This window comes from Nocardiopsis algeriensis (genome assembly GCF_014203695.1).
Taxonomy (GTDB): Bacteria; Actinomycetota; Actinomycetes; order Streptosporangiales; family Streptosporangiaceae; genus Nocardiopsis; species Nocardiopsis algeriensis.
In genome coordinates this window covers 56216-113684 of the sequence record NZ_JACHJO010000002.1, presented here as the reverse complement: position 1 = coordinate 113684, position 57469 = coordinate 56216, and the positions used below count along the sequence as shown (strand labels likewise).

Below are 57469 nucleotides of genomic sequence, written 5' to 3'. Positions count from 1 at the left end.
CCCGCCGCCGGCCGGGGACGGCGGCCGCTTCCGCCCTGGGCGCGCCGGGCCGGTCGGCGGCGGCACTCCTCGGCCGCCTTCTCCGCCTCCCGCACCGCTTCGGCCAGGCCCAGGGCCCGGCCCTCCTTCCACCAGCGCGCCATGTTCCGCCTGCGCCGGGTCCCCGAACCCGAGAACGGCCACGGAGCGGCCGGGACGGGAAGGCCCAGCTGCTCGCGCACCCTGGCCGCCGCGCCCGCCAGACGGCAGGCCGACGCGGCGGCACCGGAGTCGAACACCAGCCGGGCGATCGAGACCAGGGCCCGCGCGGCCTCCGCACGCTGCCCCGACTCGTGGCTCATCAGCATTCCCTCGCTCAGGTGGTCGAGGGCCTGCGCGGTCCGTCCCTGCGCGTGGGCCACGCGGCCGATCCCCGCCAGGCAGCACGCCTCGTCGGAGGCGACCGCGATCAGCCGCTGGGTGTCCAGCGCCTCCCGGTAGCAGCGGTCCGCCGTCACCAGGTCGCCACCGGTCTCCGCGGCCCGGGCCTGGCCGAGGAGCGTGACGCCCACGCCCCATCGGTGGTCGATCCCGCGGAGCAGGGAGAGCGCCGCGTCGTAGTGGTGGTCGGCCGTCGTGTGGTCGCCCTGCTGGGCGGCCAGGGCGCCCCGGGTGCCCAGGGCGATGGCCTCGCCCCACACGTCCCCGGACTCCCGGGACAGCCGCAGGGCCTCCTCCACCCGGACCGCCGCCTGGTCGGGGACGCGCTCGCGCACCTCGACCAGGGCCAGGAGGTTCAGGGCGGCGCGGACCGACTTCTCGTCGTCGCTCTCACGGCACAGCCGCAGCCCTTCCTCCCCTGCTTCCAGCGCGGTGCCGTGGTCGCGCAGCATCCGGGCCAGCTGTGCCCGCCCCACCAGCGCGCGCGCCCAGGAGGGGGAGCGCTCCGCGTCCTCCAGACCCATCAGGAGGTCCATGAGGTAGGCGCCCTCGGAACAGCTGTGGCAGCTCACCCAGTAGCCGACCAGACTGGTGCACAGGCGCAGTCCGGGCTCGGCGCGGCCGTGCTCGTGGGTCCACCGCAGCAGCGAGCGCAGGGTGTCGTACTCGGTCGTGACACGCTGACGCCCCGCGTCGCGCTCGGACCAGGGCATCGCCCGCCCCGATTCCAGTTTCCGGCCCAGGTCCTCCACCAGGTCCAGCATCCGGTCCAGCAGGCGCTGCCGGAACGTCTCCACCTCGCCCGCGTCGGCCAGACGCTCGGCGGCGAAGCGGCGCACGGCTCCCGGGAAGCGGTAGCGCACCCGGCCCTCGAACTCACCCGCGACCGTGATCAGCGAGCGGTCGAGCAGCGACGTCAGCAGGTCGAGCACCTTCGACTCGGGAAGTGCCCCGTCGGTGCACACCTGCTCGGCCAGCTCCAGGTCCCAGTCCCAGAAGACCGACAGGCGCCGCAGCAGCACCTGCTCGGCCTCGCCGAGCAGCCCGTGGACGAAGTCCAGCACCACGGGCAGGACCTCGCTGCGGGGCAGGGCCTGCCCCGGACCGGGCCGGAACCGCGGGGAGGCCAGGTGCCCGCGCAGCCCCTCGGCGAGCTCCTCCATACCCGTCTCCGGGGCGCTCGCTCCCAGCAGTTCGATGCCGAGGGGAACCCCGCCCGCCAGGTCGCACAGCACGGCGGCGGTCTCCAGTTCCCCCTGCGGGACGGAGAAGCGCGGATCCCGGGCACGGGCCCGTTCGAGCAGGAGCCGGACCGCCTCCGAGTCCCCCGGGTCGGGCGGCGGCGCGTTGCGTGCGGCCACCGGCAGCGCCAGCGGGGTCATCCGCCACACGGTCCCGCCCGACAGGCGCAGGGGCTCCACGGAGGTGATCAGGACGGACGCGGCCGGGCAGGCGGACAGGATCGCGTTGCCCACTCCGGCCACCTCCGGGGCCGAGTACGCGCAGGAGTCCAGTACCAGCAGCAGGCGGCGGTCGCGCAGGGCCTCGATCACAGTGGCCTCGAGCGGCTGTCCCGGTTCCTCGACCACGCCCACCGCACGGGCGATGCGGACGAACACCTCCAGGGAGGTGCGGGCCTCGCTCAGGTCGGCGTACCACACCCCGTCGGGGAAGGAGACGGTGGAGTGCTCCGCCACCCGCAGGGCCAGACGGCTCTTGCCGATGCCCTCGGTGCCGCACAGGGTCACGGAGCGGCTGGACTCGAGCAGGCGGAGCAGGCTGCTCAGGTCCTGTTCGCGGCCCACGAAGCCGGTGCCCGGTCGGGGGAGGTTGTGCCGCGCGGGCGCGGTCAGAGATGCCATGGCCTTCACATGTCGGGGCAGTCGGGAGGTTCCCGGCTGGAGGGTGGAGAGGTGGCGGGGAGGTGCTGTCGTCGGAGTGGGACGCGGTGCTTGGACTTTCTGTCTTAGCGTCTGCACGCGCACTGTGCAAGTGCTTCCGGCTCGCTCCGCGGTCTCATGGTGAGTCTCGGAGCGAAGCCCAGCCGGTCAGCTGGCTTCGCGAGGAAATCGAGAGTTTTCTGAATATGTTCGCGATATGGCGGGCTGCGGTGGCCGGGCTGATGGTGAGCCGCTCGGCGATCTCCCGATTGGACAGGCCCTGTTCCGCGAGTTCGGCGATCTCCCGCTCCCGCGGGGTCAGCGACGCCGGCTCCGCGGTCCGGGGCGCCCGGGGAAAGGCCAGGGCCCGGTCGCGCACCTGTTCCAGGGGCAGTGAGCGCCACGCGTTCCACGCCTCGGCCGCCACGGCCGTCCCCACCCGCTGCTCGGCCATCGAACGCAGCCGGACGTTCTCCGCCGACGGGCGGTCCAGCACCGTGCGCAGTCCTGCGGCCACGCCGACCAGGGCGGCGGCCCGCTCGGGCTCGTCCTCGGCCAGGGCCAGCTCGCCCAGCGCCTCCAGCGCATGGGCGACCTCCAGGCGCCGTCCCGAGGCGAATCCCATCCGCAGGCACGTGGCCAAGGCCTCCCGGGCCTCCAGGAGGCTGCCCTCCGCCATGTGGAGGCGGCCCAGTTCCCGGGAGCAGCGCGCGGTGGCCGGGGCCGACTCCAGTTCCTCGAACACCGCGAGGGCCTCGGTGAACAGGGCTCGGGCCCGGTCGAGCTCCTGCTGTTCTGCGGCGATGGACCCGAGCAGGTGCAAGGACCTGGCCATGCCCCACCGGTCGTCCAGGCTCCTGCTCCTCGCGATGACCTGCTCCAGGTACTCCACGGCGCGGTCCGGGTCCCCCCGGCGGCGTGCCAGCTGGGCGAGGACGCCCAGTACCGCGGCCCCGGTGACCGGGTCGCCCGAGGGCCCCGTCCGCTCCAGGGCGCGCTCGGCGTGCCCGACCCCCTCCTCGAGGGCGCCCGTGCGCAGCGACAGGGCGGCCAGGACGGTCAGGGCGGCGGCCGCGGCCTCGGCGTCGCGGCAGGCCCGCGCGGCCTCCAGCGCGTATCCGGCCAGCGTGGACACGTGCGGCACGGCGTCCAGGTCCAGCCGCAGCTCGGCGCGCAGGGCCAGCGCGCGTGCCCGCAGGTGGGGGGTCTGGCCGTCGGGGTCGGTGGCCAGGACCTGCTCCAGTATGCGGCTGCCCTCGGCCGCCAGGCCGCGCACCGTCCAGTAGGAGCGCAGTGCCAGGCACACCCTCAGGGCCTCGTCCACCCGGCCCCGGGACAGCGCCCACGACACCACCCGGGCGTGGTTCTCCCGGTGGTGGTCCAGCAGGCGCAGGCGGCGCATCCGCTCGCGCCACCGCATGGGGCCGCGGCAGCCCTCGGCGGTCGCCTCCAGGGAGGAGACGCAGAAGTCCAGGTAGCGCTCCCAGCGCTCCTCCCGCGGGTCCTCCGCGGCCAGCTGCTCGGCGGCGTAGGCGCGTACGGTCTCGGTGAGCCGGTAGTGCGCCGTGCCCTCGATCTCGGTGTCCATCACGACGAGGGACTTGTCCAGGAGCGAGAAGTGCAGCGGCAGGATGTCGGACGGGTCGACCCCGTCCCCGGAGCAGACCTCCTCGGCCATCTCCCGGTGCCAGGTGCCGAACACCGACAGCCGGTGCAGCAGGAGCCGCTCGGGTTCGGAGAGCAGGTCGTGGCTCCACTCCAGCACCGCGCGCAGCGTTCTCTGGCGCGGCGGCAGGTCCTCGGAGCCGTCGCTGGTCAGGAGCTGGAACCGGTCGTCGAGGCGGTGCAGGATCTGCTGGACCGACAGCACCCGGACCCGGGCGGCGGCCAGTTCGATGGCGAGCGGCATCCCGTCGAGCATGCGGCAGATCTCCGCGATGTAGCCCGAGTTCTCGCGCGTCATCTCGAACCCGGCCCGGGCGGCGTGCGCGCGGGTGACGAAGAGGCGCACCGATTCGTAGCGCTGGGCGTCGCGCCGGGGGAGGGGAGCGGGCTCGGCCGCGTAGGGATCGGTGGGCGTGGGCCGTGCGGGCAGGGAGAGCGGCGGGACCCGCCAGACGTTCTCCTCCGGCAGGTGCAGCGGTTGCCGGCTGGTGGCGAGGACGCGTACCCGGGGGCAGTCGCGCAGCACGGCCCGGCACAGCTCCGCCACGGGCCCGGCGGCGTGCTCGCAGGTGTCCAGGAACAGCAGAAGGTTCTGGGTGCGCAGCGCCGTGATGACGGCCTCGACCGTGGTACGCGTGCCGTCGACCGCGTGCAGCACACCGGAGACGGTGCGCAGCACCTGGTCGAGTGTGGAGGCCTCGCTGAGGTCCACGAAGCGCACTCCGTCGGAGAAGCGGCGCAGCACGCGCTCGGCCAGGTGGAGGGCGAGCCGCGTCTTGCCGATACCGCCGGTCCCGGTCAGCGTGACCATTCTGGAGGTGTCGAGCAGGCGGCCGAGGTCGACGATGTCGCGCTCACGCCCGACGAAGCGGATGAACTCGCCGGCGGACAGGGGCAGGTTGTGGCGGGGATGAGACATGGCCTCATTCGTTAGGTACACCTGATCGGTCCGCGGAGCGGATGCCCGGCGCCGCGGAGGACAGCCGCTCCCAGTCTTGCATCCGATGACCGGGCCTGTCCCGGGAATGGCCGGTTCCGGCACGGGAGGTCGAAAACCGCCCATGCCGGTCGGTGCACTGTCGCGGAGCGGTTACCCTGCGGTGCCGTCGTCGCCGGGGGTCCAGGAGGCGGGATCGGCCGGGCCCTGACCCCCCGTGGACATGTCCTTCACCTCGTGGCCGCCGTCCTCGCCGAAAGGCGGGAACCACACGAAGGGGATGCCCTTCTTGGAGGCGTACTGGATCTGCTTGCCCACCTTGGCCGCGGAGTGGAACACCTCGGTGTTGAACCCGCGCCCGCGCAGGAGCTCACCGGTGAGCACGGCGTCGCGGCGCCGCTCGGCGCTCGGCACCACCACCATGACGTCGGTGGGGCAGGCGCGGCCCGTCTCGATGCGTCCCTCCGCGACGAGCTTGGCGAAGATCCGGGTGAGGCCGATGGAGATGCCCACCCCCGGCAGCCTCCGGCGGATGAACTGCCCGGCCAGGTCCTCGTAGCGGCCGCCCGCGCAGATGCTCCCGTACCCCGGGTCGTCGTCGAAGGAGGCCTCGTAGACCGTGCCGGTGTAGTAGTCCAGCCCGCGTGCGATCGACAGGTCGGCGACGACGCTGCCCTCGGGCAGGTCGGCCAGGTCCTCCAGGACGAAGGACAGCTCCCCCAGGCCCTCGTCGAGCAGGGCGGAGGACACCCCCAGCTCCCGCACCCGCCCGGGCACGTCCGCCCCGGTGCCCCGGATCCGGGCCAGGGCCAGGCACGCGTCGGCCTGGTCGCCGGACAGGCCCTCCCCGAGGAGGATCGCCCGCACGCCGTCGTCGCCGATCTTGTGGAGCTTGTCCACCGCGCGGATCACCGCGATCGGCTCCTTGACGCCGATGCCCTCGTAGAAGCCCTGGAGCACCTTGCGGTTGTTGACGTTGAGCGTCCACGCGGGGATGTCCAGGCCGCTCAGCACGCGGTGGACGATGCGCGGCAGCTCGGCGTCGAAGTGCAGCGGGACCGAGTCGACGTTGATGACGTCGATGTCGCACTGGGTGAACTCGCGGAATCGCCCTTCCTGCGGCCGCTCGCCCCGCCACACGCGCTGCATCTGGTAGCGCTTGAAGGGGAACGTCAGGTCGTTGAAGTGCTGGGCGACGTAGCGGGCGAAGGGTACCGTCAGGTCGAAGTGGAGCCCGAGCCTGGCGTCGGAGTCGTCCTTGGGGTCCGCCTGGAGGCGGTGCAGGGTGTAGACCTCCTGGGAGGTCTCGCCCTTGGCCGTCAGCACGTCCAGGTTCTCCACGGACGGGGTCTCGACCGACGTGAAACCGAAGGACTCGAACCCGGCGCGGATATGGTCCATCCAGCGCTGCTCCACGGCCCGGACCTCTGGGGTCCACTCGGGGAAACCGCTGATGGGGGTGGGGCGGACGACGCGCTGATCGGACATGTGGAGTACTCGGCTCCCTGCAAGACGGTCGGAACTCGGGGCGGGGGGAAGGCGTGCCCATCCTAAGGCCATCCCGGGCCGCGGACATGGCCGCCACCGGCCCACGTGGACGGATGTGGGCCGGTGGGGGCTCCGGCGGGCCGTCGGAACCGGCCGCCCCGGCGCCGAGGAGCGAGGCGCCGGCGGGCGGCCGCGTGTCGGGGCGCCGCCGATGGCTCCCGCAGGCGGTCGCGCGCTCGTGCCAGGAGTCGGTTTCGCGGCCGTGTGTACGGCGGGGGCCCTGTTCCCCACCGTAGACTCCGCAGGCGCCGCCGGACAGCGATCGGCGCGGCCGGAAGCGGCCGATCACAGTCGCTCACAATGTCGTAAAGTCGCTCCCGCGGGGTACGAATCTGTGCTTGTGTGATTACCGTGTGTCTCTGAGGGGGTCGCGGCGCCACGGTGGAACACCGCGCCCGCGGGCCCCTGCCGCCGGGGCTCGGGGCCTGTCCGCCGCGGGTGCGCCGACACGCGCACGAGTGCTCCGAAACCCCGTACAGAACGGCTGTCCGGTGTTAGGTTCCAGGGGCGGTGTCTCTCTCGGGGGAGTTCGGACCCGGGGGCGCCCCACCCCTCACGTCCGGGCCGTACGAGCCGTGCCCTCGCGCTCGGACCCGGCATTTCCGCTAGGACTAACTGTGATCGACCCAGCAAACAGCACGAGCAACCTTCACGCGCCCAGCGAGCTGTCCACCAAGATCATCATCGCCGGGGGGTTCGGGGTCGGGAAGACCACGTTCGTCGGCGCCGTCTCGGAGATCCCCCCTGTCCGTACCGAGGCCGCCGTCACCGCCGCGAGCGCCGGCGTCGACGATCTCTCGCACACTCCCGACAAGACCAGCACCACGGTCGCCATGGACTTCGGCCGCATCTCGCTGGAGACCGACCTGACCCTGTTCCTGTTCGGGACCCCCGGGCAGCAGCGCTTCTGGTTCATGTGGGACGACCTGGTCCGCGGCGCCCTGGGCGCCGTGATCCTGGCCGACACCCGCAGACTCGAGGACACCTTCCAGGCGCTCGACTACTTCGAGCGCCAGTACCGGCTGCCCTTCGCCGTGGCCGTCAACGAGTTCGACCCCGAGGCGCGCTACAGCGCCGAAGAGCTGCGCGACGCCCTCGATCTGGCCCCCGAGGTCCCGGTCGTGTACTGCGACGCCCGGGACCGCGCGTCGGTCATCCAGGTCCTGGTCACCCTGGTCAAGCACGCCATGGCGGTGGAGGCCCGCCAGCACTCCCGGGACCGGCTCCTCCACAGGTGACGGGGTCTCCGTGCCGTTCGGTGCGGAGCCCGGACGCCCCTCCCAGGACGCTTGCGGGGGTCTTGGGGGGGTTGTGCCCGGCGTTACTCTGTGGGGGTGTTCGGACGAATGGCGGAAAGCGTCCGCCGGCTGCTGGGCAAGCCCGGCGCGGTGGATCTGCGGCCTTATACCAAGCTCCTGTCGGCGATCGAGGCCGAGGAGGATGGTCTGCGCGAACTCGGCGACGCCGAGCTGACGGACAGGGCCATCGAACTCGGCAATGCCGAACTCCCCTATTCACGCGACGACCTCGTGAGGCTGTGCGCGGTCGGACGGGAGGCGGCCCGGCGCTCCCTCGGTGAGCGACCGTTCGACGTCCAGCTCCTCGGCGTCATGGCACTGCTGGACGGGCACGTGGCCGAGATGGCCACCGGCGAGGGCAAGACGATGGCCGGTGCCCTGGCCGCCGCGGGCTTCGCCCTGCGCGGCCGGCGCGTGCACGTGATGAGCGTCAACGACTACCTGGCCCGTCGCGACGCCGAGTGGATGAGGCCCCTCTACGACATGCTCGGCGTCACCGTCGGGGCGATCAGCGAGGAGTCCACGACACAGGAGCGGCGCGACGCCTACTCCTGCGACGTCACCTACGGGCCCGTCAGCGAACTCGGCTTCGACGTCCTGCGCGACCGCATGGTCACCGACATCGCCGACCGGGTCGTGCCCGAGCCCCACGTCGCCATCATCGACGAGGCCGACTCCGTGCTCGTCGACGAGGCCCGGGTGCCCCTGGTGCTGGCCGGCGCGGCCGAGAGCGTCAGCTCCAGCGAGGAGATGGCCGACCTCGTCCGCACCCTCAAGCCGCGCCTGCACTACGAGATCGACGACGAGGGGCGCAACGTCCAGCTCACCGACGCCGGGATCGACGCGGTCGAGAAGGCTTTGGGCGGTGTCGACCTCTACTCGGAGGAGGAGTCCTCCCTCCTGCCCCAGGTCAACCTGGCCCTGCACGCCCACGTCCTGCTCCAGCGCGACGTCCACTACGTGGTGCGCGACGGCGAGGTCCGGCTCATCAACGAGTCGCGCGGGCGCATCGCCCTCCTCCAGCGCTGGCCGGACGGCCTGCAGGCCGCGGTCGAGGCCAAGGAGAAGGTGGCCGTCAGCGAGACCGGGGAGGTGCTGGACTCCATCACCGTCCAGTCCCTGGTCCTGCGCTACCCGACCCGTGCGGGTATGACCGGCACCGCGATGTCGGTGGCCGAGCAGCTGCGCGAGTTCTACGAGCTCGAGGTCGCGGTCATTCCGCCCAACAAGCCCAACATCCGCAAGGACCACGGCACCCACCTCTACGCCACGCGCGAGGAGAAGGAGGACGCCCTCGTCGCGAAGGCGGAGGAGGTGCACGCGACCGGCCGCCCCATCCTCATCGGCACGCAGGACGTGGCCGAGTCCGAGCGCCTCGCCGAGCGCCTGCGCAAGGCGGGGCTGGAGTGCGTGGTCCTCAACGCCAAGAACGACGCCGACGAGGCGGCGATCATCGCCGAGGCGGGGACCTACGGCGCTGTCACCGTCTCCACCCAGATGGCCGGGCGCGGTACCGACATCCGCCTGGGCGGCAGCGACATGAGCGACCGGGAACGCGTGGTGGAGGCCGGCGGCCTGTACGTGATGGGCTTCGGCCGCTACCCCAGCAGCCGCCTCGACGGCCAGCTGCGCGGCCGGGCCGGCCGCCAGGGCGACCCGGGCGACTCGGTCTTCTTCGTGAGCATGGACGACGACCTGGTGGTCAACAACGTCTCCGAGACCTCGGGCTACACGACCGGCGACGACGGCGAGATCACCGACGAGGCCTGGCTGGCCACGGTGGACCACGCCCAGCGGGTCTCCGAGGGGCAGCTGCTGGAGGTGCACCGCAACACCTGGCGCTACAACCAGCTGATCGACGTGCAGCGCGACGTGGTGCTGGAGCACCGGGAGCTGGTCCTGACGGGGAACGAGGGCGATCAGCACATCAGGCAGGACCGCAAGGAGCATCACGCGAACCTGGTCGAGGAGGTCGGCGAGGACAAGGTCGCGCAGGCCGCCCGCCTCGTCACCCTCTACCACCTCGACCGCGGCTGGACCGACCACAACGCCTTCCTCTCGGAGTTGCGCGAAGGCATCCACCTTCGCTTCCTCGGCCGAAGGGACCCCCTCGACGAGTTCAACCGCGAGGCGGTGCCGGTCTTCAAGGGCTTCCTCGACGACGCGCGGGCCCGGGCCGCGCAGAGCTTCGAGGAGCTGGAGGCCGTGGACGGGGAGCTGGACGTGAGCGACGTGGGAGTCAAGCGTCCGTCGATGACGTGGACGTACATGGTGCACGACCATCCGTTCAGCTCGGCGTTCGAGACGCTGGCCGGCCGGCTCAAGGGCGGTCAGAAACGCTAGATCCGCCGGTCCGGCGGAGACAATTCAAGGGTTCTCTTTTATTACGTGCGGGTCGGGACTTTGGTCCTGCCCCGCACACACTTTTGTCAGCTAACCTGGAGAAAACCCGGTCCTGGCTCCGAAGTGCCATGCGTAATTACTCCGATCGGGTTAGCATTGGCTTCGTTTTCCAAGGAATCCGAGACGGTTGGGAAAGAATCCGCTGTGGTTCATGAAATCGGCGCGCAGGAAAAGATCAGTTACGGACGCAACGACCGCTTCCTCGGCGGCCCGGTGGGCGGGGGGCAGTTCTGGGTCGACGAAAGCGGTCGGCCCGTGGCCAAGATCGGCGGCCCCAAGGAGTGGCGGCCCACGCCCATGATCGATGTCCGGGTGGACGACGTGTTCAGTGTCGGAGGCCAGGTCTGGAAGGTCACCGAAATCGTGGACGCGGATTCGCCGTCGGCGTATCTGCTGGCCACGCGCATCAGCTGATCCTCTTCCGGGGTGCGCCGAGCCCGGCGGCCCCTTCTTTACTTGTGCCGGGAATCGCGATTGAGCGCGGCCTTTCTCCGGAAGGTGCGCGGAACAGCGGTTCCCGGTTTTTCGTGCCCGCGGGCACCGGGAGGACGCCGGCCCGGGCGGGGCGCGGTGCCGTCACCGCAGATCAGGCGGCCTCGGAGGCCGCCCCGGAGGAGGTCTCGGGGGGAATCGAGACGTTCCGGTTATCGGAAGGGGGGTGTTCGCGTTACCGCCGGATCGTTAACGTCGGTCAGGCAAGGCGCGCCCCGCGTCAGGGAGAGGCCGCACTCCCGAAAGACGACCGCGGGCCGCTGCGCCCTGCCGCCCCCGAGGCCGGTCCCAGGGGCTGTCCCCCGCCCCTGGGCCTGGCCGCCCTCCGCATCGAGGCGGGGAGCGGCCGGGCCGGCGCCGTGCCTCTCCCCCCGCCGCGCACCCGCGAGCATCTCCCTGAAACAGGTTCCTGCTCCGCCATGCCTGAAAATAAGAGCTTGTCGACCTTGATCTAGAACGCGTTCCAGTACTATTCTCCCGGTGTGCCTGGCCCGGTGAGGGCATCCGGTGGTTCGGTCGCCGGACGCCAGCGGACGGCAGGCGAGAGAGAACCGTCGCCCGTTGAGGTCGGATCGCGCCCCGACCCCAGCGGGCGACGGCGTTCCCGGGGCCGGCTCTCCGCCGGTCGGGCTCCGGAGCCGGGGCCGTGTTGTTCGGATGCTCTCGCCGTATCGGCGGAGCCGATCCTCCGGCCGTGCGTCCCGGGATGATCCGAAGAACAGGGCCTAGGCGAGGAGGCGGGAGATCTCCTCGAAGGAGGGGCAGGGCCAGGTCTGGCGGCAGCCCGTGCACAGCTCCTCTCCGTGTTCCTCCTCCGGGCGGTGCAGGCGCAGCAACTGGGCGCACACGTCCGCCAGGGCGGTCACCTCGTCCCGGGCGTTCGCGTAGAAGGCGACGTCGTTGATGCGGGCCAGGGCGCTGTTGGACCGGGGCCGGGGCAGGCCCACCGTGTCCGGCTCCCAGGGGACGGCCCTGGCCGAGCGGTCCTGGATGCCCTGGACGCATCGGAGCAGCCTCGCGTGATCGGCGAGGAGCCCCCTTTCCGGCCTGGTGAACGGCGGCATCGCTGATCTCCCCCAACGGGCGCAGCTTCGTCTGATGACTTAGCGTATATGTTCGCGTGCTGATTGTCGCGACACGCGCGGGAGGAGTTCACCCTGAGTGAAAAACGGGCCGTCCCGGGCAAGGACGACCCGCTGTGGAGGGAGAGGTCAGCAGCTGCCCCCGCAGCTGCACGAGCTGCCGCTCTGGCATCCGCATCCGCAGCTCGAGCCGCAGCTGCATCCGCTCATCGCCGGGGGAGTGGTCGGGAAGTACATGGCGTTTCCTCCTCAGGAGACGTGGTTCCCTCGGCCGCCGCGCCGCCTCCCCTCCCCGGGGGGAGAGGGGTGCCCGCACGGCCGCCGAGAAGTGGTGTGCCCGCTCGGAGGGGCGTTCCAACCCCCCGGCGGACTCCTCGGCCCTCCGCCGGGGACGGGACACCCCCGCGTGTCCGGCCCGCCGGCCCCTGCGACCTGGGAGGGACACCCGGAGGGCCCGACCGGGGAAGGCCGGGCGGTCGCGAGGCGGCGTGCCATTCGGTGGAACCGAACCCGGTCGATGGGCACGACCGGAACCACCGCGTCGAGAACGGCCACCGCCGGTACCGCCGTCGTCCCCGGGGCCGGCAGCGGCGAGGGAGGTGCGACCGGGGGCCGCGACGGCCGCTCCGGGGCGTCGCGCCGTGCCGGAGGGCGTCTCCTGTCAGAAGACGTCGTCGGGCGGGGCGGGGGAGTCCACGGCGTCGGCGTCGCGGACGGGGGCGCGCCCCGAGACGAACCGGTCGAGTTCCCCACCCTCCAGGAGCCGGGCCATCTCCGGGTCGCGGTGCGCGCGGCGCGCCAGCTCGTCCACCGGCAGCGGCCGGGAGGAGGCGGTGATGACCAGATTGCCGAAGCGGCGACCGCGCAGCACCGCCGGAACGGCCGACAGCGCCGCGTGCGGCAGGACCTCGCGGACCGTCGCCACCTGGCCGCGCGTGTGCGCCAGAGCCCCGCCGTCGCCGACGTTGACCACGAGGAACCCGCCCGGACGCAGCACCCGCGCCGCCTCGGCGTAGTACTCCACCGAGGTCAACCGCGCCGGCGTGCGCGCACCCGCGAAGACGTCGCTGACGACGAGGTCCGCGCTCGCCCCGTGCCGGGCCGCGAGCCACTCGCGGGCGTCGCCGATGCCCACGCGCAGCTGCGCCCGCCGGTCCCACGGCAGGCGCCGCCGCACCATGTCCACGAGGGGCGCGTCCACGTCCACCGCCCGCTGGCGCGACCCCGGGCGGGTGTGCGCGACGTAGCGGGCCAGGGTGAGGGCCCCCGCGCCCAGGTGCAGCGCGTCGATCGGCTCGCCCTCCGGGGCGACCAGGTCGGCGGCGTGCGCGATCCGCCGCACGTACGAGAAGTCCAGGTAGGAGGGGTCGGACAGGTCCACGTGCGACTGCGGGGTGCCCTCCACCACGAGGAACCACGAGTCGGACCGGTCGGCGTCGGCCAGCAGCTCCGTACCGGGAGGCCCCTCGGCTCCGGCGTCCTCCCCGGCTCGGCGTCTTCCCATGTCCCCGTCCTGTCCGGCCGTCGTGTGCGCCCACCAGCGTAGCCGCCGGAGGCGGAGGGGGCCGCGCGCGTCCGGGGTGCGGGACCCCTCCCCGTGCCGGGGCGGAGCGGGAACCGGAGCGGTTCCCGCCGACCGGGGGAGCGCGGCGGGGGAGGCCCCGGGACGCCGTTCGGCAGGGCGGGTCCCACCGAACATGCCCTAGCCTGGACCCCTCTCGAATTTTTTCCGTCTCCGCGCCCCGACCGGGGTGCGTTCCCCGAGGAGTGGCCGTGCTGCTGCGGATGTCGACCCTGTTCCTGCGCACCCTGCGTGAGGACCCGGCGGACGCCGAGGTGCCGAGCCACAAACTGCTCGTCCGCGGCGGTTTCGTGCGCCGGGCGGCCCCCGGCGTCTACTCGTGGCTGCCCCTGGGCAAGATCGTCCTGGAGAACGTCTCCCGGGTCGTGCGCGAGGAGATGAACGCCATCGGCGCCCAGGAGCTCCTCCTCCCGGCCCTGCTCCCCAAGGAGTACTACGAGGCGACCGGCCGCTGGGAGGAGTACGGCGACACCCTGTTCCGCCTCCGGGACCGCAAGGGCGCCGACTACCTGCTCGGTCCCACCCACGAGGAGGTCTTCACCCTCCTGGTCAAGGGCGAGTACTCCTCCTACAAGGACTTCCCGGTCATCCTGTACCAGATCCAGGAGAAGTTCCGCGACGAGGCGCGCCCCCGCGCCGGAGTGCTGCGCGGCCGCGAGTTCCACATGAAGGACTCCTACTCCTTCGACATCGACGACGAGGGGCTCCAGGCCTCCTACGACGCCCACCGCGCCGCCTACATCCGGATCTTCGACCGGCTGGGCCTGGAGTACGTCGTCGTCAAGGCCACCTCCGGCGCCATGGGCGGCTCGGCGTCCGAGGAGTTCCTCGCGGTCGCGCCCACCGGCGAGGACACCTTCGTGCGCAGCACGGGATCCGACTACGCGGCCAACGTCGAGGCGGTCACCACCCCCGCGCCCGCGCCTCTTCCGATCGAGGGGCTGCCCGAGGCGAAGGTGCACCACACCCCCGACACCGCCACCATCCAGAGCCTCGTGGACTTCCTCAACGGTGCCGGACTCGGCCGCGACTTCAGTGAGGCGGACACCCTCAAGAACGTCCTGGTCAAGACCCGCACCCCCGGCTCCGAGGAGTGGGAGCTGCTCGCCATCGGCGTGCCCGGCGACCGCGAGGTCGACCTCAAGCGCCTGGAGGCGGCGCTGGAGCCCGCCGAGGTCGACCTCCTGGACGAGGCCGACTTCGCGGCCAACCCCTTCCTGGTCAAGGGGTACATCGGCCCCCGCGCGCTGCTGGACAACAAGGTCCGCTACCTCGTCGACCCGCGCGTGGTCACCGGCACCGCGTGGGTGACCGGCGCCGACCGGGCCGACCACCACGTCGTCGACCTGGTCGCCGGACGCGACTTCACGCCCGACGGCACCATCGACGTCGCCGAGGTCCGGGACGGGGACCCCTCGCCCGACGGGCAGGGCACGCTGTACACCGCGCGCGGTATCGAGATCGGCCACATCTTCCAGCTCGGCCGCAAGTACACCGACGCCTTCCAGGTCGACGCGCTCGGCCCCGACGGCAAGCCCAGGCGCGTCACGATGGGCTCCTACGGCATCGGCGTCTCCCGCGTGGTCGCCTCGGTCGTCGAGCAGTCCCACGACGACAAGGGCATCGTCTGGCCGCGCGAGATCGCCCCGGCCGACGTCCACGTGATCGGCACCGGCAAGGGCGAACAGGTCGAGGAGGCCCTGCGCATCGCCGGGGAGCTCGAGGCCCGCGGCCTGCGCGTCCTGGTCGACGACCGCAAGGGCGTCTCGCCCGGTGTGAAGTTCACCGACGCCGAGCTGCTGGGTGTCCCGACCGCCGTCATCGTCGGCCGGGGGCTCAAGGACGGACTGGTGGAGCTGCGCGACCGGGCCACCGGCGAGCGCGAGGAGGTCGCCCTGGCCGAGATCGCCGACCGCGTCGAGGCGGCCTGCCGAACCTGATCTCTCACCCCTGGTCGAAACCCGGCAGGGGGTCGAGCTCGCCGCCCCATTCCAGGGTGCGCAGCGTGGCCCCCTGCAGGTTGCGGGCGCCGGTCACCCGCAGCTCGGTGTCCTGCGCCGCGGCCAGCCACAGGTAGGCACGGGCCGCCGCCTCCTCCAGACCCACCGCGAAGGCGCGCAGGGAACCGGAATCGCGCTCCCGGGGCAGCGGGTAGGAGTTCTTCGCCGGCGGCGGGTCGAAGCCCCGGGCCACCGCCAGCGCGTGCAGCTCGTCACGCAGGGCCTTGTGGTCGAGGGCGGTCGTCCGCGCGCGCTCGCGGTCGCCCTCACCGTCGGCGGCCCCGCCGACGAACTCGTACCCGTACACGGCCGCGTGCTCGGCACGCAGCGCCTCGGCCAGGGCCTGCGGCCCGGCGTCCGCCTCGTCCTCGGGCCGCGCGGCCAGGGGGCTCTCGCTCATGTGCATCCTCTAGTCGTCGGCCAGGAGGCGGGCGTGCCCCGCCTCGCAGGCACCGATCGCGCTGACCAGCTGGGACAGGCCCGGGTCGGAGAGCGCCGCGGCCTGGTCGATCCTGGCGCCGGCGGCGGAGATCTCCAGGGCCCGCAGCCCGGCGGTGTCGGTCGCCGCGGGGGCCTCCTCCTGCGGAGCGGCGGAGGCATCCGCCTGGGAGAGCGCCTCCGAGTCCTCGGGAAGCGCCTCCAGCAGTGCGTCCAGGTGGGAGAGGTGGTTCTCCAGCAGGCGCCCCAGCAGGTCGGCGGGGCCGGCTCCCTCGGCGGCCGCGGCCTCGTAGCGGGCGACCAGGCGCTCCTTCTCCCGCAGGACCGAGAGCAGCACGTGCTCGTCCGGGGACACGTCCGAGGGGTACCACTCGACCGTGCCGCATCCGGCGAGCCCGGCGGCGGCCGCACCGGCCAGCGCCGCGCCCAGTACCGTACGGCGGCTGACGCAGCCGATTCCCTGGCCCAACACGGACTCCTTCCCCTGCCCCGGCCCGCCGCCGACGGCGGACCCGTCTCATCTTTCCACGCCCGCACCAGGCCCGTGCCCGCGCCGGAAGGCCCTGCCCCACGGGCCGCAGCGGTGCTTCGGGCGTGGACGGCGACGCGCCCCGGCCGCGGACGGCGACCTGGAAAGTGTCCGGGTGTGGATACTCTTGCAGCACAACCGCCGTCACCCGCGACGCGCGGCCGGTTCGCGTCCCCCCGGGGCCGCGGACCAACCAGTCGCAGACTACGTACAGAGCTGGACCGCCCCGTACACCGGCACGAGGCCGAACGGGCGGGATTCCCGCCGTTGGAGGGGTCGAGACCCATGGGAGCGCAGGGGCGTGAGCAGCGCATCGCCGAGCTGCTGGAGCCGGTACTGGCCGAGGCCGGACTGGACCTGGAGGCCGTCGAGCTGACACCGGCGGGCAAGCGCCGCGTGCTGCGGGTGGTCGTGGACTCCGACAGCGGTGTCGACCTCGACACGGTGGGCGAGGTCAGCCAGGAGGTCAACACCGTCCTGGACGACTCCGACGCCATGGGTGAGCAGCCCTACGTCCTGGAGGTCACCTCTCCGGGCGTGGACCGCCCCCTGACGCAGCCCCGCCACTGGCGCCGCTCGCGCGGACGCCTGGTGAAGGTGTTCCTCGCGGACGGGGGACGGGTCACCGGACGCGTCACCGACGCCGACGACGAGAAGGTCACCCTGGACGTCGAGGGCCGGCCCCGCACCTACGCCCACGAGGAACTCGACAAGGGCAAGGTGCAGGTGGAATTCCACCGTCCGGACGACACCGGCGCGGCGGACTAGAGGGGGAGCCCCGTGGACATTGACATGAGCGTCCTTCGCAGCCTCGAGCGCGAGAAGGACATCTCCGTCGAACTGGTGGCCAAGGCCATCGAGGACGCACTGCTGATCGCCTACCACCGCGAGGAGGGGCCGGACAGGAAGGCGCGCGTCGAACTCGACCGCTCCAACGGCCACGTGACCGTGTGGGTGGAGGAGACCGACGACGAGGGCGTACGCGTCGGCGAGTTCGACGGCACGCCCACCGACTTCGGCCGTATCGCGGCCTCGACCGCCAAGCAGGTCATCCTCCAGCGTCTGCGCGACGCGGAGGACGAGCTGACCCTCGGCGAGTTCGCCGGCCGCGAGCACGACATCGTCTCGGGCATCATCCAGCAGGGCAAGGACCCCCGCAACGTGCTGGTCGACCTCGGCCGGATCGAGGCCGTCCTGCCTCCGCAGGAGCAGGTGCCCACCGAGACCTACACCCACGGGGAGCGCCTGCGCGCCTACGTCGTGCAGGTCCGCAAGGGACACCGCGGCCCCTCGGTCACCCTCTCGCGCACCCACCCCAACCTGGTGCGCAAGCTCTTCCAGCTCGAGGTCCCCGAGATCGCCGACGGCACCGTCGAGATCGCCGCGATCGCCCGTGAGGCCGGCCACCGCACCAAGATGGCGGTGCGCTCCAACCGGGGCGGCGTCAACGCCAAGGGCGCCTGCATCGGCCCGCTCGGCAGCCGTGTGCGCAACGTCATGGCGGAACTGCACGGGGAGAAGATCGACATCGTCGACCACTCCGACGACCCCGCCGTGTTCGTGGCCAACGCACTCTCCCCGGCGCGGGTCAGCTCCGTGGAGATCGTCGACATGGCCGCCCGTGTCGCCCGCGTGGTCGTGCCGGACTACCAGCAGTCCCTGGCGATCGGCAAGGAGGGCCAGAACGCCCGCCTGGCCGCGCGGCTCACCGGTTGGCGCATCGACATCCGATCCGACGCGGAGACCGCCCCGGCGGGGAACGCCGACGGCGACGACACCGCGCCGGTCGGCTGACGGGGGTCGCGCCCATGGCTCGACGCGGTAGGGTGGCGGAAGACGGTCCTGACCGTCCCGTGCGTACATGCGTGGGGTGCCGGTCGCGGGCAGTCCAGTCCGACCTCGTTCGGATGGTGGCCGTGGGCACGGCCGTCGTCCCCGACGTGCGGGGTCGACGTCCGGGACGCGGTGCCTATCTGCACGACGACCGGCGATGTCTCGAACTCGCCGAGCGCCGCAGGGTGTGGTCGCGCGCCTACCGGAGGGGACCGGGTGACACCGGATGGGACGTCACACAGGTGGCGGCCCTGATCGGTGCCACCCCTCATGGCCGGACAGGTCGCCTTCCCCGATAGGGTTGGAATGTCTGAGCCGTCCTCGAGGTTGTAGTGACCGAGGTCGGCGTGCAGTGCTGTGTCGGCACGCATCAACGACCCATTGTTGTGTAGCGATGAGGAAGCAGGTCGAGATTGCGATGAGCGCCTGATGAGTACGCAGCGATGAGTAACTCGAGCTAACGACGGTCCGGCACAGGCCCATGTCCCGGACCGGCAGCTGAAGGAGAGTAGTGGCGAAGGTCCGGGTGTACGAACTCGCCAAGGAGTTCGGTGTAGAGAGCAAGGCCGTCCTGGCCAAGCTCAACGAGATGGGCGAATTCGTCCGTTCGGCGTCCTCGACGATAGAGGCCCCCGTCGTGCGACGCCTGCAGGAAGCTTTCAACAACGGGTCCGACGGCGGCAGGAAGGGTTCGGCTCCCAAGCCCGGCCCGCGCCCCTCCGCGGAGGCCCCCAAGCCGGGTCCCAAGCCGGGTCCGGCCCCCAAGCCGGGTCCCGCTCCGAAGCCGGGCCCCAAGGCCGAGGGCGCCCCGCGCGCCGCCGCGCCCAAGCCCGGCCCCAAGGCTCCCCGAAGCGAGGCTCCCCGCCCCGCCGGAGCCCCCAAGCCTGCCCCGCAGAGCCGTCCCGAGCGCGGTGACCGTCCGGAGCGCAGTGACCGCCCCGAGCGCGCCCCGCGCGCCGACCGCGGCCCGCGTCCCGGCGGTGCCGCCGGCGGCCCGCGTCCGGGCCCGCGCACGGCCGGTCCGCGTCCGGGCAACAACCCGTTCGCGTCCAACGCCTCCGGCATGGGCGCCAAGCCGGCCGGTCCGCGTCCGGGTGGCGCCGGCGGCCCGCGTCCGGGTCCGCGTCCCGGTGGTCCCCGTCCGGGCCCGCAGGGCGGCGAGCAGCGCGCTCCGCGTCCCGGCGGTGCCGCGGGTGCCCCGCGTCCGGGTGGCGCCGGTGGCCCGCGTCCGGGTCCGCGTCCCGGTGGTCCCCGTCCGGGCCCGCAGGGCGGCGAGCAGCGCGCTCCGCGTCCCGGTGGTTCTGCGGGCGTTCCGCGTCCGGGTGGCGCCGGCGGTCCGCGTCCCGGTGGTCCGCGCCCCAGCCCGATGAACATGCCCTCGTCCCGGCCCGCCCCGCCCGCGGGCGCCGGCCGCGGCGGTGGCGGCGGCCGTCCCGGTGGCGGCGGTCGCGGTCGCGGCGGCGCACCCGCGGGTGCCGGTCCGCGTCCCGGTGCCGGTGGCGGCGGTCCGCGTCCCGGTGGCGGCGGCTTCGGCGGTCGTCCCGGTGGCGGCGGTCGCGGTCGCGGCGGCGGTACGGCCGGTGCGTTCGGCCGTCCGGGCGGACGTCCCGGGCGTGCCCGCAAGTCCAAGAAGCAGCGGCGCCAGGAGTTCCACGACCTCCAGGCTCCCTCGTTCGGCGGCGTCAAGATCCCGAGCGGCAACAACCAGACCATCCGCCTGTCCCGCGGCGCCTCGCTGGCCGACTTCGGTGACAAGATCGACGTCAACCCGGCGTCGCTCGTCCAGGTGATGCTGCACCTGGGGGAGATGGTCACCGCGACCCAGTCCCTGCCCGACGAGACCCTGGTCCTGCTGGGCGAGGAGCTCAAGTACAGGGTCGAGGTCGTCAGCCCCGAGGACGAGGACCGCGAGCTCCTGGAGTCCTTCTCCATCGAGTTCGGCGAGGACGAGGGCACCGACGAGGACCTGCGTCCGCGTCCGCCGGTGGTCACCGTCATGGGTCACGTCGACCACGGCAAGACCCGGCTGCTGGACACCATCCGCAAGGCCAACGTCGCGGTCGGCGAGGCCGGCGGCATCACCCAGCACATCGGTGCCTACCAGGTCTCCACCGAGGTGGACGGTGAGGAGCGCAAGCTCACCTTCATCGACACCCCGGGTCACGAGGCGTTCACCGCCATGCGTGCCCGCGGTGCGAAGGTCACCGACATCGCGGTCCTGGTGGTCGCGGCCGACGACGGTGTCAAGCCGCAGACGGCCGAGGCCATCGACCACGCCAAGGCGGCCGAGGTCCCGATCGTGGTCGCGGTCAACAAGATCGACGTCGAGGGCGCCGACCCGCAGCGGGTGCGCGCGCAGCTCACGGAGTACGGCCTGGTGGCCGAGGAGTACGGCGGCGACGTCCAGTTCGTGGACATCTCCGCGCTCCACGGCACGAACATCGACGCCCTGCTCGAGTCGATCGTGCTGACCTCCGACGCCGCGCTCGACCTGCAGGCCAACCCGGAGATGGACGCCCAGGGCCTGGCCATCGAGGCCTACCTGGACCGCGGCCGCGGCTCCATGGCCACGGTGCTGGTCCAGCGCGGAACGCTCAACGTCGGCGACTCGATCGTCTGCGGCGACGCCTACGGCCGCGTCCGCGCCATGCTCGACGAGCACGGCAGGAACGTGCAGAGCGCCGAGCCGTCCCGCCCGGTGCAGGTCGTCGGTCTGACCAACGTGCCCAGCGCCGGCGACAGCTTCCTGGTCGTCAAGGACGACCGGGTGGCACGCCAGATCGCGCAGCAGCGCGAGGCGCGCGAGCGCTTCGCCCAGCAGGCGCGCTCGGCCCGCCGGGTCACCCTCGACAACTGGCAGAAGACCCTGGAGGAGGGGGAGCGCTCCGAGCTGCTCCTGCTCATCAAGGGCGACATGTCCGGTTCGGTCGAGGCCCTGGAGGAGTCGCTGCTCAAGATCGACGCGGGCGGCGACGAGGTCGCCATCCGGGTCATCGGGCGCGGTGTCGGTGCGATCACGCAGAACGACATCAACCTGGCGGCCTCCGCCGAAGCCATCATCATCGGCTTCAACGTGCGGCCCGAGGGCAAGAACAGCGAGCTCGCCGACCGCATGGGCGTCGACATCCGCTACTACTCGGTCATCTACCAGGCCATCGACGAGGTCGAGGCCGCGGTCAAGGGACTCCTCAAGCCCGTCTACGAGGAGGTCAAGCTCGGCACGGCGGAGATCCGCGAGGTCTTCAAGGTGCCGAGGATCGGGAACGTGGCCGGTTCGATCGTCCGCGAGGGCATCATCCGCCGCAACACCAAGGCGCGGATCATCCGCGACGGTGTCGTCATCTCCGAGAACCTCAACGTGGAGTCGCTCCGCCGGTTCAAGGACGATGCGACCGAGGTCCGCGAGGGCTTCGAGTGCGGTATCGGCCTCGGCTACAACGACGTCCGGGTCGAGGACGTCATCGAGACCTACGAGATGCAGGAGAAGCCCCGCGACTAGTCGCGAGGCCTGACTCCCCAGGGGCCCCGGACTCCCGAGTCCGGGGCCCCGCCCTTGACGGCCCACACAAACACCGCAGGTGATCACTTGTACGTTGGGGCGCTGACCCTGGACGTCCTCCTGGGAGACGTCCACTCGCTCAAGCAGAAGCGTTCGCTGGTGCGGCCGGTCATCGCCGAGCTGCGCCGCAAGTTCTCGGTCTCCGTCTCCGAGGTGGGGGACCACGACCTGTACCGCAGGAGCAGGATCGGTGTCGCCGTGGTCGCCTCGACCGCCGCGCACGCCCGAGAGCAGATGGACTCCTGCGAACGCTTCGTCGCGGGCCGTCCCGAGCTGGAGCTGCTGTCGGCCAGGCAGCGGCTCTTCAACGAAGAGGAAGACTGACCATGGTTGACGCCGCACGCGCGCGCAAGGTCGCCGACCGCATCCAGCGCATCGTCGCCGAGATGCTGGACCGGCGGATCAAGGACCCGCGCCTGGGATTCGTCACCGTGACCGATGCGCGTATCACCGCGGACCTGCGGGACGCCACGGTCTACTACACGGTGTTCGGCACCGAGGAGGAGAAGGCCGCCTCCTCGGCCGCGCTGGAGAGCGCCAAGGGCCTCATCCGCAGCGAGGTCGGGCGCCAGACCGGCATCCGGCACACGCCGAGCCTGACCTTCGTCGTCGACGAGGTCCAGGAGAACGCCCAACACATCGAGGAGCTGCTGCTCAAGGCGCGCCGCGCGGACGCGGAACTGGCCGAGCGCGCCGGCACGGCCAGCCCCGCGGGAGAGGCCGACCCGTACAAGGCGCCCCGAGAGGACGCCGACGAGGACGAGTAACCCCCGGGCGGCGGCACGGGGTGCCGCCGCCCCCGCACCGATGAGGAGATCCATGGCCGAGAGCGGTGTCGTGGTCGTCGACAAGCCGGCCGACTGGACCTCGCACGACGTGGTCGCCAGGATGCGCAGACTTGCGGGAACCCGCAGGGTGGGCCACGCGGGCACCCTGGACCCGATGGCGACGGGGGTGCTCGTTCTCGGCCTGGAGAAGGGCACCAAGCTGCTGGGCCACCTGACCCTGACCGAGAAGTCCTACGACGCCACCATCCGGCTGGGGCTCACCACGAACACCGACGACGCCGAGGGCGAGCCCGGCGTGCGCACGGACGCGTCCGGGGTGTCCGAGGAGGGCGTGCACGCCGCCGCCCGGAAGCTGACCGGCCGCATCGACCAGGTTCCACCGCAGGTCAGTGCGATCAAGGTGAACGGCGTGCGCGCCTACAAGTCGGCGCGCCGCGGCGAGGAGGTCGAGCTGCGGGCCCGGCCGGTCACGATCGGGGAGTTCACCGTCCACGCCGTCCGCAGGGTCGAGGCGGAGGACGGGGTGTTCGTCGACGTGGACGCCTCCGTCACCTGCTCCAGCGGCACCTACATCCGTTCACTGGCCCGCGACATGGGTGCCGACCTGGGCGTGGGCGGCCACCTCACCGCGCTGCGCCGCACCCGCGTCGGTCCCTACGACCTGTCGCGGGCCCGCACCCTGGAGCAGCTGGCCGAGGAGTTCACCCAGGTCCCCCTCGCCGAGGCGGTCGCGGCGGCCTTCCCCTCGCGCGTCCTCACGGAGGAGGAGGCGGGCCGGCTCCGGCACGGCAACCGCATCGCCCCGGGAACGGAGGAGCGGAGCCCGGTGGGCCTGTTCGCCCCGGACGGCCGTGTCATCGCCCTGGGGGAGAACCGCCGGGACCACACCAGGCCCCTCGTCGTCTTCGAACCGGCCTGACCGACCCGGAGGGCGGCAGCACGCCGTCCTGCCGGACCGCTGTGCCGCTCACGGGCCGGAGGCAGCGCTGGGTGACCGCCCGTGTGCGGATTCTTCGGGAGCCCGCAGCGGGCGGCAGGACCGGAGAACCCGCTGGAAGCGGCGGTTCGGGCCCTGCTCCGGAGGACCTGCCGGGAACGGATGCGCGTGGGCGGTGGACCGGCCGGGGCGCCGGGCATGGCACCCTTGACCGGGTGGGGCACGCTGCGGAGGCGGTGGGCCTCGCGCACACGAGGCAGAAGTGACGAACAGCAGGGAGCCAGGCGTGCGGCGATGGGACGGGCCGGAGGACGTGCCCTCCGACTGGGGGCGGTCCGTGGTGGCGGTCGGCGTCTTCGACGGGGTGCACCGGGGCCATCAGACTCTTCTGGAGACCGCTGTCGGACGCGGGCGCGAACTGGGACTCCCGGTGGTCGTGGTGACCTTCGACCCGCACCCGGAGGCGGTGGTGCGGGGAACCGTCCCGCCGATGCTGACCCAGGTGGACCGGCGGATCGAACTGCTGGGCTCCCACGGAGCCGAGGCCGTGTGCGTGGTGCCGTTCACGCGGGACCTGTCCGCGCTCTCCCCCGAGGAGTTCGTGCAGCGGATCCTGGTCGGCCGCCTGCACGCCGCCGCCGTGGTGGTGGGGGAGGACTTCCGGTTCGGCCACCGCGCCTCCGGTGACGTCGGTGTCCTGGCCAAGCTGGGCGAGGTGCACGGCTTCACCACCGACGGGGTCCCCCTCGTCGCCGACGGCGAGACGATCACCTCCACCCGGGTGCGCGGACTCCTCCTGGACGGTGCGGTGGCCGAGGCGACCCGCCTTCTCGGCAGGGCGCACCGGGTCGAGGGCACGGTGGTGCACGGCGCCGCACGCGGGCGGGACCTGCTGGGCTTCCCCACGGCGAACATGGACCTGCCCCCCGACACCGCCGTTCCGGGGGACGGTGTCTACGCCGGCTGGCTGAGCCGCTCCGAGCCGCTGGAGGACCAGGAGTCGCGCTGGCCGGCCGCGATCTCGGTGGGTACCAACCCCACGTTCGACGGCGCCCTGCGGACGGTGGAGGCCTACGCCCTGGACCGCGACGACCTCGAACTGTACGGCGTGCGCATGACGGTGGACTTCACCGAGCGCATCCGCGGGCAGGAGAGGTTCGACGACATCGGCGAGCTCATCGCGGCCATGCGCCGCGACGTCGGCAAGTGCCGGACCGTTCTCGGCCTGGGCTGAACGAGCCGGGGTATGGGGTAGGGTGAAGACGTTCACGTGTGCCCCGCGCACGGTCACGGATCCGTGACCTCGGGGGGAGCGCGGTGCACCCCGCCGTCGGCGGGGTCCGTGCGCCACACGCGGCGGTGACTGTTCGTACGCGCGGTCACCGCGTCTGGCCCGGGTCGCTCCCGACCCGCGTGCCGCACCGCGTACCGAACACGAAAGAGGACAACGACGTGTCGATGGACGCCGCCACCAAAGAGAAGATCATCGCGGAGTACGCGACGAAGGAGGGAGACACCGGCTCCCCCGAGGTCCAGGTGGCTCTGCTCACCCACCGCATCACCGAGCTGACCGAGCACCTGAAGGACCACAAGCACGACCACCACAGCCGTCGTGGCCTGCTCCTGATGGTCGGCCGCCGCCGCCGTCTCCTCAAGTACGTGGCCCAGCAGGACATCACCCGCTACCGCTCCCTGATCGAGCGTCTGGGCCTGCGCCGCTAGGCTGTCCGAGGGAGTGGCTTCGGCCGCTCCCTCTTCCTGTTCAGTAGGGTGGACGTGTCGGCGGTCGCCGCCGACCCCGCTCACAACCGTACGAAGACCACCCGCGATCGCACTCCCCCGGCCGCAGAGTCGGGGCCGGTCCTCGGTAGTGGCCACCGGACGCTCCCCTCCAGGGACGCCGTGGGCTTCGATCGATGACCGGCCGTCATCACTCCGGGGCACGAACGCGGGCAGTAGAACCCATAGGCGCATCCGGCACGTACCCGCCGGGTGCGCCGGACGCGAACACGTGTAGTAGGAGGTCGCCCATGGAGGGCGTGTACTCGGCCGAAGCCGTCATCGACAACGGCAAGTTCGGCAGCCGAACCATCCGCTTCGAGACCGGACGCCTGGCCCGCCAGGCCGCCGGCTCCGCCACGGTGTACCTGGACTCCGAGACCGTCGTGCTCTCGGCCACCACCGCCTCGAAGCGCCCCAAGGACAACCTCGACTTCTTCCCCCTGACGGTGGACGTCGAGGAGCGCATGTACGCCGCGGGCCGCATCCCCGGCTCCTTCTTCCGGCGCGAGGGCCGTCCCTCCGAGGACGCCATCCTCACCTGCCGCCTGATCGACCGGCCGCTGCGCCCGTCGTTCAAGAAGGGCCTGCGCAACGAGATCCAGATCGTCGAGACGATCCTGTCCCTGCACCCCGAGCACCTGTACGACGTCGTGGCGATCAACGCCGCCTCGATGTCCACCCAGATCGCCGGGCTGCCCTTCTCGGGCCCGATCGGCGGCGTGCGCGTCGCGCTGATCGAGGGCCAGTGGGTGGGCTTCCCCACCCACGGCGAGCTCGAGAACGCCACCTTCGACATGGTGGTCGCCGGTCGTGTCCTGGAGGACGGCGACGTCGCGATCATGATGGTCGAGGCCGAGTCCACGGTGAACACCCTGCGCCTGGTCTCCGAGGGCGCGGTCGGCCCCAACGAGCAGACCGTCGCCGAGGGCCTGGAGGCCGCCAAGCCCTTCATCAAGGTGCTGTGCCGCGCCCAGCAGGCCGTCGCCGACCAGACCAGCCGCGAGACGGGTGAGTTCCCGGTCTTCCTCGACTACGAGGACGACGTCTACGAGGCCGTCGAGGCCGCCGTCCGCGAGGACCTGTCCAAGGCGCTCACCATCGCCGACAAGCAGACCCGCGAGGGCGAGCTCGACAGCGTCAAGAACAGCGTCGCCGAGCGCCTCGCCGAGCAGTTCGAGGGCCGCGAGAAGGAGATCGGTGCCGCCTTCCGCTCGCTGAGCAAGCAGCTCATGCGCGAGCGCGTTCTGCGCGACAAGGTCCGCATCGACGGGCGCGGCCCCAAGGACATCCGCCAGCTGGCCGCCGAGGTGGGCGTCCTGCCGCGGGTGCACGGCTCCGCGCTCTTCGAGCGCGGTGAGACCCAGATCATGGGTGTCACCACCCTGAACATGCTGCGCATGGAGCAGTCGGTCGACACGCTCAACCCCGACAAGACCAAGCGCTACATGCACCACTACAACTTCCCGCCCTACTCCACCGGTGAGACCGGCCGGGTGGGCTCGCCCAAGCGGCGCGAGATCGGGCACGGCGCCCTCGCCGAGCGCGCCCTGATCCCGGTCCTGCCCTCGCGGGAGGAGTTCCCGTACGCCATCCGCCAGGTGTCCGAGGCGCTGGGCTCCAACGGTTCCACCTCGATGGGTTCGGTCTGCGCGTCCACCATGTCCCTGCTGTCGGCCGGTGTGCCGCTCAAGGAGATGGTGGCCGGCATCGCCATGGGCCTGATCAGCGAGGACGGCGAGTTCGTCACCCTCACCGACATCCTCGGTGCCGAGGACGCCTTCGGCGACATGGACTTCAAGGTCGCCGGCACCCGTGAGCTCATCACCGCGCTGCAGCTGGACACCAAGCTCGACGGCATTCCCGCCGAGCAGCTGGCCATGGCCCTGCAGCAGGCCCGCGGCGCCCGCCTGGCCATCCTCGACGTCATGCAGGAGGCCATCGAGCGTCCGGCCGAGATGAGCCCGCACGCTCCGCGCATCCTCACCGTCAAGGTCCCGGTGGACAAGATCGGCGAGGTCATCGGCCCCAAGGGCAAGATGATCAACTCGATCCAGGACGAGACCGGCGCCGAGATCACCATCGAGGACGACGGCACGATCTACATCGGTGCCACCGACGGCCCGTCCGCCGAGGCCGCCCGGAACACGATCAACCAGATCGCGAACCCGACGATGCCGGAGGTCGGCGACCGCTACCTGGGCACCGTCGTCAAGACCACCACGTTCGGCGCCTTCGTGTCGCTGATGCCGGGCAAGGACGGTCTGCTGCACATCTCGCAGATCCGCAAGCTGCACGGCGGCAAGCGGATCGAGAACATCGACGACGTGATCGGCATCGGCGAGAAGATCCAGGTCGAGATCCGCGAGATCGACCCCCGCGGCAAGCTGTCGCTGGCTCCCGTCGAGGTCGTCGAGGCCGAGACCGCCGAGGCGGCCGCGGACAGCGACACCCCGGCCGACACCGAGGCCGACACCGAGGCCGACACCGAGGCCGAGGAGACCGGCAAGGACGACTCCGCGGCCCCGCGCCGCCGTCGCCGCCGCACCTCGACCAGGAACTCCGAGAACACCTGATCCGGGGCTGACATGTGAGGGGGCGGTCGCACCATGCGGTGCGGCCGCCCCCACCGCGTATCCTCGCCCCACCAGCCACCGACGCCAAGAAGAAGGATTCATGAGTTCTGTCCCCATCGCAGCCGAGCAGGAGCCGGGCACGACCGTGACGCTGCTGGAGCCGGACGGCGGCTCCGGACTGGTGCGCCGCACCGTGCTGCCGGGCGGCCTGCGCGTGGTCACCGAACACATCGCGGGCGTGCGCTCGACCGCGTTCGGGATCTCGGCCGCCACGGGCTCGAGAGACGAGGACTCCGCACACGCCGGTTCGGCGCACTTCCTGGAGCACCTGCTGTTCAAGGGGACCAGGACCCGCTCCGCGCTGGAGATCTCCGCGCTCCTGGACGGCGTGGGCGCCGACCACAACGCCTACACCGCCAAGGAGCACACCTGCTACTACGCGAAGGTGCTCGACCGGGACCTGCCGCTGGCCGTCGACGTGGTCGGCGACATGGTGGCCGCCTCGGTGCTCGACGAGGGCGAGGTCGAGACGGAGCGCGGCGTGATCCTGGAGGAGATCGCCATGTACGAGGACGAGCCCGCCGACCTGGTGGACGACGTCTTCGCGGCGCACTTCTTCGGGGACAGCCCGCTGGGGCGCCCCATCCTCGGCACCAACGAGACGATCAAGGCGCTGCCCCGCGACCGGATCGCCGAGCAGTACCGGGACGCCTACGTCCCCTCACAGCTGATCGTGACCGCGGCCGGCAGCCTGGACCACGACGACGTGGTGGCGCGGGTGCGGGAGATCTTCGCGGACCAGCTGGCCGCCGCGGGCGACGCACGCCCGGTGCGTCCGCGCATGGGAGGGGGCCCGGTGCCCACCCGCGGCGGCACGGTGGTGGAGTCGCGTGAGACCGAGCAGGCGCACATCATCCTGGGCTCGGAGGGCATCACGCGCACCGATCCGCGCTGGCAGGCGCTGCGGCTGCTCAGTGCGGCCCTGGGCGGGGGCATGTCCTCACGCCTGTTCCAGGAGGTGCGCGAGAAGCGCGGACTGGCCTACGCGGTGCACGCCTACCACACCGGTTACGCCGACACCGGTACCTTCCAGGTCTACGCCGGCTGCCTGCCGGAGAAGGCCGACGAGGTCGTCGGGGTGTGCCGCGAGGAGCTGGACAAGGTGGCCCGCGAGGGGATCACCGCCGAGGAGCTCCAGCGGGCCAAGGGCCAGATCCAGGGATCGCTGGTGCTGGGCAGCGAGGGCACGAACGCGCGCATGGGGCGCCTGCTGTCGCACGAGCTCAACCATCCGCGCCACTTCTCGATCGACGAGGACCTGGCCCGCCTCGACGCGGTCACGGGGGCGGAGGTGGCCGAGGTCGCCGCGGACCTGCTCTCCCGCCCGCGCGCCCTGGCCGTCATCGGCCCCTACGACAAGGACCGCAGCTTCTAGTCCCTGTTTCCCGGATCGTCTCGGGCCGCACGGCCGCCGGGTGCCTCCTTGCCGAGTCGGAGAGCTTGCGAAGCCGAACCAGGCTGAGCTGCGCTCCCCGTCTTGCAAGGGAGAACGCCTGGTCGCCCCGTTCGCCGGGGGTCGGCTCCGCCGATGCGGCGAGAGCGTCCGCACACCACGGCCCGGCCCCTTCCGACCCGGCCGGAGGCCCGCCCCTCGGGGCGGGCCTCCGGTGTCACCGCATGTCGCGGAGCAGGTCGCGCCGGGCCCGGGCGACGCGGGAGCGGACGGTGCCGACGGGAACACCGAGGCGGCTCGCGGCCTCGGCGTAGGGCAGACCCGCCAGCTGTGTGAGGACGAACGCCCGCCTCCGCTCGGGGGCGAGCCCGTCCAGCAGGGCGAGCAGCGCGAGGTACTCCTCGAACCGCCCGGGTGACGCGGGCTCCCGGCCGGCGGAGTCGACGCAGCGCGGCCGGGCGGAGTCGTGGCGGTAGCGGTCGGCGACGGTGTTGCGGGCGATGGCCCGCAGCCAGGCGAGGACGGGGGCCCGCCCCGAGTACCGGGGCAGGGCGCGCAGCATCCGCAGGTAGGTCTCCTGGGTGAGTTCCTCCACACGGTCGGGCGGAACCCGCCGGGCGATGTAGCGGCCGACGTCGCCGCGGGTGCGCCGGACGAGGTCGTCCAGAGCGGACGGGGACCCGTCGCGGGCGGCCAGGGCGAGACGGTCGAGATCGGTGTCGGGAACGGCGTCGGGTACAACCTCGCGTGCGAGGCCGGGCATGGGTGCTCTCCTGGTTCCGGGCGCGCACCGGCGGCCCCCCGGCCCGTGGTCGGGGAGCGGTACGCGCGGTCGGCGGTCTCGGTCAGCGCGGGGAGAGCGGAGGTCCGCGCAGGACCAGGCTGTGGCGCAGGAGCGGTGCGGCGGGGGCGGGCAGGAGCGGTCCGGCGGGCCGCTGCGGGGGCAGCGGCTGGCAAGGGAGGCGCACGACAGCCAGAACCAGCGGCAGCAGCGCTGCGGCGGCCAGACGCAGATGGTCGAAGACCGCGGCCTCGCCCCGACGGAGCCACCAGGCGCACACCGCGGCCGCCACCGCGTGGGCGGCGAGCATGTCGGCGCCGGCGGAGGCCCCGGGGTCCAGGGCCGTGCCGTGGCCCCCGTGCCCGGCCGCCGACGCGGCAGTGAACACGGTGTGCAGGGCCAGCTGGCCCCACAGCATCCACCCGGTGATGGTGCCGAGTCCGCGCTCCCGCCCGGTGAGCGCCCACGCGGACGCCAGGATCAGCAGAGCCCCGGCCAGGAGGCCGCCGAACGGCACCTCGTGGCCGGAGGAGAGCGTGTGGCCGCACGCCGACACGGCGACGCACACCGAGGCGGACACCCCGGTGCGAACCGCGCGCAGGGGCGTCCGCTCCGTCATGGCCTCATCGTCGCACCTCCTCCGGCGCCCCCGGATCCGGGTCAGCCCTCGAGCAGACCCTGGCCCACGTAGCCGTCCTCCTCGCAGCCGGGCGGGACGGCGAACACCGCGGAGCCGACCGCGGTGACCCACTCGTTGAGCAGGTCGAGCTCGTCCAGGCGTTCCTGGATGGGCACGAACTGGCGCAGCGGATCGGCCTGGTAGGAGGCGAACAGCAGCCCCGCCTCGGGGACACCGTGGTCGCGCAGGTCGTAGTTGTAGGGGCGGCGCAGGATCTGCTGGTCGGGGTCGTCGCTGCGGGCCCGGCGCACGTGTGCGAACGCCGGGATCACGGGCAGCCCCGAGGTGTCGGTGGCCTCCAGGTCCACCAGGTCGTGCTCGTCCTCGCCGGTCAGCGGAGCGCCGTTGGAGAGGCGCCGTCCGATGACCGCCTCGCGCGCGGGCCGGTCCAGCTCGTCCCAGGAGTCCAGGTCGGTGGCGATGCGGCGCAGCACCAGGCTGGTGCCGCCCCGCAGCCAGTCCGGTCCGTCCGAGCGCCACACCAGGCGGTCGAAGGCGGGGGTACCCGCGACCGGGTTGATCGTGCCGTCCACCTGGCCCATGAGGTTGCGCATGGTGGTGCCGTCGGGCTCGGATCCGGAGGCCCGCCGGAACCCCGTCTGCGTCCACCTCGGCCGGGTGAAGGCGCGGGCGTCCTTGGCCATCGCCCGCACCGCGTGCGAGACGGTGACCGGGTCGTCCGCACACACCTGCACGAGGAGGTCGGCCTCCCCCCACCGGTCGTCGAGCTCGTCGTGTCCGAACTCGGGCAGGGGACCCAGCCACTCGGGTACCGCATCGGGGTCGACCCGTTCCACCAGCCCCCGGCCGAAGCCGAACGTGGTGGTGAGGCGGGCGGGCACCTCGGCCAGCTCCGGCTCGGTGTCGGCCAGCACGGGCCTGCCTTCGGCCAGGCGCGCGGCGTCGTCGCTGAGCAGCCGCATCATCCGCCGCACCCCGTCGGCGTCCACCTCCTCGCGCAGGTCGAGGGCGACGAAGGAGGCGTGCGCCTGCGGCGGCGTCTCCACCCCCGCCTGGCGGGCGCCGTGGAAGGCGACCGTCCGAGTCCCGTTGAGCGGTGCCTCCGCCGCTCGGGGAGCGGAGGTCGGATCCGCGGCCCGCAGGCGCGCGAGCGCCCCGCCCGCGACCCCGGCTCCGGCGACCGCCGCGCCGCCCAGCAGCAGGCCTCTGCGGCTCATCGCACGCTCGCCCATCAGTGATCCCCGTGCCCTTCGCCCTCGTACTCCTCCTGGGCACCCGCGTAGTCCTTGACGGGAGCGGTGAACTCCGTGGTGGAGCCGTCGGAGAACTCCAGGGTGACGGTGGTCTCGTCGCCGGGCAGCAGGTCGCGCTCCAGGTCCATGAGCATGATGTGGTCGCCGCCGGGCTCCAGGGCGCGGCTTCCCCCGGCGGGGACGGGGAAGCCGCCTTCCTTCTCGCGCATGACCGAGTCCGCGCCGTCGGCGGCGGACTCGTGGAGCTCCACGGTTCCCGCGGCGTCGTGGGCGGCCGCGACGACGGTGGCCTCCGCGTCCCCGCTGTTGGTGATCTCGCCGAAGACGGCGGTCATGCCGTCCTCGGCGGTGGCGGCCTTGACCCACGGGTCGGTGATCGCGAAGCCGTCGGCGGCGGTGTGCGCCGCCTCGCCGGCCTCCTGCGCGGTCTCCTGTCCGGCGTCCGCGTCGGTGCTGCCGGCACTGTCGGCACCGCCCGCGCAGGCGGAGAGGGAGAGGGCGAGCAGGGCGGCGGTCCAGGCCGTCCGGGTGCGGTTCATGTGCTGTCCTCGGGGTTGCGGGCCGCCCGCGTGCGGCCGTTCCCCCTTCATGTCGGACCGGGGCGCCGTCCGGTTCCCGCGGATGCGGTCGGGCTACCTGCCGCGCCCCCGCTTGGCGACGGCGATCCGCCTGGGGGCGGCGGCGCCGGCGGCACCGCGCACCACCACCTCCAGGAGCCCTTCGCCGTAGTCGGCCCGGATGTCCTTCTCGGTGACCCCCTCGGGCAGGCTGATCTCGCGCCGGAACGTGCCCATGAAGCGCTCGGAGGAGTAGTAGACCGCGCTCTCGTCCTCCTCGCGCCTGCGCTCCCCGGTGACGGTGAGGGTCCCGTGGGTCAGGGTGACGGAGACGTCCTCCTCGTGCACCCCCGACAACCCGCAGCGGATCACCAGGTCCTCGCCCCTGGCGAGGATGTCCGTGGGCGGGCTCCAGGCGTCGGCGTAGCCGCGCTCGCGCCCTCCGGCGTGCCCGCTCTCGACGGAGGCCATGGCATCGGAGACGCGGTTCATCTCGGTGATCATGTCCACGACGCCGTGGAAGGGGTTGGTGAACCTCTTGCGTGCCATGTGGAGTCTTCCTTCCTGTGGGGCGGACCCGGTGGGCACCGCCTGTCGCGAGCGGGATCCCGGTGCCTGTCCCGCAAGGCCGGAGAAGGAACCGGAGCGCTTCTCCGCCGACCGGGGAGAGCCCGGTGGGGCGTGCCGGGGCGCCGCACGGCAGGGCGCGCACCCACAGGGCACGTCCTAGGGCCGGGCGCCGGGCATGCGCTCCCTCTCCGCCCGCCCGGGTGACCGGGGTTCGTCCTTCAGCGCCTTGAGCAGTCCCCAGGACATGAGCAGCAGGATCACGGCGAAGGGCAGCCCGGTGACGACCGCCGCCGCCTGGAGTGCGGACAGGGCTTCCGCGCCGCCGAGGACGAGCAGGACGAGGGTGACGGCGCCCTCGCTCAGCGCCCAGAACGCCCGCTGGGACTTGACCGGGCGGGGGTCCTGGCCGTTGGTGAGCGTGTCCACGACCAGGGAGCCGGAGTCGGAGGAGGTGACGAAGAAGACCGAGACGACGATGATCAGCAGGACGGAGATGACGGCGCCGACCGCCGCTCCGACGGGGAGCATGTCGATCATGCGGAAGGCGCGGTCCTCCTCGGCCAGCTCGTTGAGCCCGGCATCTCGGAACATGTCGTAGTACAGGCTCGCGCCGCCGAAGACCCCGAACCACAGGACGGAGACGACGACGGGAGCGAACAGCGCGCCGACGACGAACTCGCGGATGGTACGCCCGTAGGAGACGCGGGCCAGGAAGATGCCGACGAACGGCGCCCAGGAGATCCACCAGCCCCAGTAGAAGATGCTCCACGCGGTGGTCCACTCCGCTGCCTGGGGGTCGACGAGCGGGCTGGGAAAGGCCAGGCTCCACGGGACGAGGCCGGCCAGGTACTGCCCGAGTCCGGTGGTGGTGATGCTGATGGTCCACAGCTTGGGGCCGAGGAGGAAGACGACCACCAGCAGGAGGAAGGCCAGCCAGAGGTTGATCACCGACAGCCGGCGGATGCCCTTGTCGATGCCGGCCACCACGCTCAGCAGTGCGATGAGGGTGATGACGACGATGAGCACCGACTGCACGAAGGAGTTGGACGGGATCCCGAAGACGTGGTTGAGCCCGCCGTTGATCTGGAGCGTGCCCAGTCCCAGGGAGGTCGCCAGGCCGAAGATCGTTCCGAACACGGCCAGGATGTCCACGATGTGTCCGGGCCAGCCGAACGCCCGGTCGCCCATCAGGGGGTACAGCGCCGAGGCGGGCCGCATCGGCAGGCCCTTGCGGAAGGCGAAGTAACCCAGCGACAGCCCGAGGGCGATGTAGACGGCCCACGGGTGGAAGGACCAGTGGAAGAGGCTCAGCGCCATGGCCTCGCCCGCCGCCTCGGGAACGGGGGCCCCGTCGGGTCCGGGGAGGTACTCCGCCCTGCGGGGCCAGTGCAGGTGGTGGACGGGCTCGGAGACGCCCCAGAACACCAGGCCGATGCCCATGCCGGTGGTGAAGAGCATGGCGAACCAGGCCACGGTGCCGAACTCGGGGCGCGAGTCGTCGGGGCCCAGGCGGATGGAGCCGAACCGGCTGAACAGCAGGAACAGGGCCAGGCCCAGGAAGAAGGTCGTGGCCAGGACGTAGATCCAGCCCAGTTTCTCGCCGATCCAGTCGCGCGTGGCCGTGGCCGCGTTCAGCAGCGGTTCGGTGGCGACGACCCCCATGACGACGAAGGCCACGATCACGATGCCCGAGACGGCGAAGACCGTGGGGTTGGTGTGCTCTCGGATGTAGTCGCGCAGGGACGAGATGGTGGCTCCTTCCCAGCTCCGGGGATGCCCGGGCGGACGGGCCGGTCGTTGCGGTCGGCCGGGTCGTGTCCCGTGGATGGTAGGCACACCGTCATCCGAAGCCCAAGGAACTACGCAGAAGCGGAGTTTCGGAACATGGGGGGCGCTTCCGGGTCTTCGGTCAGCTCCGGGGTTCCGTGAGGAGGTCCAGCACCCCGCCCAGGCGGTCCAGCCAGCCGACGATGGTCGCGAGCTCCTCGACCGAGTAGTCGTCGTGCAGCGCGGTCATGGCGTGGCGCATACCCGGTGCGGTCTCCGAGGCGATACGGTCGGCGCCCTCGGCGAGTTGCACGGTGACCTTGCGCCGGTCACCGGTGTGGCGGGCGCGCTCGACGAGGCCGTGGGCCTCCAGGCGGTCGATCACCCCGGTGACCGAACCGGTGGACAGGCACAGGCTGTCGGCGATCTCTCCGGGTGTCATCGGCCCGCTGACGCGCAGCAGCGTGTAGCACTGGAAGTCGGTGGGGTTCATGCCCGAGCGCTCGGCCATGCGGTGCAGCAGCCTGATGAGCCGCACGGCCAGCATCTGGCCGTCGTCCTGGAGGACGTCGTAGAGGTCGGCGCGCCGGGAGGACGGGGGACCGGGGACCCGCCGCGTTCCCACACCGGGGGAGGGGGTGTCGGCAGGGCGGGCGTCCATGGGTCCTCTCTCGCGCTCGTGCGGCTGGTCTCCTCCGGCCGTCGGTCCGAGTTTAGATCCCCCGGGCCGAGTCGTTTTCCTCCCGGAGGTGTGGAGGGGAGCAGATCCGGTCAGAATCCCGGTGTGGAAATAACTCGGCAAACGAGATTCAAGAAAAACGAGATGTATCTCGCGAAGCGGTCAGAGGAGGACGCGGTCGGACCCGCCCCGAGCACGGACACGGCACCGGACCGCCCGCGCCTCGAGAGCGCCCTGCGCCGCTACCTCGACCGCAGGCTGGAGAGCGCGCGGAGGATCGACGGGGACTTCGGCCGCGAGCTCGCGGCCGAGGTCGTGCGCTTCACCCTCGGCGGGGGCAGGCGGATGCGCCCCCTCGTGGCCTGGTGGGGATGGCTCGCCGCCGGCGGGGCCGCCGAGGAACCGCACGCCGGCCCCGCCCTGCAGGCCTGCGCCGCACTCGAACTCGTCCAGACGTGCGCCCTCGTCCACGACGACGTCATGGACGGCTCCCCCACCCGCCGCGGCGCTCCCGCGGTCCACGAGGCCTACGCGGCGGCGCACCGCGCCGGCGGCCTCGCGGGGGATGCGCGCCGCCACGGCGAATCGCTCGCCGTGCTCGCGGGCGACCTCGCCCTCGTCTGGTCCGACGACATGCTGTACGAGGCCCTGGCGGAGTTCCCCGCGGAGGCGGCCCACCGGGCCCGCGCGGCCTGGACCGGGATGCGCACCGAGATGATGGCGGGCCAGTTCCTCGACCTGCGCTCCCAGGCCCGCAGGCAGCGGTCCGAGGCCGCGGCCCTGCGCGTCGACGAGCTCAAGACCGCCTCCTACAGCACGGAGGGCCCGCTCCACATGGGCGCCGCACTGGCCGGCGCGCCCGCGGGGACGGTCGAGGCCCTGCGCTCCTACGGCCGGGACACAGGCATCGCCTTCCAGCTGCGGGACGACCTGCTGGGGGTCTACGGCGACCCCGCCCGCACGGGCAAACCCGCCGGGGAGGACCTGCGCGAGGGCAAGTGCACGGTCCTGCTCGGTGCGGGGGTGCGGCTCGCGGGAGAGCAGCGGGACATGGGTGCCCTCGCCCTGCTCGACACCGTCGGGAGCGGCGACGTGGACCCCGAACAGGTCGCCTCGGCACTGGAACGGGTGGGCGCTCGAGCTCTCGTGGAGGAGCGCTGCCGGGAACTGGCCGCACGGGCGGCGGCCAGGCTGAAGGGCCTGCCCGCGATCTCGGCCGACGCCCGGCGAGCCCGGGACTCCCTGCGAGCCCTGGCCGTGTCGACCGGCGAGGACCTGCTGTGAGGGCGCCGGGGCGGAACCCCGTCGTCGTCGTCGGGGCGGGGCTGTCCGGGCTGGCCTGCGCACTCCACCTGCTGGGCGCCGGACGCGAGGTCGTCGTGCTCGAACGCGACGAGCACCCCGGCGGCCGGGCAGGCCGCCTGGACCGGGACGGGTTCCTCATGGACACCGGGCCCACCGTCCTCACCATGCCCGAACTCCTGGAGGAGGCGTTCGGGGCCGTGGGCGAGACGGTCGCCGACCGCCTCGACCTCGTCCCGCTCACCCCCGCCTACCGGGCCTCCTTCGCCGACGGGTCGAAGATCGACGTGCACACGGACCGCGACCTGATGGCCGCCGAGGTCGCCCGCGCCGCCGGGCCGCGCGAGGCCGACGGCTACCTGCGGCTGCGCGACTGGCTCACGCGTCTGTACCGGGTGGAGATGCGCTCGTTCATCGACGCGCCCGTCGACTCCCCCCTGGACCTGCTGCGCCCCGACCTGGTGCGGCTCGCCGCCCTGGGCGGCTTCGGACGGCTGGCCCCGGCGGTGGGCAGCCGGGTGCGCGACGAGCGGCTGCGCCGGATCTTCTCCTTCCAGTCCCTGTACGCCGGAGTGGCACCGGAGAAGGCCCTGGCGGCCTACGCCGTCATCGCCTACATGGACACCGTCGCCGGGGTGTACTTCCCCAAGGGCGGAATGCGCGCCCTGGGAGCGGCCATGGCCGGAGCCGTCACCAAGGCGGGGGGGACGGTGCGCCTCGGCGACGCTGTGGCCCGCCTGGAGCGCCGCGGCGACCGTGTCACCGCGGCCGTCACCGAGTCGGGCGAGCGCGTCCCCTGCGACCAGGTGGTGGTCACCGCGGACCTGCCCGCCGCCCACCGGCTGCTCGGACACACGCCCCGGCGCCCGGTGCCGCTGCGCCACTCGCCGTCGGCCGTCGTCCTGCACCTGGGTACGGACCGCACCTGGGAGGGCCTGGACCACCACACGATCTCCTTCGGCCGGGCCTGGCGCGGCACCTTCGACGAGATCATCCGGCAGGGGCGCACCATGAGCGACCCCTCCCTGCTCGTCACCCGGCCCACCCGCACCGACCCCTCGCTCGCACCCGACGGGCACCACCTGCTGTACGTGCTCGCACCGGCGCCCAACCTCGCCGCGGGACGCATCGACTGGGAGCGGGAGGGGCCGCGCTACCGGGACCACCTGGTGCGCGTGCTGGAGGAGCGCGGGCTTTCCGGACTCGACGCCTCGGTGCGTACCGAGCACATGGTCACGCCCGCCGACTGGGCCCGGCAGGGACTCGCCCACGGCACACCCTTCTCACTCGCGCACACCTTCGCCCAGACCGGCCCCTTCCGGCCCCGCAGCACCGTTCCGGGCACAGCCAACGCGGTCCTCGCCGGATGCGGGACCACACCCGGGGTGGGCGTGCCGACCGTACTGATCTCGGGGAAGCTGGCCGCCGCCCGCGTGGTGGCACGGACGGGGGGATGATGGGAGCAGGAACCGCGGAACTCGACGCCGCCGGTATCGGAACGGAGCAGCTGCGCGGGGACTACCTGCTCTGCCGGCAGCTGCACGCGCGCCACGGCCGCACCTACTTCACGGCGACCCGGGTCCTGCCGCCCGAACGGCGCCCCGGCGTGCACGCGCTGTACGGGTTCGCCCGCTGGGTGGACGACGTCGTCGACGAACCCGGGCCCGGTGCGACCGCCGGCGGGATCCGGGCCCGGCTGGACGCGATCGACGCCGACCTGCGGCGGGCGCTGTCGGGGGGCGCCCCGCACGAGCCGGTGCTGCGCGCCCTGGCGCACACGGTCCGGCGCCACCGCCTGCCCCCCGAGTACTTCACCGCGTTCATGCGCTCCATGCGCATGGACCTGGACACCCGCTCCTACCGCGACCTCGACCACCTGCGCGAGTACATGTACGGCTCGGCAGCGGTCATCGGGCTCCAGGTGCTTCCCGTCCTGGGGACCGTGGTGCCGCGCGAGGAGGCGGCACCGCACGCCGCGGCCCTGGGCGAGGCGTTCCAGCTCACCAACTTCCTGCGCGACGTCGCCGAGGACCTGGGGCGCGGCCGCCTCTACCTGCCCGCCGACGTCCTGGCCGCGCACGGCGTCGACAGGGAGCTGCTGGAGCACTGCGCGCGCACCGGCACCTCCGACCCCCGGGCGGCCCGGGCCCTGGCCGCCCTGGTGGAGGTCAACCAGGGCTTCTACCGCAGGGCCGAGCCCGGAATCGCGATGCTCTCCCCGGTGGCCCGCCCGTGTGTCGCCACCGCCTTCCGCCTCTACCGGGCGATCCTGGACGAGATCGGATCGGCCGGCCACGACGTGTGGAGCACCCGCCACCGGGTCTCCGAGGTCCGCAAGCTGGCCGCCGCCGTACCCGCCCTGGCCCGTTCCCTGGTCGCCCGTTCGGTGCCGCGTCCCCGCCGCCCCCACGAGTACGTCTGACACGTCAGGAGGAAGCAGTGTCCCTGCCCGATCCGAGGCCGCGGCGGCTGCCGCTGCGCCGCATGCCCGCCTCCACCTGGAACGCACAGCAGCCCACATGGAGGGAAGCCAGGCCCGCGGTCATCGGTGCCGCGCTCAAGCGGGCCCTGGCACGCCCCTCCGGAAACTGGTTCGTGCTGGCCGCCAGCGGCGAGGTGCGCACCGACCGGCCCTTCGGCCGCGTCGTGGCGGGCACCGAGCTGGTGGCCTGGCGCACCCCCGACGGCAGGGCCCACGCCGGTCCGGGCGCCTGTCCCCACCTGGGCGCCCCGCTGTGCCGGGGCGCGGTGGGCGCCGGCCGCCTGGTGTGCCGGTGGCACGGCCTGTCCCTGGACGGCGGAGGCTTCCCCGGCTGGGACCCCTACCCCGTGCACGACGACGGCGTCCTGGTGTGGGTGCGCCTGGACGAGGCGGGCGGGGAGGAGCCCACCGACGCCCCCGTCGTGCCCGAGCGCCCCGAGGCCGCGAGGGCCATCACCGCGGTGGAGAGCCTGGCCGGGCGCTGCGAGCCCGAGGACGTCGTGGCCAACCGCCTGGACCCCTGGCACGGCTCGTGGTTCCACCCGTACTCGTTCGTCGGGCTGCGGGTGACCGAGATCCCCGAGGAGTCCGACCCCGACCCGGACCGGATGGTGGTGGAGGTGGGCTTCCGCGTCGCGGGGCGGTGGGGCGTCCCGGTGCGCGCCGAGTTCCACTGCCCCGAGCCCCGCACCGTGGTCATGCGCATCATCGAGGGCGAGGGCCTGGGCAGCGTGGTCGAGACCCACGCCACCCCGCTGGGCACCGACCGCGACGGGGTGCCCCGCACCGCCGTCATCGAGGCGACCGTCGCCGCCTCCGACCGCCCCGGCTTCGCCCTCGCCCGCCGCCTGGCCGGGTCGGTGGTGCGCCCGGCCGTGCGGCTGGCGGCCCGCCGGCTGTGGCGCGACGACCTGGCCTACGCCGAGCGCCGCTACCTGCTGCGCTCCACCGGCCGCTGGCCCGGCTGAGCCCTCCGCGCCCGGCGGGCCAGGGCGCGCATCGGCGCCGACCGCCCCCGGCGGGGAACGGTCCACACCGTGTGGCCCGGCAGGCCCCAACGCGACAGCAGGGCGTTGGCGGCGAGCATGCCGCTGGTCGCCGCACGCTCCATCAGCGCCACGGGCAGGTCCGTGCGCACGTGGTCGCCCGCCAGCACCAGGAACGGGTCGGGGGTCTCCACCCCCGGCCGCTCCCGGTGGCCGCCCGGCGGGAACAGCGGGCAGTCCGCGCGCAGTTCGTGCCGGGAGTCCACCTCCCGGGCCGCCGCCAGCTCGGGATAGACGCCCACCGCCTGTTCCCACAGGCGCTTGCTCTCGCGCTCGGGATCGCAGTCCTCGTCCAGCGCGTAGGCGTGCAGCTCCACCACCGAACCGCCGGTGCGCCGCGCCCACGCGCGCGACTCGTCCTCGTAGCGCTCCAGCACACTGATGTTGTCCAGCGTGGGATACCCGGCGGTGCCCAGGAACGCCGGCCGGTGCGCGCGCACCGGCCGGTCCAGCCAGTGGCGCGACACCAGGAACGGCGGGGCGGACTCCAGAGCGGCCACCCGGTTCCGCCACGGTTCCGACCCCAGCTCCGGTGAGGCCGCCACCAGGCGGCGCAGGCCGGGGGTGTCGCAGGCCAGGACGAGGCCGTCGAACTCCTCCGCCCCCAGGGCGAAGCGGCGTTCCCGACCGGGACGCACCGCCTCCACCCGTACCGAGGTGCGCACCTGCGCGCCCAGTCCGGACAGGTACCGCTCCAGGGGCTGCCACAGCGCCTGCGGGAACGGTGAGCGCGGCACGTCGAACACCAGGCCCTCGGAGGAGCCGAGGAAGTAGATGTGGAACATCACCGCCAGCTCCGCCGCCGACAGCCTCTCGGGTGCGGCGAAGAAGCTGCGGCTGAAGACCTCGAACGCCAGGTGCCGGGCGGTCGGAGGGAAGCGGACCGCCTCCAGCAGGTCCCGGGCGCTCAGGTGGTCCAGGCGCTCGTACACACCGGGCACGTCCACGTCCAGCAGCTGCAGCGCCGCCGGGAGGTTGACCCGGGCCAGGTCGCGCAGCGGAAAGCTCGGACTGGTGGCGGCCAGCGCGAACGCGTTCCACGGCGGCGCCGGCGGCAGTCCGGAGAAGCGGTCACGCGGTCCGTCGCGGTGCACGAGCGGGTAGTCGGTCAGCGGGACCAGGGAGTCGAGACCGGGGTCGGCCCGCCGCAGCAGCGCGCGCAGCGTGTAGTACTGGCGGAAGAACGCGTGGAAGCCCCGGCCCATGGTGGCGGACGAGCCGTCGGCCAGGCGGGTGTTCCAGCCGCGCAGCCTTCCGCCGGTGGACTCCTCGCGTTCGAGCACCACCGCCTCCACACCGCGCTCGGCCAGTGCGCACGCCGCTGCCAGTCCCGAGATCCCCCCGCCGACCACGCCGGCCCGGGGCGGTCGGCGCGGGGCCGTCCCGCGCGGGGGCGGGGGCAGGACGGCCTCGGCGCGCCGGTCGCCGATCCCTTCGGGTCGCTCAGGAACCATCGCCGGCCTCCTCGGACCGCTTGCCCGCGAAGGTGTGCGTGATGCCGTACTGCCATCCGGGGAGCGGGGCACTGGCCACGCACTCCAGTCCCGCGCGGCGCATCCGTGCCAGTACCTCCCTGCGCCCGTCGAACTCCAGCACGCTCCGCCACAGGTAGCGGAACAGATCGGCACGGCCGGTCAGTGTGCGCCCCGCCGGAATCACCACGCTCCAGCACACCGCTGTCCACACCGCGCGCGCCGCGGCCGAGTCGGCCACCGAGTACTCGTGCAGGACGAGCCGCCCGCCCGGCCTCAGCAGGGACACCGCGGTCTCCAGCAGGGCGTCGGGGTCGGGGCAGTTGCGGAGCAGGTAGGCGCCGAACACGGCGTCCGCCGGGCCGCCCAGCTCCCGCTCCGCCCAGGCGGGGGTGAGCTCCTCGGCCCGCGCCCGGTGGAAGGAGACGGAGGAGGGCCAGTCCTTGGCGCGGGCCCTCTCCAGCATCCCCTGCGAGGCGTCGACACCCGCGATCCGCGCCGACGGCACCGTCTCCAGCAGGGCCGCCGTCGAGGCACCCGTGCCGCAGCCGAGGTCCAGTACGCGCGGGCGCGGGCCGAGCGAGTCCGCTCCCAGCCTTCGGGCGGAGACGCGCAGATGGGCGTGGTAGCCGGGGTTGGCGGCGACGAGGCGGTCGTAGGCGTCGGCGGCGCGGTCGAACTCGTCGGTGACCGTGCCGTGTTTCATGGCCCGTGTGTCCACGGGCGCCTCCCAGGGTCGTGTGCGTGTGGAAGCGGCTTCCGCGGTGCATGCTGGGTGCATGGCCGACTACGACGTGGCGATCATCGGCGGAGGGGCCTCGGGCCTCACCCTTACCCACGGGCTGGGGGTGATCAACGACCGACGCGGCCGGCCCCTCTCGGCCGTGCTCGTGGAGCCGCCACCGGGGCCGCTCACCCCGCCGCCGCGTACCTGGTGCTTCTGGGAGCCCGACGGAGGCCCGTGGGACGGGCTGCTGGCCGCCCGGTGGGAGAACCTGGCCGTGGTGGGGCCCGACGGGGCCGAGCACAGGTCCTCCGCCGCCCCCTACGTGTACAAGATGCTGCGCTCGGCGGACCTGGAGGAGCACGTGCGCTCCTCGGCCGGGAAGGCGGTCGACCAGCTGGGGATGACGGTGACCGGCGTGGAGGACGGGGCCGACCGGGCCCTGGTGCGCGGTGTCCTCCCCGGTGGAGGGGAGGCCTCGCTGACGGCCCGGTGGGTGTTCGACTCCCGGCCCCCCGATCCGCTGCCGCGGGGGCGTACCCGGCTGCTCCAGCACTTCCGCGGCTGGTTCGTGCGCACCCCGGAGGACGCCTTCGACCCGGAGGCCGCGGTCCTCATGGACTTCCGCCCTCCCCAGCCGCGAGACGCGGTCGCCTTCGGCTACGTGCTGCCGCTGTCGCGCCGCGAGGCACTGGTGGAGTACACCGAGTTCGGGCCCGAGCCGCTGAGCACCGGCGAGTACGAGCGGGCGCTGCGGCGCTACTGCGACCGGCTGGGGCTGAAGGGCGTCGAGGTGGTCTCCGCGGAGCAGGGCGTCATCCCCATGACCGACGCGCGCTTCCGCACCCGAGCCGGCCGCCGCGTCTTCCGCATCGGCACGGCGGGGGGCGCCACCCGGCCCTCGACGGGCTACACCTTCAGCGGGGCGCAGCGCCAGGCCGCCGCGGTGGTGCGTGCCCTGGACCGGGGCCGGGTCCCCGTGCCGCCGGTGCCGCACCGCCGGCGCCACCTGGCCATGGACGCGGTGATGCTGCGGGCGCTGGACACCGGCCGGATCGACGGTGCGAGGTTCCTCACACGCCTGCTGACCGCCAACCGGCTCGGCGACGTGCTGGCCTTCCTGGACGGGGCCTCGGCACCGCACCGGGAGCTCGCCCTGGGGATGAGCACGCCGGTGGCGGCCATGTCCGCGACCGTCGCCGACCACGTGTGGCACTCCCTGCGCACGCGGCTCTCCCGTTGACCCGCTTCTTCCCGGATGCCCGGTCCGCCTCCCGGGTAGAGGGCCTGCGCGGCGCGGCCTCCGCGCGGGTGTAGGGTTGCGCGGGAAAATGCTCGGAAAACAAGATGTACGTTATCCGAGCTGAATATGGCAACGGGGAGACATGAAGACTGCGGACAAGGACAGGCGACCGCCGCAGCGGTCGCGCTGGTGGATCGGGGCGGCGCTCCTGCTGACCCTCCTGTGGCTCGCCGGAGCCGGGCCCCTGGGGGCCTTCCTGGGCAAGCTCGGCGAGGTGCAGACCAACGACTCCAGTACGTTCCTGCCACTGAACGCGGAGTCCACCCGCGTGGAGGAGATGGCCGAGGAGTTCGACCGGGGCGACGCCATCCCCGCTGTCGTCGTCCTCTCGGGCGACGAGGACATCGACGAGGCCGGGCTCGCCGATATCGCCGGGGTCGCCGAGCGGATCGGTGAGGAGGAGTGGGTGGCCGCGCCGGTCGTGGGCCCCTTCCCCGGGACCGAGGACGCCTCCGTCGCCCAGTTCGTCGTCCAGATCGACACCGAACACGACACGGGCGACTCCGTCGACGAGCTGCGGGCCCTGCTCGCCGACAATCCTGTCGAGGGGATCGACGCCCAGGTCACCGGCCCCGCGGGCTACGCCGCCGACCTCGCTGCGGCCTTCGGCGGCATCGACTCCACCCTCCTGATCGTCACGGTCACCGCGGTGCTGGTCATCCTCGTGGCCGTCTACCGCTCACCGCTGCTGCCCTTCCTCGTCATCACGTCCGCCCTGCTGGCCCTGTGCCTGGCCGGCGCCCTGGTCTACCTCGCCGCCGACAGCGGACTGGTCACCCTCAACGGGCAGAGCCAGGGCATCCTGTTCATCCTGGTGGTGGGCGCCTGCACCGACTACGCCCTGCTGCTCGTGGCGCGCTACCGCGAGGAGCTGGCCGAGCGCGGAAACGTCCCGCAGGCCGTCCTGGCCTCGGTGCGCGGCGTGCTCGAACCCGTCCTGGCCTCCGGCGGGACCGTCATCCTCGGTCTGCTCTGCCTGCTGGCCGCCGACCTGGCCTCCACCCAGAGCCTCGGCCCGGTCGTGGCCATCGGCATCGTCGCCTCCCTGCTCTCGGCGCTGACCTTCCTGCCGGCCGTGCTCGCGCTGTGCGGACGGGCCGCCTTCTGGCCCTCCGTCCCCAGGCGCTCCACCGAGGAGGACCGGACCGAGAGGTCGCAGCACCGACTGTGGGCGCGCATCGCGGACGTGGTCGCCCGGCGCCCCCGCACCCTGTGGCTGGCCACCACCGCCCTGCTGGCCCTGGCCGCGGTGTTCGCCCCCCAGTTCGACGCCGGGGGCACCGGACAGGCCGAGGTCTTCCGCACCGAGGTCGAGGCGGCCGAGGGCCAGAAGACGCTCGACCGCGGTTTCGGGGAGGACGCCTCCGCCGCACCCGCGCTGGTGATCGCCGACGCCGACCACGTCGACGAGGTGGTCGAGGCCGCGGAGGGCCTGGACCGGGTGAGCGGGGCCGAACCGGTGACCGAGGGCGGACCGCCCGGACAGCCCCTGCCGCCCCTGGAGGTCGACGGCCGCGTCCTGGTCGAGGTGGCCATGACGGTCGGCCCCGAGTCGGCCGAGGCGCTGGACGTGGTCCGCGACCTGCGCGAGGAGCTGCGGGACGTGGAGGGCGCCGACGCCCTCGTCGGCGGCATCAGCGCGAGCGACCTGGACACCCTGGAGACCGCCCAGCGCGACTTCACGGTCGTGGTTCCGCTGGTCCTGGTCGTGGTGTTCCTCGTGCTCGTCGTGCTGCTGCGCTCGCTGGTGGCACCGCTGCTGCTGATGATCGCCAACGTGCTCTCCTTCGCCGCCGCACTCGGCGTGGGCACGCTGCTGTTCGACCATGTCCTGGACCTGCCCGGCGCCGACCCCGTCGTGCCGCTGTTCGCGTTCGTGTTCCTGGTGGCGCTGGGCATCGACTACAGCATCTTCCTCATGTCGCGGGCGCGGGAGGAGGCCCTCCGCCACGGTCACCGGGAAGGCATGCTGCGCGCCCTGACCGTCACCGGCGGTGTGATCACCTCCGCCGGCGTCGTGCTGGCGGTGACCTTCGCGGCGCTGACGGTCATTCCGCTGCTGTTCATGCTCCAGCTCGCCTTCCTGGTGGCGTTCGGGGTCCTGGTGGACGCGCTGCTCGTGCGCTCGCTGCTGGTGCCCGCCCTGTCCCTGGACGTGGGCCGGCGCATGTGGTGGCCGAGCCGCATCCCCGAGTCGGGGAGCGCGGCCACCTCGGAGGAGAAGTCCCTCTCCTGACGCACCGACGACAGGGGCCGTAGGGCCTCCGGGGCCGGTGCGGACTGCGAGATCCGCACCGGCCCTCCCGCCAGCCTCTCAGGCCACTACCTCTAGAGCGGATCGCCCGGCAGCTCCCGATAACCGGCCGCGAGTCTGCGCACGAGTGCGGCCTGCGGCAGGGGTACTCCGTCGATCGAGGCCACCGGACGCACCCCCGTCGTGGCATTGGCGGTGAAGGCGCCCGCCGTCCGCGCGGAGGCGGCCGCCGCGATCGGCCGGGTGGAGACCGGAATCCCCAGCCCGGCGGCGACCCGGCCCACCAGCTCGGCGGTCACACCCGGCAGGCAGGGGGCCTGCGGCCACACCAGACCGCCTCCGTCCAGGAAACCGATGTTCCAGGTCGGCCCCTCCGAGATCCGCCCGTCGACCCCGTGGAACAGGGCGTCGTCGTGGCCCTCCAGCTGTGCGGCGCGCCTCTGGCGGATCGACCCGAACAGGCCGGTCCCCTTCACCGACGGGGTGTCGCGCGTGTACATCCGGGTACCCAGGCGCACCGGCGGGAGCGGGCCCTCCGGGGCCGGACGGGCGGTGACCAGGACGCTCGGGACGCTGCGGGCCGACGGGCGGCCCAGGTCCAGACCGGGGTCGAAGACGGTCACGCGCACCACCGAGGGGGAGGGGTGTGCCAGGGCGGAGCGCCGGGCCAGCTCGCGCACCCGCACGGTGTCGAGCTCGGTGCCGAACAGCGCGAGGCAGTCCCGGCTCAGCCGCTCCATGTGCAGGTCCAGGCCCCGCACCCGCAGGTCCGTGACGAGCATGGTGGTGAAGTGCCCGTAGCCCTGGAGGGCGAGAGGGGCGATGTCCCCGGTGGAGACGGGGCGTCCGTTCAGTTCCATGACGGAGACCATGATGTCACTCCGCCACCGGGGCGGACAGGGGACGCGGAACCTCTCCCCGGACGCCTCCGCGCCTGCGGGAGCGCCGGGACCGGCCGGCGCCCTCGGCGGTATCGTCGACCTCTGGCAGCGACGGTCCCCGCGCGGCGACCGGGCGAACGACAGGGAAGAGAGGAGCACCGGTGCCCCGCATCGACCTCAACGCGGACCTCGGCGAGGGCTTCGGCCGCTGGGAGCTCGGTGACGACCGGGCCCTGCTGTCCGTCGTCACCAGTGCCAACGTCGCCTGCGGCTTCCACGCGGGCGACCCGACCGTGCTGCGCCGGACCACGGCCGACGCGGCCGAGCGGGGCGTGGCCGTGGGCGCCCACGTCGGCTACCGCGACCTCGCGGGATTCGGACGACGCTTCGTCGACGCCGCGCCCGCCGAGCTGACCGACGACGTCCTGTACCAGCTGGGCGCCCTGTCGGCCTTCACCCGCCTGGCGGGGGAACGCATCCGCTACGTCAAGCCGCACGGCGCGCTCTACAACGCGATCGTGCACCACGAGGAGCAGGCGGTGGCCGTCGTCACCGCGGTCAAGGAGTTCGACCCCGGCCTGCCCGTGCTCGGCCTGCCCGGCTCCCGGTTCCTGGAGGCGGCGGAGAAGGCGGGGCTGCGCACCTACCGCGAGGCGTTCGCCGACCGCGCCTACACCCCCGAGGCCACGCTCCTTCCCCGCCGCGAGCCCGGCGCCCTCCTGCACGACCCGCAGGCCGTGGCCGAGCGCTGCCTGCGCATCGCGCGCGGGGAACCGATCGAGGCGGTCGACGGCACGGAGATCCTCGTCGGGGCCGACTCCCTGTGCGTGCACGGCGACAGCCCCGGCGCGGTGCGCATCGCCCGGGCGGTCGCCGAACGGCTGCACTCCGAGGGCATCACCGTCACCCCGTTCACACGAGTGGACACGTGAGCGCACCGGAGGGTCCGCGCCGGAACGTCCGCGCCACGACACCCGGGAGGATTCCGTGCGCGTCCTGAGGTGCGGTGACAGCGGCGTTCTGGTGGAGGTTCCCGACCTGGCCGGGGTCATCGCGCTGAACGCCGCGCTGGAGGACCGGCCGATCCCCGGCGTCACCGACGTGCTGCCCGCCGCCCGGACCGTGCTGCTGCGGCTGGCGCCGGGCACCGACCCCGGGCGGGTGGCCTCCGAGCTCGCCGCCCTGCCGGCCGTCCCGGCCGGTGCGGGGAAGGCGGAGGAGACCGTCACCCTGCCGGTGGTCTACGACGGCGAGGACCTCGGCGATGTCGCCCGGTACACCGGCCTGACCCCGCGCGGCGTGGTGGCGGCGCACACCTCCGCCACCTGGACGGTGGCCTTCTGCGGTTTCGCGCCGGGCTTCGGCTACATGGTGTGCGACGATCCGCGGCTGCACGTGCCCCGCCGGGGCGAGGCGCGCACCCGGGTGCCCGCCGGATCGGTCGCGCTGGCCGGCGGGTTCACCGGGGTGTACCCGCGCAGCTCCCCCGGCGGATGGCAGCTGCTCGGCCGCACGGACGCCGAGATCTGGGACCTGGAGCGCGACCCGCCCGGACTGCTGCGCCCAGGTGTGCGCGTGCGCTTCGAGGAGGCCTGATGAGCGCCCTGGAGATCCTGGCGACCGGACCGATGGCCACGGTCCAGGACGCGGGCCGCCTCGGCCACGCCGCCCTGGGCGTGGGCCGCTCCGGCGCCGCCGACACCGCCTCCTACGCGCTGGCCAACCGGCTGCTCGCCAATCCGCCGGGCGCAGCGGCGCTGGAGGCCACGCTCGGCGGCCTCCGGGTGCGCGCCCGCGGCCCGGTCACCGTCGCCGTCACCGGTGCCGGCGTTCCGCTGCGCGTCGACGGCCGCGGCGCGGCGATGAACACCGTGCTGCACCTGGACGACGGGGCCGAGCTCGCCATGGGTGTCCCCGAGCAGGGCCTGCGCACCTACCTGGCGGTGCGCGGGGGAGTGGACGTGCCCCCCGTCCTGGGGTCGCGCAGTACCGACGTGCTCGCCGGGCTCGGCCCGGACCTGCCCGTGCCCGGTGCGGTCCTGCCCGTGGGCCCGGCCCCCGCCGCCTTTCCCGTCACCGGCCACGCGCCCGCCGCACCCGTGGGCGGACCCGAGGCGGTCCTGCGCGTCACCCTCGGGCCGCGCGAGGACTGGTTCACCGCCGGGGCGCTCCGCACCCTCCTCACCGCGGAGTACGAGGTGACCTCCCGCAGCGACCGGGTGGGGGCCCGCCTGTCCGGCCCCCTCCTGGAGCGCGCGCGTGCCGGGGAACTGCCCAGCGAGGGCATGGTCCCCGGTGCGGTCCAGGTCCCGCCCGACGGCGGGCCCGTCCTCTTCCTGGCCGACCACCCCGTGACCGGCGGATATCCCGTGGTGGCGGTGGTGGTGTCGGCCGACCTCCCCGCGGCCGCCCAGGCCCGTCCCGGCACCAGGGTGCGCTTCACCCTGGCGGGGCCGGCGCTCCCGCGCACGCGGGCCTGAACGGTCCTTCCGCCCGGGATCCGGTGTTTTGCCGCACGTCACCCCGGGTAGTCGCGGGGCCGAAGGCGGTCCGGAGATTCCGGTCCGACGGAAGGGGGACACGTGAGCGGCAAGGATCAGCTGATCGCATGGCTGAACGACGCCTACGCCATGGAGAAGTCCATGGAGGAGACCCTGGAGCGCCACGCCAAGGACGCCAAGGGCGCTCCCGACGTCCAGACCCGTATCGAGCGGCACATCGAGGAGACGCGCCTCCAGGCCGAGATCGTCAAGGGCTGCATCGAGGGGCTGGGCGGCAAGGTGTCGGGGACCAAGAGCGCACTGGCCGGCTTCTCCGGGGCGGTGCAGGGCATGATGAACAAGGCCTCCAGCGACACGATGGTCAAGAACAGCCTCTCCGACTACGCCGCCGAGCACTTCGAGATCGCCTCCTACAAGGCTCTCATCGAGGCGGCCCGCGACCTGGGGGAGGAGACCGTCGCGCAGAAGCTGACCCAGATCCTCCACCAGGAGGAGGAGATGGCCCGCTTCCTGGAGCAGAAGCTGCCGAGCGCCGTGCGCGGCACCCTCGCCGAGGCCGCGAGCTAGGTGTACCGACCTGAGAGGTCGGTGACGCGGGAGGACCGCCGACCGCGGTGCGCCACCGGGGCGCACCGCCCGGCCGGTGCCTCCCGCTTCCCGTTCCCGCCGGGACGCGGGCGGCGGGGCGCCCCGACCCGGCGCCTACCGCCGCTCCCGACCGTCGGGGCGGGAGCGGTCGCGCCCGGTCTCCGGGTTGCTCAGCTCCTGCGGTCCCTGCCACTGCGCGGACTGCTGTCCGTAGCGCCCCCGCATGCGCGTGTAGCCGGCCTGGCTGGAGTACGCCGTCTTGGCGGCCCGTGAGGCGTCGCCCGTGCGCGCCATCTGCTCCATGCGCCGCAGCTCCGCGGCCTGGGCGGCGGCCTCCGGAGAGTTCGGGGCCGAGTCCGGGGCCTCCTCCAGGAGCTGCCGGGCGCGCCCGAGGAGGTGCGCCGCCCGCTCGCGCTCACCTCGCCGCAGCGCCCGCGCGGCCTCCCGCTTGGCGCTCTGCGCCTTCTGGAGGGCCTCTTCGGTGCGCACCTCCGGGCTGGGCACCCTCCCGGACGCCTCGGTCCCGGGAACCACGTCGACGGTCACCGGCAGGAGCGCGGTGCGGGTGGTCAGCGTCGCCGGGTCCACGTAGGTCACCTCGACCACGGTGACGGTGGTCGCGCCGAGGGAGGACGCCCCGGGCACCTCCAGGCGCAGCAGCAGCCGCCGCTCCTCGCCGGAGTGGAAGTCGCCCAGCTCCACGACCACCGACCCGTCCGGCAGCCGGTGGGAGGGCATCTCACCGATCACCTCCACCGACGCCAGGTGCTCGCCCGCGGGGACGCGCAGCGACACCGCCTGCGCCGACTTCGCCAGGAGGTACTCCGCCTCCTGTGAGATCAGGCCGACCGCCGTGTCGGGGTCCTCGGCGAACAGCGCGCTGCCGGTACCGCCCTCGGAGATCGCGCCGAGCAGCGCCTCGTCGTAGCCCAGGCCGTAGCCCAGCGTCGCCGTGGAGACCCCGTGCGCGTAGGCGTCCGCGGCCACCCTCCGCAGGCTGTCGTGGTCGGTGATCCCCTGGTTGGCGTGCCCGTCGGAGACGAGCAGCAGGGTGGCACCGCGGTCGCCGCCCGCCCGCCGCGCCTCCTGGATTCCGCGCAGCAGCCCGCTGGACAGGTCGGTGGCGCCGCCCGGGCGCAGGGCGGAGACGGCCCGGCGCGCGGCCGCCTTGTCGGAGAGCGGACCGCAGGGGATCTCCACCCCGGCCCGGCTGTCGAAGGAGACCAGACCGAAGTTGTCGGTGGGGGCGAGCCGGTCGATCAGTCCGAGCAGGGCCCGGACGGCCCCGGCCAGGCGGTCGCCCGCCATGGATCCGCTGCGGTCCAGGACGATCTGGAGGGTCGAGGCCGGGCGCTCCCGGTCCTCCTCGCGTGTGGGTGCGGTGATGTCGATCAGGAGGGACACCGCGTCGCGGGTGTCCAGGGGGACGGCGTCGAATTCCAGCAGGGCGGAGAGGTGCACGGAACACTCCCGGGGATCGGATGCCCCCAGAGTAGGGAGGGGAGGCGACGATCCGCCTCCCCGTGGCCGCAACAGGACAGCGACGGCCGGTTCAGGGCCTGCGCAGGCCCAGGCGGCGCAGCTCCAAAGCCGCCAGGTCCCGTACCGCCCCGCCCTCGTCGGCGTGCCAGGCCCCCACCGGATCCTCGTGCACGGCGGCCAGGCGCGCGGGCGGGACCGACGCCAGGGCGCGCAGCGCCAGCAGTCGCGAGCGGGCCTCGGCGGACATGCCGCCCGTCCTCCTGACCGCCGCCGCCTGGCGCACCCACCGGGCCCGGGCGGGCAGCCAGGTGGCGGCCACCAGCAGCAGCGGCACCGCCGCGACGAACAGCGGCAGGGTGAGGGACAGGGAGGCCACCGATTCCTGGAAGGCGTGCCCCGCCGAGGTGAGGGAGTCCCCGGTCTCGCTCATTCGTGTGAACGGCGCCGCCAGGGACTCCCCGGCCAGGGGAACTTTCAGGGCCTGCTCGGCCGCGCTGTCCATGTGCTCGCTGAAGCCCCGGCCCGTGTCGGCCATGAGCTCGCCCGGCCGGTCCAGGGAGGTGAGGATCTCCCGCAGCGACAGCGCAGCGCGGATCCAGAGGTAGACCCAGACGGCGGCGAGCACGTCGGAGGTGATCTGGAGCAGCGCGCGCAGGGGCCGATCGGCGTACAGCTTCACGAGGTTCTCCGGGGGTGAGGCGGGGGACGGGGCCGGGACGGACCCCAGATGTCGTTACCCGCTTTCGCCTTCGCGCACGCCCGGGTCGGCGGGCACCCGGTCGCGGACGCGGAACAGCCGGCCGAGCAGGGCCAGGACCGGCAGTTCCACCAGGGGCCCGACCACGAGGGCGACGGCGATCAGGGGCCGGTCGGGAAAGGCCGCCACGGCGACGGCCAGCGCGACCGGTGAGTTGCGTGCCACCGTGGTCATCGCCAGCGCGGCCCGCTGGTCGGCGGGCAGCCGCAGCACCCGCGAGGTGAGTGCGGCGACCACCGGGAGCACGGTGAAGAACACCGCCAGCGGCGGGAGCAGGTGCACCAGGGCGCCCGCGTGTCCGGCCACCGTGCGCGCCTGGGAGGCGAACATGGCCAGTACCGCCAGGTAGAGCAGAGGCAGCACCATCGCGGACGCGCGTGCCACCACGGCCTCGTCCCGCCATCGCGCGCCCTTCCGGCGGCGGGCGGTCTCCCGGACGAGCACGGCGGCGGCCAGGGGCACCACCAGGACCACGAGCACCGCCTCCACCAGCGTCCCGGCGTCCACCATCGCCGCCTCCCCGCCCAGCAGCAGGACGTGGACCGGCAGCAGCACGAGCTGGAGAACCAGGTTCACCGGCAGCAGCGCCGTGGCGACCCCCATGTGTCCGCGGGCCAGGCCGGTGAACACCAGGTACCAGTCGGTGCACGGCGTGACCAGGAGCAGCAGCAGACCGATGCGCAGATCGGGGGAGCCCCCCAGCAGCCCGGCGCCCAGGGCCCAGGCCAGCAGCGGGGTGAAGGCGAAGTTGATCACCAGGCTCGCGGCGACCACCGGCACCGCGGACCGGGCCCGGCGCACCTGTCCGGCGTCGACCTGGACGAACACCGCCGCCAGCATCAGCATCAGCGCGGGCAGCACCAGGTGCCCCGCCACCCCACCCACCGGCAGCACCAGGCCGGCGCACAGCCCGACGAGTGCGGCGGCGGCCACGAACAGGCTCTGGAACTTCTCCGACGCGGACACGTGAGGGCTCTCCGACGGGCAGGGACGGTGGCGTCCACCGTACCCGGCGGCCGGGAGGCCGCCCGACACGGCCGCGCACCGGCCCGCCGGGCCGGTCCCGCCGGCCCCTGCCCGGCAGCGGTCCGGGCACCGGAATTCCTGCCCGTGCCCTGGGCGGGCTCCATCGGGAGAGGCCTTCTTTACCGGGGCCGGGGCCTAGGCGGACACGGCTCGGGGAAGGCCCTTGCTGTTCGGTGCCCGGACCCGGGCGCCCTCCGGAGTCCGCGCGGACCGCGCGGACGGCCCGCCCCCGTGTCCATGCCCCCTCGGAGGAGGAACGATGGGATACGACCCCGACGCCCAGGCCGACCGGGGCCTGATCGCCCGACTCGACCCGCCGCAGATCAGGAACGCCGAGGGCGAGGTCGTGTGGGACGCCGACGCCTACGCCTTCCTCGACGAGGAGTGTCCGCCCACCGCCCATCCCGGGCTGTGGGAGCACTCCCGGAGGTGCGCCCGGCAGGGGCTCTACGAGGTCACCGAGGGGATCTACCAGGTCCGGGGCCTGGACCTGTCCAACATGACCCTCGTCGAGGGCAGGAAGGGCGTCATCGCGGTCGACCCGCTGATCTCCGCGGAGTGCGCGCGGGCGGGCCTGGAACTGTACCGGCGCCACCGCGGCGACCGCCCGGTCACCGGTGCCGTCTACACGAGTTCGCACATCGACCACTTCGCCGGTGTCCGCGGGGCCATCGACGGCAGCGTGCCGATCCTGGCCCCCAGGGGGTTCCTGACGAACGCCGTCTCCGAGAACGTCTACGCGGGCCCCGCACTGGTCCGGCGCGGTTACTTCTACACCGGGGCCCTCCTGGAGAGGGGGCCCGCGGGACAGATCGGCCTCGGCCTGGGACAGAGCAGTTCGAGCGGCAGGATCTCCCTGGTGGCGCCCAACCGCAGTATCTCCCGGACCGGCCAGGAGGAGGTCGTCGACGGGGTGCGGCTCGTCTTCCAGATGACCCCGGGCAGCGAGGCGCCGGCGGAGGCCAACTTCTACCTTCCCGAGCACCGGGCCCTGTGCATGGCCGAGAACGCCGTCCACAGCTTGCACAACGTGCTCGACCTGAGCGGCGCGCTGGTGCGCGACGCGCGGCTCTGGGCGCGCTACCTGGACGAGTCGATCGAGCTGTTCGCCGGGAAGTCCGACGTGCAGTTCGCCTCCCACCACTGGCCGACCTGGGGAACCGAGGAGATCATCCGCTTCCTCTCCCAGCAGCGCGACATGTACGCCTACCTGCACGACCAGACCCTGCGCCTCATGAACAAGGGCCTGGTGGGCTCGGAGATCGCCGAGGAGCTCCGGATGCCGCCCGGACTTGTGAGGCAGGAGCACACCCGGGGCTACTACGGCTCGGTCAGCCACAATGCCAAGGCGATCTACCAGAGGTACATGGGCTGGTTCGACGGCAACCCCGCCCACCTGTGGGAGCACCCCCCGGTGGAGGCGGCCCGGCGCTACGTCGACTGCATGGGCGGCGTGGACGAGACCGTGCGCAAGGCGGAGGGCTACCGGGACGCCGGTGACCTGCGCTTCGCCGCGACCCTGCTCGACCACGCCGTCTTCGCCGACCCCGACCACAGCGGGGCCAGGGAGGCGCTGGCGGGGGTCTACGAGAGCTTGGCCTACGGCGCCGAGTGCGGGACCTGGCGCAACTTCTACCTCCAGGGTGCCCACGAGCTCCGCCACGGCTTCCCGAAGGTGCACTACGACATCGCCGGCGAGATGGCGACGGGGCTCACGGAGGAGCAGCTGTTCGACGCCCTCGCGATCAGGATCGACGGTCCCCGCGCCTGGGGGGAGAGCTTCGCGATCGACTGGCGCTTCCCCTCCAGCCTCTACCGCACCACCATGTCCAACGGCGCCCTCATCGTCCGGCAGGCCCCCCGTGCCGGCCGGGCCGACCTGTCGGTCCACCTCACGAAGGCCGACCTCATCGGCCTGGTCCGCGGGGAGGAGCGCCCGATCACCACCGAGGGCGACGCCTCGCTCCTGGAGCGGTTGCTGGGCCTGCTGGACCCCTCGGACGGAAGTTTCGCCATCGTCACCCCCTGAGCCCCGCGGGCACTGCCCGCGACCGCACTCGGGAGCGGAGACGGCTCACCGGGGGGCTCCGGGAAGGCTCACGTCGACGACCACCGCGCGGTGGTCGCTGCCGGTCACCTCCACGACCTCCAGCCGGTCGACACCCGTCCCCGGGGTCACCAGCACGTGGTCGATGGCCACACCCGGCAGAGGCCGGTCCGTCGGCCAGGTGGCCCGCAGCCCGCGGCCCAGGACGGAGGCGGCGTCCACGTACCCCGAGTCCAGGACCGCGCGCAGCGCGGCGTGGTCCACGGTGGCATTGAAGTCCCCTGCCAGGATCCGGACGGTGTCCTGCTCCGCGGGTACGGCCAGGGCACGCAGCTCCCTCTCCCACGCGGCGGTGAGGGAGGTGCCCAGCGGCGGGGGCACGTGCACCGAGACGACCTCGACGGCGGGCCCGGGGCCGTCCACCGCCACCCCGGCCACCGGCATGGCGAAGGCATCGGGCCCCTCGGCCGCGTCCCCCAGGTCGGTCAGCGGCAGGGACGAGTGCACGCTGCTGCCCTCCACCCCCGACACGGCGGAGCGGTCGATCTCGTGCGGCAGGAGGTCCTCCAGCCCGGCGGCGGCGAGGTCCGCCAGCAGCCCGGGTGTGACCTCCTGCAGCGCCAGGACGTCCACCTCCTGCTCGCGCACCAGGTCCACGGTCTCCCGCACGTCGGCCCCGCCCCCGAGGGCGTTGAAGGCCATGACCCGCAGTACAGGCCCGCCCGCCGCGGTGATTCCGTACGGGATCGCGCGGGGCAGCACCACCGCGGCCAGGACGGCCACCACCGCGGCCAGGGCAGCGAGGGAGACCCAGCGCCTGAGGACCCCCGCCGTCGCGGCCGCCAAGGCCGCGGCGCCCAGCGCCACAGGGGTGTGGGCCGTCAGCGGTACCAGGACGGGGCCGCGTTCCAGGCCGAGCGCCCGCATCAGGGCGAACCCCGCGAACCCTGCGGCGACGAGCGCCACCGACACCGTCACGGCGGGGTGGCGCTGCTGCGGGTGCTCCATGGGCGTGTTCCTCCTCCGAGGGCGGCGTTCGCCTGCTCCCGTGGTGTCAACGCGCCTGCGGGGCGTCCCGGTTCTCCGGTGTTCCCTTCGTCACCGACGAGGGTGTCCCGCACCGGCTCGGCGGCTCTGTTCCGCACAACGGAAAAGGGAGGTAAAGCTTTATAGCCGGGCAAAACGCCTGGCAGGGGATGCTTTCCGGGGATGTGCAGACTTTTTCCGACCTGCCCCGGGCCCCTGAGTGGCGAGGCGCCGGAGGGAGGCGTACAGTCCTCTTTTGGCGTGCCGGTCAGCAGGGCCGACAGGCGTCGTTCTCTCCCTAAGCGAAACCCAGAGCCATGACCGTTGTCCCCCTTCGTGCCGCGCGTGTCTACCGCTCGGAGAACTCCGAGCGCTCGGTGCACGCCTGGTGCCACAAAGCACTGAGCCAGTGGCCCGAGCTCGGGCCCCTCCCGCCTGTCGAGACCGGCCTGGGAAGCACGCAGGCCTTCCGCGCCGCGGGCGGTCCCCGAACCCCGGTCCTGGTGCTCTCGGGCACCAACTTCAACGCGGCCGCCACGGTGCCCGCGGCCCGCGCACTCTCCTGCGACCGCCCGGTGTTCCTGGTCGACCTGCCGGGCCAACCGGGCCTCAGCTGCAGCCGCCGGGTCGGCGGCGCCCGGATCGAGGCCTACGGCGAGTGGCTGGGCGAGCTGCTGCCGCAGATCACCGACCGGCCCGTCATCGTGCTCGGCCACTCCCGGGGCGCCGCCGTCGCGCTGGCCTCGGCCCCGTCACCACTGGTCGCCGGCCTGCTGCTGCTCAACCCCGCCGGGCTGACGGCCGCGGGGGTCAGCCCCGAGTCGATGCGTGTCACGCTGCCGTGGATGCTCCACCCCACCGAGCAGGCCAGCGAGCGCCTGGTCGAGTTCCTCAGCGGTCCCGGCGCGCTCTGCGGTGAGCACCGCTCCGAGGCCGAGTGGCTCACCCTCGTCTCCCGCCACTGCAGAACGGGGTCCGTGCCCAGTCCCCTCCAGGCCGAGAACCTCCGGCCCTGGGCGGGCACCCCCGTGGTGGTGGCGACCGGTTCGCACGACCCGTTCTTCTCGCCCGCCCGCCTGCACGGACCCGCCCGCCGGTTCCTGGACACCGGTGTGCGCACGATCGAGGGCGC

At 73.1% G+C, this 57469-nt stretch carries 48 protein-coding genes (2 of these 48 cut by a window edge); 27 read left to right on the top strand and 21 right to left on the bottom strand.

Annotation, left to right across the window (positions count from 1 at the left end; genetic code table 11):
* The 3 genes from FHS13_RS02830 to hisS all read right to left on the bottom strand — a co-directional run.
* A protein-coding gene (locus FHS13_RS02830) for a LuxR C-terminal-related transcriptional regulator (protein ID WP_184287939.1) crosses the window boundary here: on the bottom strand, positions 1–2273 show its 5' portion. Its footprint begins 226 nt before the window's first position; only the first 2273 of its 2499 coding nucleotides appear in the window; its start codon is at positions 2271–2273; its stop codon lies beyond the left edge, outside the window.
* A 163-nt stretch (positions 2274–2436) separates the two neighbouring features.
* Complete coding sequence (locus FHS13_RS02825) at positions 2437–4884, bottom strand: ATP-binding protein (protein ID WP_184287008.1); 2448 nt, start codon at positions 4882–4884, stop codon at positions 2437–2439.
* Between the two features lie 171 nt (positions 4885–5055).
* A complete protein-coding gene (gene hisS / locus FHS13_RS02820; RefSeq protein WP_184287005.1) occupies positions 5056–6390 on the bottom strand; it encodes a histidine--tRNA ligase in 1335 nt (444 codons plus the stop codon).
* Between the two features lie 677 nt (positions 6391–7067).
* On the opposite strand from hisS, the gene FHS13_RS02815 reads away from it, so the two are divergent.
* The 3 genes from FHS13_RS02815 (at position 7068) to FHS13_RS02805 (ending at position 10565) form a co-directional block, all read left to right on the top strand.
* Positions 7068–7688, top strand: coding sequence for an ATP/GTP-binding protein (locus FHS13_RS02815; protein WP_184287002.1), 621 nt, complete (start codon positions 7068–7070; stop codon positions 7686–7688).
* A gap of 108 nt (positions 7689–7796) precedes the next feature.
* Entirely contained in the window at positions 7797–10091 is a 2295-nt protein-coding gene (gene secA2 / locus FHS13_RS02810) for an accessory Sec system translocase SecA2 (protein ID WP_184286999.1), read from the top strand.
* 204 nt (positions 10092–10295) lie between these two features.
* Complete coding sequence (locus FHS13_RS02805) at positions 10296–10565, top strand: DUF6406 domain-containing protein (RefSeq protein WP_184286996.1); 270 nt, start codon at positions 10296–10298, stop codon at positions 10563–10565.
* 803 nt (positions 10566–11368) lie between these two features.
* Here FHS13_RS02805 and FHS13_RS02800 read toward each other — a convergent pair.
* Together FHS13_RS02800 and FHS13_RS02795 are read right to left on the bottom strand one after the other, a co-directional pair.
* Positions 11369–11707: a hypothetical protein gene (locus FHS13_RS02800; protein ID WP_184286994.1), complete on the bottom strand. Its 339-nt coding sequence runs from the start codon at positions 11705–11707 to the stop codon at positions 11369–11371.
* A gap of 679 nt (positions 11708–12386) precedes the next feature.
* Positions 12387–13229 (bottom strand): spermidine synthase, encoded by an 843-nt coding sequence (locus FHS13_RS02795; RefSeq protein ID WP_184286991.1) that lies wholly within the window; start codon positions 13227–13229, stop codon positions 12387–12389.
* 281 nt (positions 13230–13510) lie between these two features.
* Between FHS13_RS02795 and FHS13_RS02790 the strand changes: the two genes are divergently transcribed.
* Positions 13511–15247, top strand: a complete 1737-nt coding sequence (locus FHS13_RS02790; RefSeq protein ID WP_184287936.1) for a proline--tRNA ligase — start codon at positions 13511–13513, stop codon at positions 15245–15247.
* Between the two features lie 4 nt (positions 15248–15251).
* On the opposite strand, the gene FHS13_RS02785 is transcribed toward FHS13_RS02790, so the two are convergent.
* Positions 15252–15707: a ferritin-like domain-containing protein gene (locus FHS13_RS02785; protein ID WP_184286988.1), complete on the bottom strand. Its 456-nt coding sequence runs from the start codon at positions 15705–15707 to the stop codon at positions 15252–15254.
* 9 nt (positions 15708–15716) lie between these two features.
* Positions 15717–16217: a hypothetical protein gene (locus FHS13_RS02780; protein ID WP_343064879.1), complete on the bottom strand. Its 501-nt coding sequence runs from the start codon at positions 16215–16217 to the stop codon at positions 15717–15719.
* 342 nt (positions 16218–16559) lie between these two features.
* Here FHS13_RS02780 and rimP point away from each other — a divergent pair, with 342 nt between their 5' ends.
* The 11 genes from rimP to FHS13_RS02725 all read left to right on the top strand — a co-directional run bounded on the left by rimP (position 16560) and on the right by FHS13_RS02725 (position 29181).
* The gene (gene rimP, locus FHS13_RS02775; RefSeq protein ID WP_184286986.1) at positions 16560–17042 is read left to right on the top strand and encodes a ribosome maturation factor RimP; all 483 of its coding nucleotides are present in this window, start codon (positions 16560–16562) and stop codon (positions 17040–17042) included.
* 24 nt (positions 17043–17066) lie between these two features.
* Positions 17067–18068, top strand: coding sequence for a transcription termination factor NusA (nusA, locus tag FHS13_RS02770; protein ID WP_184286983.1), 1002 nt, complete (start codon positions 17067–17069; stop codon positions 18066–18068).
* 14 nt (positions 18069–18082) lie between these two features.
* Positions 18083–18406: a YlxR family protein gene (locus FHS13_RS02765; protein ID WP_184286980.1), complete on the top strand. Its 324-nt coding sequence runs from the start codon at positions 18083–18085 to the stop codon at positions 18404–18406.
* 212 nt (positions 18407–18618) lie between these two features.
* Complete coding sequence (gene infB, locus FHS13_RS02760) at positions 18619–21606, top strand: translation initiation factor IF-2 (protein WP_184286976.1); 2988 nt, start codon at positions 18619–18621, stop codon at positions 21604–21606.
* An 87-nt stretch (positions 21607–21693) separates the two neighbouring features.
* The gene (locus FHS13_RS02755; protein ID WP_184286973.1) at positions 21694–21990 is read left to right on the top strand and encodes a DUF503 domain-containing protein; all 297 of its coding nucleotides are present in this window, start codon (positions 21694–21696) and stop codon (positions 21988–21990) included.
* 2 nt (positions 21991–21992) lie between these two features.
* Positions 21993–22433: a 30S ribosome-binding factor RbfA gene (gene rbfA / locus FHS13_RS02750; protein ID WP_184286970.1), complete on the top strand. Its 441-nt coding sequence runs from the start codon at positions 21993–21995 to the stop codon at positions 22431–22433.
* A 52-nt stretch (positions 22434–22485) separates the two neighbouring features.
* Complete coding sequence (gene truB, locus FHS13_RS02745) at positions 22486–23373, top strand: tRNA pseudouridine(55) synthase TruB (protein ID WP_184286967.1); 888 nt, start codon at positions 22486–22488, stop codon at positions 23371–23373.
* A gap of 304 nt (positions 23374–23677) precedes the next feature.
* Entirely contained in the window at positions 23678–24625 is a 948-nt protein-coding gene (locus FHS13_RS02740) for a bifunctional riboflavin kinase/FAD synthetase (RefSeq protein ID WP_184286964.1), read from the top strand.
* A 218-nt stretch (positions 24626–24843) separates the two neighbouring features.
* Positions 24844–25113 (top strand): 30S ribosomal protein S15, encoded by a 270-nt coding sequence (gene rpsO, locus FHS13_RS02735; protein WP_184286961.1) that lies wholly within the window; start codon positions 24844–24846, stop codon positions 25111–25113.
* A 308-nt stretch (positions 25114–25421) separates the two neighbouring features.
* Positions 25422–27746, top strand: a complete 2325-nt coding sequence (locus FHS13_RS02730; protein WP_184286957.1) for a polyribonucleotide nucleotidyltransferase — start codon at positions 25422–25424, stop codon at positions 27744–27746.
* A 100-nt stretch (positions 27747–27846) separates the two neighbouring features.
* Positions 27847–29181 (top strand): M16 family metallopeptidase, encoded by a 1335-nt coding sequence (locus tag FHS13_RS02725; protein WP_184286954.1) that lies wholly within the window; start codon positions 27847–27849, stop codon positions 29179–29181.
* Positions 29182–29416: 235 nt separating this feature from the next.
* Here FHS13_RS02725 and FHS13_RS02720 read toward each other — a convergent pair whose 3' ends face one another.
* From FHS13_RS02720 to FHS13_RS02690, 7 genes are all read right to left on the bottom strand, one after another.
* On the bottom strand, positions 29417–29962 hold the full coding sequence (locus tag FHS13_RS02720) for a sigma-70 family RNA polymerase sigma factor (protein WP_184286952.1): 546 nt from the start codon (positions 29960–29962) through the stop codon (positions 29417–29419).
* Between the two features lie 82 nt (positions 29963–30044).
* A complete protein-coding gene (locus tag FHS13_RS02715) occupies positions 30045–30599 on the bottom strand; it encodes a hypothetical protein (protein WP_184286949.1) in 555 nt (184 codons plus the stop codon).
* Between the two features lie 41 nt (positions 30600–30640).
* Positions 30641–31852, bottom strand: coding sequence for a Dyp-type peroxidase (locus tag FHS13_RS02710; RefSeq protein WP_184286947.1), 1212 nt, complete (start codon positions 31850–31852; stop codon positions 30641–30643).
* A complete protein-coding gene (locus FHS13_RS02705; protein ID WP_184286944.1) occupies positions 31852–32412 on the bottom strand; it encodes a copper chaperone PCu(A)C in 561 nt (186 codons plus the stop codon). The genes FHS13_RS02710 and FHS13_RS02705 overlap by 1 nt, the downstream gene beginning before the upstream one ends.
* Before the next feature lie 93 nt (positions 32413–32505).
* Positions 32506–32979 (bottom strand): Hsp20/alpha crystallin family protein, encoded by a 474-nt coding sequence (locus FHS13_RS02700; RefSeq protein WP_184286941.1) that lies wholly within the window; start codon positions 32977–32979, stop codon positions 32506–32508.
* Positions 32980–33156: 177 nt separating this feature from the next.
* Positions 33157–34683, bottom strand: a complete 1527-nt coding sequence (locus FHS13_RS02695) for a BCCT family transporter (protein ID WP_425491130.1) — start codon at positions 34681–34683, stop codon at positions 33157–33159.
* Positions 34684–34909: 226 nt separating this feature from the next.
* Complete coding sequence (locus FHS13_RS02690; RefSeq protein WP_184286938.1) at positions 34910–35428, bottom strand: MarR family winged helix-turn-helix transcriptional regulator; 519 nt, start codon at positions 35426–35428, stop codon at positions 34910–34912.
* A 162-nt stretch (positions 35429–35590) separates the two neighbouring features.
* Between FHS13_RS02690 and FHS13_RS02685 the strand changes: the two genes are divergently transcribed.
* Genes FHS13_RS02685 through FHS13_RS02670 form a run of 4 tightly spaced genes read left to right on the top strand, consistent with a single transcriptional unit; the run spans position 35591 to position 40198 of the window.
* Positions 35591–36730, top strand: coding sequence for a polyprenyl synthetase family protein (locus tag FHS13_RS02685; RefSeq protein WP_184286935.1), 1140 nt, complete (start codon positions 35591–35593; stop codon positions 36728–36730).
* Positions 36727–38205, top strand: a complete 1479-nt coding sequence (gene crtI, locus FHS13_RS02680) for a phytoene desaturase family protein (RefSeq protein WP_184286932.1) — start codon at positions 36727–36729, stop codon at positions 38203–38205. The genes FHS13_RS02685 and crtI overlap by 4 nt, the downstream gene beginning before the upstream one ends.
* Complete coding sequence (locus tag FHS13_RS02675) at positions 38205–39170, top strand: phytoene/squalene synthase family protein (protein WP_184286929.1); 966 nt, start codon at positions 38205–38207, stop codon at positions 39168–39170. Before crtI ends, FHS13_RS02675 begins: the two co-directional genes overlap by 1 nt.
* 17 nt (positions 39171–39187) lie before the next feature.
* A complete protein-coding gene (locus FHS13_RS02670; protein ID WP_184286926.1) occupies positions 39188–40198 on the top strand; it encodes a DUF5914 domain-containing protein in 1011 nt (336 codons plus the stop codon).
* On the opposite strand, the gene FHS13_RS02665 is transcribed toward FHS13_RS02670, so the two are convergent.
* Both FHS13_RS02665 and FHS13_RS02660 read right to left on the bottom strand, forming a co-directional pair.
* Positions 40162–41730 (bottom strand): FAD-dependent oxidoreductase, encoded by a 1569-nt coding sequence (locus FHS13_RS02665; RefSeq protein ID WP_184286923.1) that lies wholly within the window; start codon positions 41728–41730, stop codon positions 40162–40164. The two genes, FHS13_RS02670 and FHS13_RS02665, sit on opposite strands and share 37 nt — an antisense overlap.
* The gene (locus tag FHS13_RS02660; RefSeq protein WP_184286920.1) at positions 41720–42454 is read right to left on the bottom strand and encodes a class I SAM-dependent methyltransferase; all 735 of its coding nucleotides are present in this window, start codon (positions 42452–42454) and stop codon (positions 41720–41722) included. Before FHS13_RS02660 ends, FHS13_RS02665 begins: the two co-directional genes overlap by 11 nt.
* Positions 42455–42527: 73 nt before the next feature.
* Between FHS13_RS02660 and FHS13_RS02655 the strand changes: the two genes are divergently transcribed.
* Positions 42528–43715 (top strand): lycopene cyclase family protein, encoded by a 1188-nt coding sequence (locus FHS13_RS02655; RefSeq protein WP_184286917.1) that lies wholly within the window; start codon positions 42528–42530, stop codon positions 43713–43715.
* Positions 43716–43857: 142 nt separating this feature from the next.
* Entirely contained in the window at positions 43858–46011 is a 2154-nt protein-coding gene (locus FHS13_RS02650) for an MMPL family transporter (RefSeq protein WP_184286915.1), read from the top strand.
* A 92-nt stretch (positions 46012–46103) separates the two neighbouring features.
* On the opposite strand, the gene FHS13_RS02645 is transcribed toward FHS13_RS02650, so the two are convergent.
* A complete protein-coding gene (locus tag FHS13_RS02645; RefSeq protein WP_184286912.1) occupies positions 46104–46889 on the bottom strand; it encodes an aminotransferase class IV family protein in 786 nt (261 codons plus the stop codon).
* 182 nt (positions 46890–47071) lie between these two features.
* Between FHS13_RS02645 and FHS13_RS02640 the strand changes: the two genes are divergently transcribed.
* The 4 genes from FHS13_RS02640 to FHS13_RS02625 all read left to right on the top strand — a co-directional run bounded on the left by FHS13_RS02640 (position 47072) and on the right by FHS13_RS02625 (position 49978).
* Entirely contained in the window at positions 47072–47842 is a 771-nt protein-coding gene (locus FHS13_RS02640; RefSeq protein WP_184286909.1) for a 5-oxoprolinase subunit PxpA, read from the top strand.
* 55 nt (positions 47843–47897) lie between these two features.
* Positions 47898–48506: a carboxyltransferase domain-containing protein gene (locus tag FHS13_RS02635; protein WP_184286907.1), complete on the top strand. Its 609-nt coding sequence runs from the start codon at positions 47898–47900 to the stop codon at positions 48504–48506.
* Positions 48506–49390: a 5-oxoprolinase subunit C family protein gene (locus tag FHS13_RS02630; protein WP_184286904.1), complete on the top strand. Its 885-nt coding sequence runs from the start codon at positions 48506–48508 to the stop codon at positions 49388–49390. The genes FHS13_RS02635 and FHS13_RS02630 overlap by 1 nt, the downstream gene beginning before the upstream one ends.
* Before the next feature lie 102 nt (positions 49391–49492).
* A complete protein-coding gene (locus FHS13_RS02625; RefSeq protein WP_184286901.1) occupies positions 49493–49978 on the top strand; it encodes a DUF892 family protein in 486 nt (161 codons plus the stop codon).
* 135 nt (positions 49979–50113) lie between these two features.
* On the opposite strand, the gene FHS13_RS02620 is transcribed toward FHS13_RS02625, so the two are convergent.
* The 3 genes from FHS13_RS02620 to FHS13_RS02610 all read right to left on the bottom strand — a co-directional run bounded on the left by FHS13_RS02620 (position 50114) and on the right by FHS13_RS02610 (position 53204).
* Positions 50114–51460: a VWA domain-containing protein gene (locus FHS13_RS02620; RefSeq protein WP_184286898.1), complete on the bottom strand. Its 1347-nt coding sequence runs from the start codon at positions 51458–51460 to the stop codon at positions 50114–50116.
* 91 nt (positions 51461–51551) lie between these two features.
* Positions 51552–52160: a hypothetical protein gene (locus tag FHS13_RS02615; protein ID WP_184286895.1), complete on the bottom strand. Its 609-nt coding sequence runs from the start codon at positions 52158–52160 to the stop codon at positions 51552–51554.
* A 54-nt stretch (positions 52161–52214) separates the two neighbouring features.
* A complete protein-coding gene (locus tag FHS13_RS02610; RefSeq protein ID WP_184286892.1) occupies positions 52215–53204 on the bottom strand; it encodes an arsenic resistance protein in 990 nt (329 codons plus the stop codon).
* A gap of 319 nt (positions 53205–53523) precedes the next feature.
* Between FHS13_RS02610 and FHS13_RS02605 the strand changes: the two genes are divergently transcribed.
* Positions 53524–55293 (top strand): alkyl/aryl-sulfatase, encoded by a 1770-nt coding sequence (locus tag FHS13_RS02605; RefSeq protein WP_184286889.1) that lies wholly within the window; start codon positions 53524–53526, stop codon positions 55291–55293.
* Between the two features lie 45 nt (positions 55294–55338).
* Here the strand turns inward: FHS13_RS02605 and FHS13_RS02600 are convergent, their stop codons facing one another.
* Positions 55339–56319 (bottom strand): endonuclease/exonuclease/phosphatase family protein, encoded by a 981-nt coding sequence (locus FHS13_RS02600; RefSeq protein WP_184286886.1) that lies wholly within the window; start codon positions 56317–56319, stop codon positions 55339–55341.
* 335 nt (positions 56320–56654) lie between these two features.
* Between FHS13_RS02600 and FHS13_RS02595 the strand changes: the two genes are divergently transcribed.
* Positions 56655–57469, top strand: partial view of an alpha/beta fold hydrolase gene (locus FHS13_RS02595; RefSeq protein WP_184286882.1) — the 5' portion only. 67 nt of this gene lie beyond the right edge of the window; 815 of the gene's 882 nt are visible here — the first part of the coding sequence; its start codon is at positions 56655–56657; its stop codon lies off the right edge, out of view.

What these genes read in the sequence shown, in the direction of transcription:
- FHS13_RS02825 (WP_184287008.1), bottom strand. Translation starts at nt 4,884, where the DNA reads ATGTCTCATCCCCGCCACAACCTGCCCCTGTCCGCCGGCGAGTTCATC.
- hisS (WP_184287005.1), bottom strand. Translation starts at nt 6,390, where the DNA reads ATGTCCGATCAGCGCGTCGTCCGCCCCACCCCCATCAGCGGTTTCCCC.
- secA2 (WP_184286999.1), top strand. Translation starts at nt 7,797, where the DNA reads ATGGCGGAAAGCGTCCGCCGGCTGCTGGGCAAGCCCGGCGCGGTGGAT.
- FHS13_RS02800 (WP_184286994.1), bottom strand. Translation starts at nt 11,707, where the DNA reads ATGCCGCCGTTCACCAGGCCGGAAAGGGGGCTCCTCGCCGATCACGCG.
- FHS13_RS02795 (WP_184286991.1), bottom strand. Translation starts at nt 13,229, where the DNA reads ATGGGAAGACGCCGAGCCGGGGAGGACGCCGGAGCCGAGGGGCCTCCC.
- FHS13_RS02790 (WP_184287936.1), top strand. Translation starts at nt 13,511, where the DNA reads ATGTCGACCCTGTTCCTGCGCACCCTGCGTGAGGACCCGGCGGACGCC.
- FHS13_RS02785 (WP_184286988.1), bottom strand. Translation starts at nt 15,707, where the DNA reads ATGAGCGAGAGCCCCCTGGCCGCGCGGCCCGAGGACGAGGCGGACGCC.
- rimP (WP_184286986.1), top strand. Translation starts at nt 16,560, where the DNA reads ATGGGAGCGCAGGGGCGTGAGCAGCGCATCGCCGAGCTGCTGGAGCCG.
- nusA (WP_184286983.1), top strand. Translation starts at nt 17,067, where the DNA reads ATGAGCGTCCTTCGCAGCCTCGAGCGCGAGAAGGACATCTCCGTCGAA.
- FHS13_RS02765 (WP_184286980.1), top strand. Translation starts at nt 18,083, where the DNA reads ATGGCTCGACGCGGTAGGGTGGCGGAAGACGGTCCTGACCGTCCCGTG.
- rbfA (WP_184286970.1), top strand. Translation starts at nt 21,993, where the DNA reads ATGGTTGACGCCGCACGCGCGCGCAAGGTCGCCGACCGCATCCAGCGC.
- truB (WP_184286967.1), top strand. Translation starts at nt 22,486, where the DNA reads ATGGCCGAGAGCGGTGTCGTGGTCGTCGACAAGCCGGCCGACTGGACC.
- FHS13_RS02730 (WP_184286957.1), top strand. Translation starts at nt 25,422, where the DNA reads ATGGAGGGCGTGTACTCGGCCGAAGCCGTCATCGACAACGGCAAGTTC.
- FHS13_RS02725 (WP_184286954.1), top strand. Translation starts at nt 27,847, where the DNA reads ATGAGTTCTGTCCCCATCGCAGCCGAGCAGGAGCCGGGCACGACCGTG.
- FHS13_RS02720 (WP_184286952.1), bottom strand. Translation starts at nt 29,962, where the DNA reads ATGCCCGGCCTCGCACGCGAGGTTGTACCCGACGCCGTTCCCGACACC.
- FHS13_RS02715 (WP_184286949.1), bottom strand. Translation starts at nt 30,599, where the DNA reads ATGACGGAGCGGACGCCCCTGCGCGCGGTTCGCACCGGGGTGTCCGCC.
- FHS13_RS02710 (WP_184286947.1), bottom strand. Translation starts at nt 31,852, where the DNA reads ATGGGCGAGCGTGCGATGAGCCGCAGAGGCCTGCTGCTGGGCGGCGCG.
- FHS13_RS02705 (WP_184286944.1), bottom strand. Translation starts at nt 32,412, where the DNA reads ATGAACCGCACCCGGACGGCCTGGACCGCCGCCCTGCTCGCCCTCTCC.
- FHS13_RS02700 (WP_184286941.1), bottom strand. Translation starts at nt 32,979, where the DNA reads ATGGCACGCAAGAGGTTCACCAACCCCTTCCACGGCGTCGTGGACATG.
- FHS13_RS02690 (WP_184286938.1), bottom strand. Translation starts at nt 35,428, where the DNA reads ATGGACGCCCGCCCTGCCGACACCCCCTCCCCCGGTGTGGGAACGCGG.
- FHS13_RS02685 (WP_184286935.1), top strand. Translation starts at nt 35,591, where the DNA reads ATGTATCTCGCGAAGCGGTCAGAGGAGGACGCGGTCGGACCCGCCCCG.
- FHS13_RS02675 (WP_184286929.1), top strand. Translation starts at nt 38,205, where the DNA reads ATGGGAGCAGGAACCGCGGAACTCGACGCCGCCGGTATCGGAACGGAG.
- FHS13_RS02665 (WP_184286923.1), bottom strand. Translation starts at nt 41,730, where the DNA reads ATGGTTCCTGAGCGACCCGAAGGGATCGGCGACCGGCGCGCCGAGGCC.
- FHS13_RS02660 (WP_184286920.1), bottom strand. Translation starts at nt 42,454, where the DNA reads ATGAAACACGGCACGGTCACCGACGAGTTCGACCGCGCCGCCGACGCC.
- FHS13_RS02655 (WP_184286917.1), top strand. Translation starts at nt 42,528, where the DNA reads ATGGCCGACTACGACGTGGCGATCATCGGCGGAGGGGCCTCGGGCCTC.
- FHS13_RS02650 (WP_184286915.1), top strand. Translation starts at nt 43,858, where the DNA reads ATGAAGACTGCGGACAAGGACAGGCGACCGCCGCAGCGGTCGCGCTGG.
- FHS13_RS02645 (WP_184286912.1), bottom strand. Translation starts at nt 46,889, where the DNA reads ATGGAACTGAACGGACGCCCCGTCTCCACCGGGGACATCGCCCCTCTC.
- FHS13_RS02630 (WP_184286904.1), top strand. Translation starts at nt 48,506, where the DNA reads ATGAGCGCCCTGGAGATCCTGGCGACCGGACCGATGGCCACGGTCCAG.
- FHS13_RS02605 (WP_184286889.1), top strand. Translation starts at nt 53,524, where the DNA reads ATGGGATACGACCCCGACGCCCAGGCCGACCGGGGCCTGATCGCCCGA.
- FHS13_RS02600 (WP_184286886.1), bottom strand. Translation starts at nt 56,319, where the DNA reads ATGGAGCACCCGCAGCAGCGCCACCCCGCCGTGACGGTGTCGGTGGCG.